Raw genomic sequence first — 57,671 nt, 5'->3', positions numbered from 1 at the left:
CAGTTATTTTATTTTTAGAATTTCTACGTATAGGGGGTATAGCTCAGATGGGAGAGCGCTTGCATGGCATGCAAGAGGTCAGCGGTTCAATCCCGCTTACCTCCACATAAAAAATAATATAAAAATATTAAATTTAGTACATTGATTCTTAGTGCTTTTAGAGCGTCTAATTTAATAAAACATCTCAATCTGGTTTCTAAATCTGTTTTTAGAAATTTCAGAAACCAGAAATTAATTCCTCTAGAAAAATATAATTTATATATCAATAATATTTATTCTCAGTAAATTTTGAATCGTTCACAAATATTTTTTCCTAAACTTTAAATATAAAAAATAAATAAAGAAATATTACTTTTATATATAACTCCTAAAATAAAAGAGGGTATTAATAATAAAATATAAAAAATATTTTATGAAATCATTATTTTTAGAATAGAATTCTAGTAATGTTAAAAGTTATATCGTATAAAAAATTCTTCTAACTTACTTAGGAGTCATGCCCTCGATTAGTATTCTTTATTTTTCTGACACTAAATATAAAGAAATATAAAAAAAGACTTCACAAACAAAGAGAAGTTATCCATAATTAATTTTTAGTGTAAAAACATTAGGTCCCCTTCGTCTAGAGGCCTAGGACATCACCCTTTCACGGTGAGTACAGGGGTTCAAATCCCCTAGGGGACGCCAGTTTTAACACTAAAATAAGCAGGCTCTTGTACATTGTAAAAATAAATTGGAGTGGTAGTTCAGTTGGTTAGAATACCGGCCTGTCACGCCGGGGGTCGCGGGTTCGAATCCCGTCCACTCCGCCAATTTATAGGCCTATACAAGCAGGCTTTTGGTTATATATTAATTACTACCTATTAGAATAAGATTTATGAGAATTAAACCAGGTCAGAAGTTTGGATGCATGGGCACATGACTTTTAATGAATTTAACAAACTAGTTTAGCTATAAACTAAAACCGTTCGCGCGACTATATTTAGAGCGCGCCAAGTAAGTATAACAAGCTGCGTGACTAACTCGCCTAGTAGCATTAATCTTGTCTAGTGAAATTGATTGTCTTTACTTATTTAACTTTAGAACATAGATAGGTCAATAAACATAGGAAGTTAGCTTTATTCTTTAGAAGCGGGCTATTCATTAGGGTATATACTATTTCTTTCTAAGCTGGCTGTTACTAAGAGAGATTTCGAGCATACGGATAGAGCACTTAGCGCCTCAGGTATTAGGTATATATCAACATATCATTCTTCTCGCCTAATGCACAACGCATATTTCTGAAGATATTGCTAATTAAACACTGGCAAGATACTCAATACGCATATAAACAGATAGTGAATATATGGCGATTTTTGAGATATTGTTAAAAACATAGCATTATTAGACATATTAACATCAGGGCTATGCTGTCGCTAGTTAGAGCGGTACTTCTAGTACTATCTTAGTTACCGTGCACTAACATACTAATATAACTCAACTTAATAATAGAAGACGCTAGTCAAATCCACGGTTTTGATTAGACTTTTTAAAAAACCTAGTCCTGTAAAGCTAAGTACAGAGAAGCGACACTTTAGTCGGTAATCCCTAAACAGCGAAGATCCCCGAAGCAGTGGGATCAAGAGTATAAAACTAGTTAGTTAGATAGCTCTATAGCAAAAACTAATACTAGCGGTAACTAGAATACAGATATCAAAATATTTATATTCGAGACACGAAGCAGTCTACCCTAGCAATGCTTATCATCATAAAGCAAGCAGCCACACTGGCTATATAAAGCAGGAGTAATTTTTGATTGTATAGAACCATCTCTTTAGATGTAACATAGCACATTCGTCAAAGTCACTATAAATCACCCGTATTACAACTCTAGCACATGCGTTAGAATATTTAGCCCATCTATTAGCTTATCTAGGACAGGCTTAGTACAAGAGTTAATAAGGGTATTATTAGGGCAAGGACTGGTCATCTATATTAAAGATTACAAATACTAATACAGTTACCAGCGATCTAGCGTGATAGATTTGCCGATTAGAGTTGGGGGTATCTAATCTCCGTAGGCACTACTTTAAACTAAAGCATATCTCTCTGCTTATGTATGAATAGAGTAACACTAACAGGCACTAAGATACGCTGTTCTATGGGTATGCTCTACTTCACGATCATTGCGGAAGCCCGGCTTCCAAACTTTTGTCGGAATTTTTCAACTCGGCCCGTCGTATCTAAAAACTTATTTTGCTCGCCTGTATAGAAGGGGTGTGATTCAGAAGATACTTCAACTTTTGCAAGAGGATAAAGTTTTCCATCAAGCTCGATCTTCTCACGTGTCTGAATCGTTGAGCCTATAATAAAAGTTTTTCCATTCGACATATCTTGGAATACGACTTCGTGGATATCAGGGTGAATATTTTTTTTCATTGTCTTTCTTAACTTTAAGAAGTACTCAATTTCTTGAGTGTAACACTGCTTTTCTAAAAAGAGAAAAAAGAATATTATTCGAGACAATTAGTTCGTTATCATTTTTTTTAGGGTCTTTATACTAGCCGAGTTTTGTATAGGTAGATCAAAATTATGAAGCCTGCCAGCTTTGTCATCAACAGTTTTATAAATCAGAAACCTGCGCAGGCAGTGACTTTATAGCCCAAGCTTTAGGTTCAAAATGGTAAGCAGACCTAAGCCTTAGTCTCCCTAGAGACTCTTCTATCAGTTACTTAAATTCGTTTATTATCATGTGGATTTTTTCATAGGTGATAAGAAAGACAAATTAGTAAGCGCGATTATGCTTGATTTCTGTTAACTAAAAGAATTAGCGCGTTAGAAATTTTGTCTTTTAAAGAGGCTTATTAATAGCAAATGTAATATAGTTAGTCAAAAGGTTTTATAGACAAGAGTCTACCTAACAACAAAAGAATATAACGGCAGCATGATTGAGTGACTATAGCTTTATAAGCAGTAAATGAAACGAAACACGATATTAAGACGTCGCTTCCATTGCTATTTATAAATTGACGTTGCTCTTTATCTCCTAGGGTATGCAGTAGTATTATATACTTGTAAGTAGTGTGATTATCTTATTATGCGCTCTAACTTATACGCTCTACCATATGTTTAAGGTCGTTTAGTATCCACTAGATTTTAATCTGTGCGGTAACCTCGTTTCTGGCGCTGACATTGCTTTTAGCTTGTTATATATTTACGTAGCACTATCTACTTCAGTCATTCAAACGTACAAATAACAAGGTGTAGTGCGATGCCTCGTATAGTTTTTAGTAGCGCTGGATTAATCATATCGTCAAGAAAATCCTTAATGAGGAAAAATATAGAGCTAAGCTAGATTAGCTTGCTTATACATAGTAGGTATCTTTCTTACTATAGCATCGTCGCGTCCTATAGTCGCGCCCCATACCCCTGGCGGGAGTTGATAATGCTCTTGGAGGGGTAGGATGTATGCCTGTTTATTTAATGTAAAGAAATTTATCGCACATAAACCTACACGCCCCTCTTTATTTATAGCGGGAGATTTATACCAATACATTTTTAAGAGCTGCGGATCAATAACACGCATCTTAGAACTACTATCCACCACGGCGCATCATATCAAAAAAATCTGAATTATTCTTAGTCTGCTTTAGCTTATCGAGAAGAAACTCCATAGCTTGGATTTCATCCATATCATGGATAAACTTACGCAGTACCCAAATCTTTTGTAGGATTTCTGGCTTAATAAGTAATTCTTCGCGACGCGTACCTGATTTATTAAGGTTTATCGACGGATAAACCCGTTTTTCTCCAAGGCGCCGCTCTAGATGCACCTCCATATTACCGGTTCCCTTAAACTCTTCATAAATTACATCATCCATTCGGCTGCCCGTTTCTATAAGTGCAGTACCAATAATTGTAAGAGAACCACCTTCTTCTACGTTCCGCGCGGCACCGAAAAAACGCTTTGGACGTTGCAGTGCGTTAGCATCCACGCCTCCAGTTAAAACTTTGCCCGAAGCCGGAACAACTGTGTTGTAGGCGCGCGCAAGGCGCGTGATAGAATCTAATAGGATTACTACGTCGTGCTTCATCTCAATGAGCCGCTTTGCTTTCTCGATTACCATTTCAGCAACCTGGACGTGACGCGCTGCCGGTTCATCAAACGTAGATGCAATTACCTCTCCCGATACCGATCGCTGCATTTCAGTAACTTCTTCTGGTCGCTCGTCGATTAGCAATACAAATAATATAACATTTGGATGGTTTGACTTAATTGCATGCGCGATATGCTGCAGCATCACGGTTTTGCCCGACTTGGGCGACGCAACTAGGAGTCCACGCTGGCCTTTTCCGATCGGCGCAATCATATCGATGATACGGCCAGTGACGTTTTCCTCGCCACGCATATCGCGCTCAAGCGACAACGGCTTATTCGGATGTAGTGGCGTGAGGTTTTCGAACATAATTTTATGTTTCGACGCCTCCGGTGGATGTCCATTAACTTTATCGACTTTGACAAGTGCGAAATATCGCTCCCCGTCTTTTGGCGTACGAACTTCTCCTTCGATCGTGTCACCAGTGTGCAAGTTGAAACGGCGGATTTGCGATGGACTGATATAAATATCATCAGTGCTTGCTAGATACGATGTCTCGGGTGAGCGTAGAAAGCCAAAACCATCTGGCAGCACTTCAAGTGTTCCATCGCCGAAAATTGTTTCGCCAGTTTTGGCTCGCTTTTTTAGAATTGCAAACATCAGCTCCTGTTTGCGCAAGCGATTCGCGTTTTCGATTTCCAGACCATTAGCCATTTCGATCAAAGCGGATACGTGTTGCGACTTGAGCTCAGACAAATACATACAGGAATCCCGCTAAGGAAAGAGAAAAATTGACCAAAGGGAGTCGTCAGGCGACGAGCCTAATTGTTATACGGTTTGAAACGTATCCGCTTTTATGATATCAGCATAGCTGCAATAAAGCGCTTGTTGCAAGAATGCAACAAGCGCTGTTACATTTCGGGCATTGCCAATAGCTCAAATATGGCTGTCTATCAGTGCTGTAATCTGCGCCTTCGACAGTGCGCCAACTTTAGTTTGGGCCACTACGCCATTCTTGAATAGAATCAATGTCGGTATTCCTCTCACGCTAAACTTAGCCGGTGTTGTTGGATTCTGATCAACATTAATCTTCCCAACCTGTAGGCGGTCACCGTATTCACATGACACTTCGTCTAGTAACGGCGCAATCATCTTGCATGGACTACACCATTCCGCCCAAAAGTCGAGTAGGACGGGCTTGTCTGCCTTTAGCACGTCCTGCTCGAAAGAAGTATCGGTGACGTGCTTGATTTGTTTACTCATTATCGCGTTACCTCTAAATCCCCCAGGGATACGGCCTTATAATGCCCGATATACCCGATCTCTAAAAACCCGCTCGGCAGCAGCATATCGTCGAGCGGCGGTCTTTGCGAAACGCAAGGGCGAGACTGCCCCCTGATCGTTCGCATATCCTGCATCTACAATTTTAACGTAATTTGTTCCTCATCGTGCGTACTGGCGTCGAGATGTAATATAGTGCTAGAATGTTTTTGACGGGCCTCCTCGCATAGCGGAAAGGTAAACCTGGTCAGGTCGGGAACGAAACAGCCATAGCCGTTTTCTTCTAGTGCCGAGGGTTAGGCTCGTCACCTTCTTCTTTGAGATGAGCTTAATCTTCAAGCTAATCCTTCTCGGCTAGCCCGGTGCCAAAAACATGCCTATGCCGTTATATGCTAATCCTCCAGCGCAATATTATTTTTCTTCACTTATACACCTGTATCTAAAACTTTGGGTAGCTAATTCGCAACTAGCGTCCCCGATTGTTGCTGATACAATCATGTAATGATCTATCAAGTTCTTGCACGAAAGTGGCGTCCAAAAGATTTTGGATCGTTAGTCGGCCAGGAGCACGTAGTGCGCGCGCTCACCCATATTCTGAAGGCACAAAGGCTGCATCACGCTTATTTATTTACTGGCACGCGTGGAGTCGGTAAGACAACGCTATCTCGGATCTTAGCAAAAGCACTCAATTGCGAAGCCGGCATTACCGATACACCGTGTGGCACATGCTCGGCGTGTCTCGAAATTGAAGGGGGTTACTTTGTCGATTATGTTGAAATAGATGCAGCAAGTAATCGAGGCGTTGACGAGATGTCAGTACTACTCGAACGTGCCGTATACGCTCCTGTTAATGCACGCTTCAAGGTTTATATGATTGATGAAGTACACATGTTAACCCAACATGCCTTCCACTCAATGCTTAAGATGCTTGAGGAACCGCCGCTACATGTAAAGTTTATTCTCGCGACGACGGACCCGAGGAAGATCCCAGTTACAGTGTTATCGCGCTGTTTACAATTTAATCTTAAACGAGTGCCAATAAGTTATATCGTATCGCATCTAGAACATATTCTAGCCCAAGAAGGCGTTGGTTTCGAGACGAAAGCGTTACGCTTGTTGTCGCGCGCCGCTGACGGTAGTATACGCGATGCGCTATCGTTAACTGATCAGGCGATTGGACATGCAGCCGGCACAGTTATTACTGAGCGGACTGTACGCAGTATGCTCGGCGCACTAGACCAAATTTACCTCGTGCAGCTATTGAATGCGATTGCTATGCACGATGGTGCTAAGGTACTCTCTCTGGCTGACGAGATAACGGCACGTAGCCTATCATTTTCGACCGCTCTACAAGATTTGTCTGGATTTCTGCATCGTATTGCCTGGGCACAGGTAGTGCCTGATTCGGTACTAGATGAATGGCCAGAGGCGGAGGATATCCGTCATTTTGCGGAGCAGTTTACACCAGAAACTGTGCAGCTATATTATCAAATCGCAACGATCGGCCGTTCTGAGCTAGGTCTAGCCCCAGATGGGTATGCTGGTTTCACGATGACGTTATTGCGCATGCTTGTGTTCGATACTGTGAATACGACATATGGGTCTGCAGAAGAAAATACACCACCTACCATTGGTATCCCAGTAGGAAGTATGCCGAGTACTAAAGACTTGACAGCTAGTAGCATCTACACCGCTGAGGCAGAGCAAACGGTGGCTGTATATTTTCCTAGAAAACCTAAAGCTATAAAGAGTGAAACTGATGTGAATAAGGTAATGCGGACGGAAAAACTCCATACGAAAGTAGTACACATGAATACGACATGCATGAGCGACAGCAGTACTAATTCGAGTAGTGTAAGAGCGTACCGATTAAAGCTAGATGAAATGAATGTAGTCAACATGAGCAATACGACATTGGATACAATTGAGGCTGATTCAAGTCAACTGGCGTCAGCAAATAATATGGCTACTTCAGCATTACCACAAATTACCTCATTATGGCCAAACTTATCGTATACTAATAGTCTAGCTAGCACCGCGCTTAGTATGTTGCAGGGTCAAGTTCTCCGTATTGCAAGTAAACGCAGTTGTGCACTAACTGTTGAGGTAAGAACACCGCAGAGCGCCCAAAGTATTTATCCTGAATCTGCGGCAGCGGTAACGGCCTGCGATAATACGCCACCTGAAAATGAGATTAATGTGCCTAATTTCGCCGCGATAGTAGATAATCTCACACTTAATTCAGATATGTCCCTTAAGTCTCTCGGGTATAACGGAGATTGGCCAACATTAGCAGCATCTCTATCGCTTCGGGGCATTGCGTACCAGCTTGCATTGAACAGTGAGTTTATAGCGTGTAATCATGATGAACTTATATTGCGCGTGTCAGTTCCGCAATATGCAGATGTAGTACATGTTAGTAAGTTGAAATCTGCGCTCGAGCTAGCTCTAGATCGCTTAGTTCACGTGACTGTATCGATCGGTTCTACATGCCAAACAGCCTCTGCAGCAGAGATTGCGTGGCAAGCACATCAACAGCAGAAAGCTGAGAAAGAAATTAACTCCGATCCGTTGATACAAACATTGATTCGAGATTTTGGAGCAACAATCATTTCAGGCTCCATTCGTCCGCTTACTACCTATTATCAAGCATAACTGTATGATCATCAGCCAATGCAACATCTCCAGCTATTTGAAGGAGTTCTATTATGATGAAAGATCAACTTGCTAGTTGGATGAAGCAAGCGCAGCAAATGCAAGAAAATATGAAAAAGATGCAGGAACAGCTAGCGCATATCGAAATAGAAGGCCAGTCTGGTGCTGGTCTAGTAAAAGTGACAATGGACTGCAAAAACGAAGTGCGGCGTGTCACAATCGATCCAAGCTTGTTATCTGATGACAAGGAAATGCTTGAAGATCTAGTTGCAGCTGCATTTAATGATGGAGTACGTAAGATGGAGGCAATAACGCAGAAAAAAATGTCTGGGATGGGCGCAGAATTTCCTCTGCCGCCAGGTTTTAAACTGCCATTTTGATTTTCGAGGGCTCTCTATGAATAAATATGTCGCGTTTCGGTTGCTAGTTTACATTGAGGCGCGACGTGTATGAACGAGAAACCGCTTTCCGCGCTAGAAACTATAATTGATGCATTGCGTACATTACCCGGTATTGGACCGAAGTCCGCGCAGCGTATTGCTTATCACTTGATGCAGAATGACCAAGAGGGAGCGCAGCGGCTCGGGCGGTCTCTGCTGCACGCGACACAGGCACTTAAACATTGCGAGCGGTGTAATACATTCACTGAGCATAACATATGTGAGCTATGCAGTAATGAGCGCCGCGATCCAACACTACTATGTGTAGTCGAGATGCCTACTGACCAGATTATGCTCGAACAAACTCTTATCTATTGTGGGCTATATTTTGTGCTTATGGGACGCTTGAGCCCGCTTAATGGTATTGGGCCATGTGAGATTCATTTCAGTCGGCTCATAAGCCGAGCTACTGACAATATAGTAAGTGAAGTTATACTAGCTACCAACTTTACAAATGAAGGCGAAGCAACTGCACATTACCTAAGCCAAATGCTTAAAGACCGCGACCTAACAGTCACACGGCTTGCCCGCGGTGTGCCTATTGGCAGTGAGCTCGAATATGTTGATGCTGGAACGATCGCTCGTGCGGTACTAGATCGGCGCTCAGTATAAGCATGTAATTAAGCCTAAATATTTAGAAACTAGCTGATGAGTTCTAGAAAGATTTTATAGCTTAAAGTACGCCTATAGTTTTCGATTGTATAGAGTAATAATTATCGCTATCCATCTATAGTAGATGGTGTGTGCATGGTTTTGATGCGCCCGCTTGTTCTGATACAGTTCCTATAAGATAGACGTTTTATGCCGGCACCTTCTTCTTGATTGCTGAGATAACTTCTTGCGCTTGCATGCTTAAGTCTGCACTTAATTGCTATCAGTTATTGAGATATACTCAGTTACAATCACCTAATGAAGATTCTGCTTAGTAACGATGATGGTTATTTGGCACCCGGGCTCACGACGCTCTACCGTGCACTTACGCCTTTAGGAAAGGTAGCGGTGGTCGCGCCGGAATACAATTGTAGTGGTGCATCAAACTCATTGACATTGTGGCGGCCTGTATCGGTTTTTACTGCCGAAAATGGTTTTCGCTATGTAAATGGAACGCCCGCTGATTGCGTACATGTGGCACTAACCCAGCTACTAGATGGTAAACCAGATCTAGTAGTGTCCGGCATGAACAATGGGCAGAATATGGGTGAGGATACGCTTTATTCCGGTACTGTTGCAGCAGCTGCTGAGGGATTTCTATTTGGTGTTCCATCAATTGCGTTTTCGCTGGTCAATAAAAATTGGGCACATCTAGATTCGGCTGTTCGAATAGCTGCTGATATTGTGCAGTATTGGTTACAGGTACCACTGTCCACCCATATGCTACTAAATGTGAATATTCCTAATAAGCTATATTCTGAAATCGGAACTTGGCGCGTCACGCGTCTTGGTAAGCGGCAGCCATCACAGCCAGTGATCTGCACGAGAAATCCACGCGGTGAGCCTATCTATTGGATCGGGGCAGCTGGAGCCGTACTTGATGCCAGCGAAGGAACAGACTTTTATGCGGTAGCGGCGGGCGACATTTCACTTACACCACTGCAATTAGATTTAACTGATATAAGATTAATTTCTTCGCTAAAAGAATGGTCGAAGGGGCGTCGATGTAATCTATAGATACACACCAACCCGCTATTGCCTCTTCACACTATGCGCCTAAGCTTAGGCTAAATAATTAATGATAATATAGAAAATATCTTTGGGAATAACGTCGATACATCCGTAAGTTCTGGCGCTGTAAGTACCCAGGTTCTGGCTACACAGGTCTATAAGAATACTAGACTACTTATTAATTGAGCGCTAGCAAACGATTTCTCCTAACGTTTGTAGTTATGTAAACATCAGTAATGCTGAGCTACCTTGTAAGCAATACATATTCGATTAAATGTATAAATATATTATATAAGCTAGTAAAACTATTATGCATCTGTTGTGTTTGTAAAGAATTCGCGTGTATTTCGATGATGGCTAGAAAGCTCTCATAGTCTTAAGGAATAAGCTTTTCGTTAGATTGTCATGAAGTACTGAACGCTATGTTTAGTAAATTTACTTTATCCTCTTCAATCGCGAGTAAATTAGTGCTCAAGAGCACATTATGGAGTAAGAGCGTGGATGAGAGTCTAGTAAAAGTTAAGAAAACAAGCTGTGTAGCTACAGCGCTAGTAATGCTAGCAGCGTGTTCGACTCGACTAGATCCTGCCCCCGTTATTAGTCATAGCGCCTCGCTACTTTCTGCTAATGGCACCATAGCATCAGCTGCGACATTAGGTCGGACACCGCTAGGATACTATCGTGTAAAGTTGGGCGACACGTTGTATCGAATCGCTCTTGAGAATGAGCAGAATTACCGCGATATCGCTGCATGGAATAACCTAAAGAACACGAGTCCAATCGAAATTAATCAATTACTACGGGTTAGTCCTCCAGGAATTAACGTCGCTGCTTCTTTGCCTAGTATAGGAAACACGACTAATTTAGCTCCATCCCATGATTCAGCATCTATAATTGCATCGATTCCAATACAGACAGATGCATCAGTTAAGAATATCAATTTTGTATGGCCTATATGCGGGCTGGTTCTTAGTCCATTTGATAAGTTAAAGAACAAAGGTCTAAATCTTATTGGTGCGTTCGGTGCAACAATAAAAGCCTCAGAGGATGGACGCATTGTTTATGCCGGAGATGGACTACACGGATATAGGAATCTTATTATTATTAAACATGATGAACAATATCTAACTGCTTATGCGCATAACGGTATTTTACTCGTTAAAGAAGGTGACTTTGTAATAAAAAATCAGGTAATCGCCGAAATGGGAGGTGTTAATTCGGACAAGGCGATATTACATTTTGAGATACGGAAACAAGGTAAGCCTATCGATCCCATGAACTATCTTCCACCCCAATAGCGGGTAGACTAAAGTGAATGTAGTGTAAATCTATCTTTCTCCTAATATTTCGAATATTGTTATAGGTTAGATATTTATCGGATACGTTTAAACGTAGATTAATAGTAAGTAAAAGATATGACCAAGTATAATCTTGGCCTAGTCACTAGAATTATATTTTTCTACTAAAATCGTGCTTATATTGCTAGCTTTTTTATAGAAAAATTTAGAATTGGGCCCAATCTACATTTTTTCTATTCGACTTCTCTAGCATACTAGATATCTTTAAGGGGATTAAATTCATTCATCATAAATGATAAGCAAACTAAGTTTTGTCTATCAAGAGATGTCTGATGTGATTTTATTGTATATGGTGATGCTATTGCGAGAATAAACATCATGATATTATGATGTTTATTGTAAGAATAATGGATGACGTCGCGTTTTTCTAAAGAAAAACTATTAAATAACACTAGGTGTATAACACCCCTGTGAATATTAAAATGTGTTTAATACGTTTATACATATAAATCCTGTGACGCTTATTTGATAGACGTCATAGAATTGGTACACTCGGTACACTTTCATGCCCTAGATACAATCTGATTTTTTAACGGCAGCTAAAAAATTTAGGGCTGTTTTGAATATACAACGATTTCTACTCAATTAGTATTTGAGGCTAACATAGCCTAACAGTCGATAGACTATATGACTATTTATTAGATGGTCTCGATACAGAAGTCGGATTTAATACAGGTTAATTAGTAGATGAATAAACGATAATCATCAAGTCGGTGTGGCTACTTTCATCAGAACGCATCGACTGTGTACTAGATTTATTTTATGGGTTAGGCAATTTTACATTGCCACTCATACGGTTCGCGAAGGAAGTAATTAATATTAAAGTTTGTTTTAATAATCTCAAAATGCATGCATCATTTTTATATTTGATTTATTCAAGGTATACGCCTTGTAACTTACACGGGCTTGTCCGGTTTAATGCGATCACTTTATTAATCTCCCGCGTGAAGAGGCACGCTAACTGTATTAAAGCGCTCAGCAGACTGAGCAGACTTGCAATAGGCATTTCGCCAGTGCGAATCGTTTGTGCACCTGCAACCTAGCTACCCAGCGCCTGATACCAGATTACTAGTATACGAAGAGCTTCTATCAGCTGGCTGGTATAGGTATCGTAGACATGTTTTCACTATCTCGCATGTCGAATCTCTTACCTGTTTTGAAGGGGTATAATTCTAATAATACTAGACTACTAGGACAGGAAGCCCCCTTATATTAGGGGTACTGTATAAAAGTAGCAATATAGAACAAGCCTAAAAGCTGATAAACTTGGCGGTGTTCTTTTTTATTTCCGGTTTAGACGGGCGCATGCGCCCGTCATCATTGATGATTTAGCTATCACGATTTTCACCAAAAATCCCGAGTAACGCTAGAAGATTTGTAAATACGTTGTATAGATCTAGATAGATCATGAGCGTCGCGCTAATATAGTTTGTCTCGCCGCCTTTAACCACGCGCTGTACGTCTAACAGTATATAAGCCGAGAAAATGATAATTGCTAAAACCGACGCTGTTAGTATTAATGCGGGAATCTGCAGAAAGATATTCGCAGCGGAAGCAAGAAGCAGCACAAGTACACCAACAAATAACCATTTTCCCAAACTAGTAAAATCATGCTTACTAACTGTAGCGATCGTTGCCATTATGGCAAAAATCAAACTGGTTCCACCAAAAGCCATCATAATTAGTGATGTGCCATTTGTAAATCCGAGAATAAAGCTTAGTAGACGCGAGAGCATCAGGCCCATGAAAAATGTGAAGCCGAGCAAGACGTACACGCCCATCGCACGATTCTTGGTCCGCTCGATTGCTAACATGAAGCTAACTGAGATTGCAAGAAAAGCTAGAAAACTTATTATCGGCGAGGTGATGGTGAATAGTGAAAAGCCGGTAGAAACTCCAATCCACGCACCAAACACGCTTGGCACCATAGATACTGCTAGTAACCAGTATGTGTTGCGCAATACTCTATATTGCGTTTGAGTAGACGCGACGGCGCTAGTATGTCCTATCTCATAGATACGAGAGTCATCCATAGTTTTTCCTTATGGTATTTAACTTGCTAACGATGCTGGCACCAGTACTAGCACCTCATCGTGATGCTTTGATCACCAAGCAATACGTTATGTCAGAATTATAGTCTGATTTATAGTCAGGCAATTCCGTAGGGTTTTCGATTAATAATACACCTGTTCATGCTAGGATGGTGTCTATGTAAGCTCCATAGTTTTCTCATTTTCTCGGAATTTTTTCATGATGAAAGAACGAACTTTGTCAATTATTAAACCCGATGCTGTCACTAAAAATGTAATCGGTCAGATATACAGTCGTTTTGAAAATGCCGGTCTAAAGATTATAGCAGCCCGTATGGTTCATCTGTCATATGCAGATGCAGAAAAGTTTTACGCAGTACATAAAAATCAGTTCTTTTTTAAGAATCTGATCAAGTTTATGATATCAGGCCCAATCATGATTCAGGTGCTTGAAGGTGAGGATGCAATCGCAAAGCATCGTAAGCTTATGGGCGAGACTGATCCTAAAAAAGCAGACAAAGGTACAATTCGTTCGGATTTCTCGGAAAGTATTGATGCTAATACAATACATGGTTCTGATGCACCGAAAACAGCGGCTATTGAGATCGCCTTCTTTTTCCCGGAAATGAATATCTATTCTCGATATTCTATTACCTCGGGCACTCCTTAAGACTCAAAGTGTAACAATGACTGAAGCGCAGAATCTTCTAGATCTTGATCCTCTTGGTTTCGTGGCGTATTGCGCAAGTTTTGGCGAGAAGCCATTTCGTGCGCGACAATTGCAGCGTTGTATCCATCTAAATGGCATTAGCGATTTTGATGCGATGACAGTGCTCTCGAAATCTCTACGCGACAAGTTAAAAACCTGTTCATCTATCCGCCATCCCCCAGTTCTGAAAGACTGCACGTCCGAAGATGGCACGCGGAAATGGCTGCTTGATATCGGTTCGGGAAATGCTATAGAAACTGTTTATATCCCGGAACAGGAACGCGGTACCCTATGCATTTCTTCGCAAGCCGGCTGTGCTGTAAACTGCTTCTTTTGTTCGACGGGAAAACAAGGTTTTTCGCGCAATCTTGTCATCGGAGAGATTATTGGCCAACTATGGATGGCAGAGTTCGCGCTGCGCGCATCACGCAGCAGAGTTCCTTCTAGTGAACGAGTAATCACAAATGTAGTAATGATGGGCATGGGTGAACCGCTACTGAATTTTGATGCAGTCGTGTCCTCCATGCGGTTAATGATTGACGACCACTCGTACGGATTATCACGTCGACGCGTAACGCTTTCTACTTCGGGACTAGTACCGATGATTGACCGGCTAGCGGATGAATTGCCTGTGGCATTAGCTGTATCGCTACATGCACCCAATGACACGTTACGCGATAAATTAGTACCGCTTAACAAAAAGTATTCTTTAAAAGAATTGATGATGGCATGTAGACGATATTTGTGTGTTGCGCCTCGCAATTTTATTACGTTTGAATATTGTATGTTAGATAGCATTAACGATAGCGACAAGTGTGCACAGCAACTTCTAGCGTTGACCCGCGATATGTCATGCAAATTTAACTTAATACCTTTTAATCCCTTCCCTGAATCTAGATTGTTATGCTCTCGCCCGGAGAGGATTAAGCGATTCGCGCAGATTCTGATAGACGGAGGTGTTGTGGTAACAGTGCGTAAAACGCGTGGCGCTGATATTGATGCAGCTTGCGGTCAATTAGCAGGTAAGGTGTATGATCGCACCCATCTATCTAAGCGTAATTTACAAAATGCCAGCGCTAGCTTCATGTAAAATCTGAGGGGCGATAATGCAGTTAGATATACTAAGAATTTTGAACTGTATAGTCAAATTCAAATCAAGATTATAATCTTAGGCTTCTTATTTGAGTAAAGTTAACAGTACAGTACCGTAAAAAAGATGAAAATCCTATAAGAAATTAGAGATGATTGATTATTAAGTATCTCTGTTAAACGTTAAAATTTCGGGCATTTCAGCTGAATCCGCTTCGGCAGGTTAGCACACAGCTTGAAAAGCTGTGAAAAGCTAAAAGATACAATAGAGAATATCTGCACGCTTAAAAGTTGCGCCGCAGAAGTTGTGTAAGTTATAACTAGACGGTTATAGTTGCATACTAGATACAATGTTTGCAATTAGTGTAGTACGCAGCTATGCAAAGATAATTTGGATTAATCCGATAGTACTAATCAATACGCTCCAAGGTGCCGCTGCGCTGATTAAACCTGTATAAATTTAGAGGTACCTTTAAACCTCAGATATAGATTTGGATTCTTATCTTATGATTATACTGGCTGAAATCAGCATAGTATGGACCCCACTAGTAAGGAGAGGCTAGATCGTTTATTAAAAGAGCAGAAATGCAAGTACAAGTAAGAAAAACATAGATGCCGCGTTAGTAGCTATGCATATACATCAGAGATGAGCACACTATCTAAATAAATTACCTCAGTGTGAGATGCTGAATAAAGCAGCCTACTATCCTAATAGCAAAGTGATGCTAATAATCAACTTCTATCAAGAGAGATTAGTGTAACTTATCGCAATATAGCGATAAGTTAGTCCCTTTTTCTGAATATGCAAGCTTGCAGAGCAACACTAACGTTTCAATCATAGCTATAAAATGTAGCTAAGCGTAGCTGGCTTGTCGTCAGTCAATTTTGACGAGGTTGCATCGGCCTCGGCATACCGACATTATAATTTAATAGGATTGGTATTTCATGCAATTGGGCAATTCAATGCCTTTCAGAATGCCGATGACGAGCTTTATCTCGGCAGGCAAACAAGTATGTAGTAGTTCTGACCCAAGGCGCCAATCGCATGCGGTTACAGTGCGTTGGCAGGAACATACGGTGACGATTGGTGGTGGTGCACCGGTTCTTGTTCAGTCGATGACAAGCACTAATACTGCCGATCCGATTAGTACCGCACTCGAGATTAAGAAGCTTGCGCAAGCAGGCTCTGAGTTGGTGCGAATTACAATTAATACATCTGAAGCCGCAGCCACAGTGCCGGAAATCCGTGAGCAACTTGACCGCATGGGCATAAAAGTGCCTCTTGTTGGCGATTTTCACTACAATGGACATTTACTGCTGCGCGACTATCCAGATTGTGCGAAGGCGCTGTCGAAATACCGAATTAATCCAGGCAATGTTGGGCAAGGCGCTAAGCGCAACACACAACTCTCACAGATGATTGAGGCTGCAATTTTCTATGATAAGCCAGTGCGCATCGGTGTAAATTGGGGAAGTCTAGACCAAGACCTGCTTGCACGAATGATGGACGAGAATTCGCAACGCGCAATGCCGTGGGACTCTAAAAGCGTGATGTACGAGGCACTAATCCAGTCCGCTATTGGCTCAGCTGAGCGTGCTGTCGAGCTTGGTTTAGGACGAGACAGAATTGTGCTTTCGTGTAAAGTTAGCGGTGTTCAGGATTTAATTGCGATCTATCAAGCGTTGGCGCTGCGTTGTAGTTTTGCCTTACACCTAGGGCTAACCGAAGCGGGAGTAGGTTCGAGAGGCATTATTGCGTCGGCTGTTTCGCTATCAGTGTTACTGCAAAGGGGAATCGGTGACACGATTCGTGTTTCGCTTACTCCGGAGCCCGGGGCTTTACGTACCGGCGAGGTTATTGTTGCTCAAGAGATTTTACAGACAATGGGGCTACGCTCTTTTATGCCGACGGTAATTGCGTGTCCTGGTTGTGGACGTACAACAAGCGCTGTATTTCAGAAGTTAGCATCGAGAATTCAGAACTATCTTCGCACTCAAATGCTAGTGTGGGGAAAGCAGTATCCAGGGGTGGAAACGATGAATGTCGCAGTAATGGGCTGTATCGTTAATGGTCCTGGCGAGTCTAAGCACGCAAATGTTGGCATTAGCTTGCCAGGAGCCGGTGAAGATCCAGTGGCGCCTGTATTCATCAACGGTATAAAAGCGACTACGCTACGTGGCGAGCGTATCGCAGAGCAATTTCAGGATATCGTTCATGACTATGTTCAGCGCACTTATAGTGCAACGATAGTGCGCTGAAGTATCTGCTATAAGCACGCTACTTAACCCGGATATTCTTAAATCGATATGACAGAAAAGAAGCGTAACCTAGAGAGGTTAACTGGAGTCAAGGGAATGAATGACATCCTGCCTCGCGACGTCAGTTTGTGGTTTTTTTTTGAAAAAACCGTCACATCGATATTACACTCCTACGGATACCAGAACATCCGAACCCCAATTCTCGAATATACGTCATTGTTTAGGCGTGGTATCGGCGAAGTGACCGATATTGTTGAAAAAGAAATGTATAGCTTTATTGATTCACTAAACGGGAAGAAATTAACAATGCGTCCCGAAAACACTGCTGCGATAGTTCGAGCGGCGATTGAACATAACCTGCTATACGATGGTCCAAAGCGTCTTTGGTATATCGGACCGATGTTTCGCCACGAACGTCCACAGCGCGGTCGCTACCGTCAATTTCATCAAGTCGGCGTTGAGGCGCTTGGGTTCAAAGGTCCGGATATCGATGCAGAAATTATCCTGATGTGCCAACGACTTTGGGGTGACTTAAACCTTACAGGTATTCGGCTTGAACTTAATTCCCTGGGGCATAAACAAGAACGCGCTGCTCACCGTGATCAATTAATCGCCTATCTGGAGAGATATATCGAGTTGCTTGATGATGATTCAAAGCATCGACTCTATACGAATCCGTTACGTGTGCTCGACACAAAAAATCCTGCATTACAGGATATTGCAGCTAATGCACCGAAACTAATTGATTTTCTCGGGAATGAATCGCTTGCTCATTTCGAGGGTATTCAATCTTTATTAAGCGAAAACAATATTACGTTTACCATTAATCCTCGTCTTGTTCGAGGGTTAGACTATTATAATATGACAGTATTTGAATGGGTAACTGACAAGCTCGGTGCACAAGGTACTGTAGGCGGGGGTGGCCGATATGATCCACTAATCAACCAACTTGGGGGCAAGCCGGCACTAGCATGCGGCTGGGCTTTGGGCGTCGAGCGTATCTTGGAACTGATACGCGAAGATCAAATAGTAGTGCCGTCTGAGGAAGGCTGCGACGTTTACATTGTGCACCAAGGTGCTGCGGCGCGTAGTTTTGCGTTTGTAGTTGCAGAACAACTGCGTGATGCGGGATTAGATGTGATCTTGCACTGCAGTTCGGATGATGTGTTGGTTAGTTTTAAGTCACAAATGAAACTTGCAGATGCGAGCGGCGCTGCATACGCAGTGATACTTGGTGATGACGAGCTTCAGCGAGATGAAGTATCAATCAAGTCGCTACGCAGCGATCGCACAAGCGGGGATAATATTCAGCAACGGGTACCGGGCAAACGTTTATCTGAATTTCTAACTAATTTGATAGTGACTCGGTCGGGAAAGTACTAATAAATGGGCAAATGAGTATCTACTAGATAAATCATCACTACGAATAAGAAACTTTAATCAACTTAAATTTTGTATTGTAGATAGAGTATCTATTACTTGCTTGTGCTTTTATTTACGCCGTTTATATAGGCGCTGCCTATATCAGTTATAACTTTGGTAGCAGTGCTAGCCTGTATAAGCAGTATTGTCTTATAACACGGCCTAAAATAACAGGCTTAGGAGAAAAGCCGCAGTTTGCGCGTATTGTGATAAATATAAAGATATGCTTTGTACTAATACTTACACTACGTAGCATGATACTAGCCGGGAAATGCTATATACAGTAGAAAATATAGTAGTTGATAAAAATACTTACAAGTAGATCTTGTCAAGCGTAGGTACGCGCCAATAAGTTTACAGCGGTCACAAGGCTATAAGCTACCCTGTTGTTGATTAACGATTAGTTAAGTTTTCCATGAATCTATCATTATTCATGAATTTTGTTATCCACTATGTTCGGTTGTTCGCGTTTTTGCTTTTATTAGCTACGCTCGCTGCATGTTCGTTTACGAAGGATATACTTTTTGCCCCGACCGCACTCACTCAGATCCAAACCATGCTAGAGGTGGATGAAGTTTGGAAGACTAGTGTAGGTAAATCTAGCAGCTGCTTGTTTGTCCTGGCCCCTATAGGTAATTATGTGTACGCAGGCAGCGTGAACGGATCTGTAATGAAGATCGATGCGACTAATGGTAAAGAAATATGGCATACGCAAGTGGGCGAAAATCTGTCCGCCGGCGTGGGTAGCGATGGTACGCTGACGGCAGTCGGCACGCTTACAGGTAATATATTTGTACTCGATGACGACGGAAAGGTCTTATGGAAAAAGAATGTCCTTAATGAAATTATTACACCGCCGGCAGTAGGTCAGGGTTTCGTACTTGTTCGTACGATTGATGGACGCATTATGGCGTTTAACTCGCAGACTGGTGAACAGAAATGGATGTATGTTAATCGTAATGTGCCCTTAAATTTACGGGCTATCTCTTGTATTACATTTGTTGGCAACAATGCACTGTTAGCAGGCTTCCCGGGTGGATCACTTGCCGCAATCAATTTGCAAAACGGTAATCCATACTGGAAAACCCCAGCTTCCTATCCACGCGGCATTACTGAGGTTGAACGTATTAACGACGTGACCGGCGCGCCAACGGTTGTAGGATCTCAAACTTGCGCGGTGACATTTCAGGGACAGATTGGTTGCTTCGATATCTTAAGTGGGCGTACGCTGTGGACACAACCGTTTTCTAGTTATAGTGGATTAGCTCAAGATGATCGTGTAGTGGCGTCGACAGATGAATGGTCTGGCGTATCTCTATACGATTCAATAACCGGAGAGTTCCTATGGCGGAATATGCAACTAAAAGAATATGCTGTTACTGCGCCAGCGATTATTAGCAGTGCAGTAGTAGTCGGAGACTGCAGAGGGTTTGTTCATTTTCTATCGCGTGATACCGGTGAATTCATCTCGCGGAAGAAAACAAGCAGCGCAATCATCGCTCAACCAGTAGTTGCTGGTAATACATTAATCGTGCAGACACGTGATGGTGACCTGTACGGTTTTCGACCAAGATAGGTTGGCACGTATGTATTTTGGAAAAGTAACATGAAGCCCGTAATTGTACTCGTTGGGCGTCCCAATGTTGGAAAATCTACACTGTTCAACCGATTAACGCGCTCACGTAATGCACTTGTCGCAGATTTACCTGGACTGACGCGAGATCGCCATTATGGCGAGGGCCGTATTGGTGAACGACCTTACCTAGTTGTCGATACAGGAGGCTTTGAACCAGCTTCTAAAGATAGCATTTTGTACGAGATAGCTCAGCAAACACGTCGAGCGGTTAAAGAGGCCAATTTAGTAGTGTTTTTAGTCGACGGCCGAAATGGGCTTACACCGCAAGATAGGACGATTATCCCTTACTTACGCAAGGCGGGTCGCCCTATTTTTCTAGTTGTTAACAAAACTGAGGGCATGAAGTATAGCGCGGTATCCGCGGATTTCTACGAACTAGGCTTAGGTAACCCGCACGCAATCTCTGCAGAACATGGTGACGGCGTCACTGAGATGATCGGGCAAGCTTTAGACGTTGCCTATGCGGATCAAGCCCCGCATGACCAAGAGCCCCGGAAGAATGGAGTAAAAATAGCTATCGTCGGCCGGCCTAATGTCGGTAAATCGACATTAGTTAATGCTCTACTTGGCGAGGAGCGCATGATAGCATATGATCTACCTGGTACTACGCGTGACTCTATCTATATCGACTTTGAGCATCAAGGTTGCCAATATACGCTGATCGATACCGCCGGTTTGCGAAAGCGCGGTAAAATGTTTGAAGCGGTTGAAAAATTTTCAGTGGTTAAAACACTGCAGTCAATTGCTGATTCTAATGTTGTAATCTTACTGCTTGATGCGCGGCAGGATATTTCAGAGCAGGATGCGCATATCGCCGGCTTTATTGTCGAGCAGGGTCGAGCACTCGTAATTGGCGTGAACAAATGGGATGGCCTCGATGAACACATACGCCGGCGTACTAAGATTAACCTAGCTCGAAAGCTTAGATTCCTAGACTTCTCAAATTCACATTACATCTCAGCATCAGAAAAGACAAAGATCGGTGCGTTGATGCGCTCTGTAGATGCCGCCTACTCAGCCGCGATAGCTAAGATGTCAACGCCTAAGCTTACGCGGGCATTGATCTCTGCCGTACGATTCCAGCAGCCGAGGCGGCGTGGCCCAATCCGCCCAAAGTTACGCTATGCCCATCAAGGGGGACAAAACCCGCCGATTATTGTGATCCATGGTAATGCATTAGATGCGGTCACTGATGCGTATAAACGCTATCTCGAAGGCTATTTTCGTAAAACTTTTTGCCTTGCTGGTACCCCATTACGTATAGAGTTTCGTTCGAGTAAAAATCCTTATGCAGGCTAAGACTAAAGCTACCATAATTATTTATCTAGTAAAGGTATTAACTTAAAGAGTTGGCTATAGTGTAGGATTGCCTGCGTTCCTTTTTTGTCTCTTATACTATTAATCTGAAAAAATAACTCGGAGTTTATTATGAGCAACAAAGGGCAACTATTACAAGACCCGTTTCTAAACGCGCTACGCAAGGAACATGTTCCGGTATCGATTTATCTTGTTAACGGTATTAAGTTGCAAGGTAATATCGAATCCTTTGATCAATATGTGGTATTACTCCGTAATACTATTACACAAATGGTATACAAGCACGCAATCTCAACTGTTGTGCCAGCACGATTAGTAAACTTTTATCCTGATTCGGAAGAATCTCATTCGATGTAAAGGTAGATAACTATGGTCAGACTCAAACTTTTTTCATACTCTAATATTCTATTGATTTGATTAATGCAGCGCTTGTTAGTATAAATTTCGGAAAGAACTCTGCTCAAGTTCAAGCTAGTCTTGAAGAGCTAAGTTTGCTTGCCATCAGTGCTGGAGCCCGCCCAGTGCTAACGCTGATAGGTCGACGTTCGAGCCCCAATGCTGCCTATTTTATCGGCAGTGGAAAGCTCGGGGAGCTTCAGCGTAGTGCCCAAAAAAATGATGTAAACATTTTTATTTTTAACCATGCATTATCGCCGGCGCAGCAGCGCAATTTAGAGTGCGCTCTAGAGCAACGTGTTGTTGATCGTACAAGCCTAATTCTTGATATCTTCGCACAACGCGCGCGTAGTTATGAAGGTAAGTTACAAGTAGAACTAGCGCAGCTACAATACTTATCCACACGCTTAGTTCGAGCATGGACACACCTGGGGCGACAGAAAGGCGGTATCGGATTGCGGGGTCCAGGTGAAACACAGTTGGAAACTGATCGGAAATTGATTGGCGCGCGCATTAAAATATTACGCAGAAAATTGTGTAAGCTAAAATGCCAACGTAGCATACAGCGTTGCCAGCGTGAACGTAACTGTAGACTGTCCGTATCTTTGGTCGGCTATACGAATTCCGGCAAGTCAACATTGTTTAATGCACTGACTAAGACAAAAACTTATGTAGCCAATCAATTATTTGCGACATTAGATACGACATCTCGCCGCTTCTACCTTCGTGAAGTAAGTAATGTCGTGATTTCTGACACGGTCGGCTTTATTCGCGACTTGCCGCACCAATTAATTTCAGCTTTTCGTGCAACTCTAGAGGAGACTTTTCATGCTGATTTGCTTCTACATATCGTTGATGTATCTAGCTCTGTATATGCAAACCAGATCGAACAGGTTAATAATGTCTTGCTTAAGATTGGCGCAGCATCAATTCCGAAACTTATTATCTTTAATAAGATTGACCAGAAACCTGAGTTAGCGAGTCGAGTCAATATAATTGAGAGAGATGAGTTCGGGAATATTGAGCACATTTTTGTGAGTGCGAGGACCGGCCAAGGACTCGATATTTTATGCGACTTGATAGCCAAAATAGCACTTGGTGAGCAGACATTGAGGTACGATCAAGATCGTATTAGCACCAACAATAATATTGCCTATCCTAACAACGATAGTTCGCATTCGGATGCAGCTAGCATAATAGCTAGTAGCGTGTCTGATAGCGAGTATATTCGCAAAATAGAGCATAGTATTGATTAATAATCGATTTGATAAATACATTTCGCAATAACCGATTATGATATGGTTAATAATAGAAACATTCAAAATACGTGGCAACGCACTCGAGCTTTTTTTTTAAAAAAAATTTTATACTGGGACAACCAAAAAATTAATAATGCATTGCTACGTTTGTGGGATCAACGCAATACTAACAAGATTAGCCGGGAAGGTCCACCTGACTTAGATGAGCTGTGGCGTAACTTTAATCGTCAGATTAATCGACTGTTCAGTCATAGAGATCCTAGCAACAAAAGTGGCAGCCCTGGCTCAAAAAACTTGAGTAATGGCCATGGCGGATATCTTGGTCTGGGGATTGCCCTTAGTATGCTAATTACTGTTTATATAGCTAGCGGCATCTATATTGTGCAGGAAGGACAAGCTGGTGTCGTGCTTCAGTTTGGTAGATACATGTATACGACTAGTTCTGGTATTCAATGGCGCTTACCGTATCCCTTTCAAAGTAATGAGATTGTTAATCTATCGCAGGTGCGTTCAGCTGAAATTGGACGAGATAATATAATCCGTTCGACAAATCTAAAAGATATGTCGATGCTAACTCAAGATGAAAATATTATTGATGTACGTTTCTCGGTTCAGTATCGCGTGAAGGACCCAGCTGCATTTCTCTTTCATAACGTCGATACGGAAGATGCAGTAATACAGGCCGCCGAAACTACGGTGCGTGAAATCGTAGGTAAAAATACGATGGACTACGTATTATATGAAGGACGCGAGCAGGTCGCACTAGAATTGTCCCAGCAAATCCAGCGAATACTAGACCAGTACAAAACAGGTATTAGTATAAGCAGCGTGACAATGCAAAACGTGCAGCCGCCTCAACAAGTTCAATCTGCATTCGATGATGCAGTGAAAGCGGGGCAGGATCGTGAGCGTTCGAAGAATGAAGCCTTAGCATATGCAAACAATGTAGTACCGCTTGCCCAGGGAACTGCCGCTCGGATAGTGGCAGATGCCAACGGCTATCTTGCGCGGGTAGTAGCTCAAGCCGAGGGCGACGCCGCCCACTTTAATCAGGTTCAAGCTGAGTATGCAAAAGCGCCAGAAGTTACTAGTAAACGAATGTATCTAGACACAATGCAGCAGGTCTATGCAAATGTCACAAAGGTGATTGTAGATAGTAGGGCGAGTAACAACCTACTATATCTACCTTTAGACAAGGTAAGACCATCTCAGCGCTCCTGTCTACAAATTAATAGAAAAGAGGCTGCTAATAATAGCCAACAGGATAGAGTATTAGAAGTCGAAGGCTCAGTCGGTGGGAAAGCAATTCAAGGACAACCAGTAGTTGGTACAAGTCATGATACGACCCGCTCCCGGGAGCTTTTCCGCAGTCGCGACGAAGGTCAATAAGAAGGGTACATTATGCATCGATTCATTGCTCTTATCGTTACTATATTTCTCATATTGTTTGTCGGCTCTTCAATGATATTTATTGTTGACCAACGCAAGTATGCGATTGTATTTTCATTCGGCGAGGTCAAGAAGATTATTTCAATGCCTGGGCTGCATTTGAAAGCACCACCGCCTTTCCAGAACGTAATATATATGGACAAGCGTATTCAGACAATCGATAATCTACAGGCGGATCGTTATATTACCTCTGAAAAAAAGAATTTATTAGTTGACTTATTTGTAAAATGGCGGATCGTTGATCCCTGTAAGTTCTACGTTAGCGTCCGTGGTGATGCCTCATTAGCACAAGACCGATTAATTCAAGTTATCTGCGCAGCGCTGAATGAAGAATTTACGAAACGAACAATCTCAGAGGTAGTGTCTAACGAACGTGAAATCGTAATGAAGGCTGTTCGTAAGAAGGTTAAACGCGACGCATCAAACTTAGGCATTGATATTGTTGATGTGCGGCTTCGTCGCGTTGATTTGCTTGAGAATATTAGCGAGTCAGTATATCAGCGGATGAAAGCAGAGCGTCAGCAAGTCGCTAATGAGCAGCGCTCGACAGGTGCTGCTGAGGCCGAGCGTATTCGTGCTAATGCAGATAAACAGCGTGAAATAGTAATTGCTGATGCATATAAAAAAGCTCAGAAAATTAAAGGAGATGGTGATGCTAAAGCTGCGGCCATTTACGCAAGCGCATTCAGCCGCGACCCAAAATTTTATGCTTTCTATCAAAGCCTAGAGGCTTATCGACGCAGTATTGGTAAGGGTGATATAGTAGTTGCCGATCTAAATAGCGAGTTTTTCCGATTTATGAAAAATTCGGCAGGCTCTATGGCTATTCCAGCTGTACAGAAGCGCAAGCACTAAGCGCACGCTTCTGTAATCGCGTACAGATTGGTGCTCTCAAAAAGAGGTACACCACGCAGAGCGTGCTGTACTCTCGCTCATAATAGCGTTTTTCTAATAAGTGGCTTATCACTGATACTGTAGCTTAACACCTTATAATGCTACGGCAACTGGTGCTAGCACAGATATAACAGCGGGCTGACTACAATCGGTTTTGGATTGTGCACCTGCTAATGTTAGAGAGCTAATCGCGCTGCACTACGTCACGCCACTGGATTTGTGCTCATGCCAACTTGGTTGTTGCCTGAAAATATTGCTGATGTGTTGCCATCGGGTGCCCGTAAACTCGAGGAGTTGCGTCGCGTTCTTCTTGATCGTTTCCGTTCATATGGCTATGAAATGGTTATGCCCCCGCTTCTTGAATACCTGAAATCACTGTTAACTGGAAGCGGCAGCGATTTAGCGTTACGCACGTTTCAGCTTGTTGATCAATTGTCTGGGCAGACGTTAGGGTTACGTGCAGATATTACGCCACAAGTCGCGCGTATCGATGCACACCTACTAAACCGACAAGGCGTCACGCGGTTATGCTATGCAGGCCATGTATTACATACACGTCCCCGTGGATTGCATGCGACGCGAGATCAGATCCAAATTGGGGCTGAAATATACGGGCATGCAGGTTTGGAAGCAGATGTAGAGATCCAGCAATTAATGCTTGATAGCTTACGCCTCGCTGAGTTAGGTCCAGTAAGATTAGACTTGTGCCATGCCGGTGTGCTAGCTGCGCTCCTAGGAGCCGATGAACGCGCCGTTGAACTAGGCCCTGCGCTATATGAAGCATTAGCTGGTAAAGATGTGCCTCGATTAGATGAGCTTACACATGACTTAGAAAAGCCAGTACGCGATGCGCTGCTCGCGCTACCTATGCTATATGGTGATGCATCAGTAATTAATGAAGCGCATTCCCGGTTGCCGGCGTGGCCAGCGCTCACATGTGCGCTAAATGAACTTGCGTTTCTTGTTGCGCAGATCGACGATACGAACGTGGCAATTGATCTAGCTGACCTGCGCGGCTATGCCTATCATAGTGGTGTTATGTTTTGTGCATATGTCGATGGCGTACCAAATGCTGTAGCCCGAGGTGGCCGCTATGATTATGTCGGTCTTGCGTATGGGAGAGCGAGACCAGCTACTGGTTTTTCTCTAGACTTACGTGAAGTAGCTAGAATTTCGCCGCGACAGGCGCGATCTAGTGCTATTCTAGCTCCATGGAATCATGATTCTGCGCTACGTGCTACTGTAGCACTCTTACGAGATAATGGTGAGACCGTGATTCAGGCGTTGCCTGGGCATGAGCATACCTTAGATGAATTCGCTTGTGATCGTGTGCTTGTACAGCATGGAAACGCGTGGACTGTTGAGCTACGTTAAAAACTAAAAATATCGTATGTGTGAATCAACAATAGTGTATATATAAATGTAGGTAGAATACGTTTTTAACTAGCTTAAGTAATATCATGTCTGCTAGCATAGCTCAATTAAATCAAGCGACAACCCAGTCCGGACGTAACGTCGTTGTAGTCGGCACCCAGTGGGGTGATGAAGGAAAGGGTAAAATTGTCGATTGGCTTACTAATCATTCTCAGGGTGTCGTACGATTTCAAGGTGGTCATAATGCTGGCCATACGTTAATTATTAGCGGCAAAAAAACTATTTTACGGTTGATCCCATCAGGCATCATGCGCGAAAAAATCGCGTGCTATATTGGCAATGGTGTTGTGGTGTGGCTACGTGCGCTGTTTAAAGAAATTACTGAGCTTGAGAGTGCTGGCGTCGATGTGCGCAATCGATTATTTATTTCCGAAGCCGCTACGCTAATCCTGCCGCAACATATCGAAATTGATCGAGCGCGTGAAGCAAGGCGAGGTATCGGTAAGATCGGAACTACCGGGCGCGGCATTGGGCCAGCATACGAAGATAAATTTGGCCGACGCGCTCTACGCGTTCAGGATCTATTCAATGCGACGATATTTGCAGAGCGACTACGCGAAAATCTAGATTTCCATAATTTTTTACTCACACAATATCTAAGTGCTCCAGCAGTTGATTTCCATCAAACACTGGAGATGATGCTTGGTTATGCAGATCGACTTGCACCGATGATCATCGATGTGTCACGACGATTATATGATGAGAATAACGCTGGAAGAAATCTGCTATTCGAAGGCGCACAAGGTACGTTGTTAGATATCGATCACGGCACATATCCATTTGTTACATCGAGCAATTGTGTCGCAGGTGCCGCGTCAGCTGGCGCTGGAATTGGTCCGCATAAACTCCACTATGTTCTCGGAATTACAAAAGCTTATTGTACTCGTGTAGGCGCCGGCCCGTTCCCCAGCGAGCTATATGATACAGATAATCCAGAATGTCAAGATCCTATTGGATTAATTCTAGCTAGTGTCGGAAAAGAATTCGGTTCGGTGACGGGCCGCCCACGTCGTACCGGCTGGCTTGATGCTGCCGCACTTAAACGTTCGATTCAGATTAATGGCGTGACAGGATTGTGTATTACAAAGCTAGATGTTCTAGATACTCTAGATGAGGTACGACTGTGTACTGGCTATAAAATTGATGGCTTGGATGTGGATATCTTACCACGCGGGGCATTGCAAGTAAGCCGGTGTGAACCCATATATGAATCATTCTCAGGCTGGAAGCAAAACACTGTTGGTGTCAGAGCCTGGGATGCGCTGCCTATTAATGCGCGCGCATATTTAGCACGTCTTGAGAAAATAGCTGGTGTGCCAATTGATATGGTGTCAACTGGTCCAGATCGAGATGCAACAATTCTGTTGCGCCATCCATTCCAAGAGACTACGTAATCTCAACCGTGCTGCAGTAGAGGAAAAATTTAGACTAGTCTAGCAATAGATACATCTATTGATTATCTAGAATTATTATTGCCGCTTGGTCGGGCGGTTTTCACTAGATTGATAATAAATCTGACTTCAACAGATAACTAGATTATATGTAATTTATAATAGATTATATATCAACAACTAGTTTTAGGGATGTATGACTTTCTTTATGTATCTCACTATAAGTACAGGACGCAGGACTTCAATTAAATATGATGCACACGCATCATCCGCTGAACTTTATTTTTATAGTGCTTACTGACGCTAGTGCTTTTCACTATATTTTGCTGTTTATTAATTTAGTGCCTCTACCGATTTCAAAGAGCAGATAATTGCGATTTACACATGATTGAAAATAGTACGACAGATTTTTTACAAAAAACTGCTCTCAGTCTACAGCATTCGTAGAATTGCTGACAATTAGTGTTGAGGTTTTATACTCTTGTGCAAAGTCTCTATGCGATTAGTGATGTATGCGCTGTCTGGAAACGTTGATTCAAGCACACGCTGGCTATCGTCAGCTAGTTTCTGCTGCTGCAGCGCACGATACGCTAATATCATTATATGTAGTGCATGCTCGGTTGCCGTTGTATTTTGGTACTTTTTTAGCACTATTTGCGCGCGGTTAATTGCAGCAATATATGCTCCGCGCTGATAATAATAGTTAGCCTTGTTCACTTCATTCAAAGCTAATATATTAACGATGCAATGCATACGTTGTACTGCATCTAGTGTGTACTTGCTGCTCGGATACTTTTCGATAAGGACACGAAACGCATTGTATGAGTCATGCAACGCCTTTGAGTCGCGTTCAACTATGTTTTGACCCATGAAATAATTCAATATATCTGGGTTACTATTAAATTCAATTAATCCTGTAAGATAGTATGCGTATGCAATATTCGGATGATCTGGATACAACTCAATAAAACGGTTTACCGCTTGCCTAGCCGCCGTTTTTTTATGGTCTCTCCATTGGCAGTACGCAATATTGATTTGTGCTTGTTGTGTGAACTCACCAAATAAATCGCGTTCCTCCAGGAATTTGAAGTGCTTTGAGCACTCACTCCAGTCACCAGCGCTTAAAGCGTTCTGAGCTTCTGCGTATAATTCCCGATCTGTCCATGTTGTCGTGTTATCCGTTAACTGAGGTAGAAGACTATTGCACCCAGAGACGACCATCATTGCAGTGGTTAGAGTAGCAATCCTCAATGCGTTCAGAACTTGCATTTCTAGTAAAATTCAGATGATACGCTTAAATAAGCGGTTTAATACCGGTGCTTGTTTATACAACACTAATTATAATCTAAGCGAAAGTGCAGAACGCCTCAATGAGCAAGTTGCACGGGTACCATTAGCGCTAGTAGGTGAGCGGCTAGATAAGGCAATGGCAAGACTATTTCCAGCCTTCTCGCGGAGTCGCCTCCAAACCTGGATCGGCGAGGGTCGCGTGACGTTGGATGGCGTACAGTGTTGGATACGTCAGCCAGTGCATCTAGGTGCAACCGTGCGGTTCGTACCCGATATGCCTCCGCAGGCATCAGCATCCGCGCCAGAACCAATGCCATTGACGATTCTCTACGAAGATAATACCCTAGCTGTAATCGATAAGCCGGCTGGGCTAGTCGTACACCCGGCTGCGGGAAATTGGAGTGGTACGCTGCTCAACGGTCTGCTGTATCGTTATCCGGACGCTGCCGGGTTACCGCGTGCAGGCATCGTGCATCGTCTAGATAAGGATACCTCAGGTCTGATGGTGGTTGCACGCACACTGGCTGCACAGGTTCATTTGGTCAGGCAGTTGCAGGCACACACAGTTAAGCGGCGCTACATTGCTCTTACCTGGGGCGTGACACCGCCGAGTGGCTGTATCAGCAAGTCTATTGGACGTGATCCGCGTAAGCGTACGAGAATGGCAGTTCTTGCAAGAGCTACTAGTAAGCCAGCACATACGCATTTTATGACCGCAGATACTGGGATATGGTCCGGACACCCAGTGTCAAAGCTGTATTGTGACTTGTATACCGGACGCACACATCAGATCCGAGTCCACCTTTCTGATGCGGGTCATCCGTTACTCGGCGACCAGCTGTACGGCTGTGGGCGCAACTCTCGGAAAAGACCTGTGCTTCCTAATAGCTTTGCGCGTCAAGCACTGCATGCATGGCAACTTACAGTTACGCACCCGGCTACTAACGCGCTAGTGTCTTGGCACTCGGAGATGCCGGAAGACCTAGCGCAATTAATCTCTATGCTTAGATTGTTAAACGTGCCCGATAGTAAAACCGAAATCATCGATTGCGTATAGCAACATATCTACACTAACAATAGTAATATTGTTACAGATGATGAGAGGGGTAATTCCTAAATGAATGTGATTGATGATATGATATTCTAGGGTTTTTCTAAATTGACACTATCTCACTGTATTATTCCAAACTGACGCGTAAGTTCTAGCATATGCACGCTGCTTACCATGCGTGATGGGGGCAGTCAGCTAGGGCCAAAATGGTTCGGTAAGGAATCGAAATGTGTTCCCGAGGGTCTGAACTTTAGGCTGTATACCGGCGATGATATAACTGCAGTGTATGAGAACCGTCGTGCGTAGTAGCTGATGGTAGGCACCGCATACATCATGGTTTAAGCAAGTGCTTGGTGCATGCGTAGTTCGCACTGATAAAATGATTAAGACTGATCCTCTAACAGCTGATGTCAACGTAACTAACCGTAGAAAAGTGATTTATACAATACTGTTAGCTGATTGTATACTGTATTAATTTGTGACGAAGATGGCTATGCTATTAGTGCTGCACACGCAGGATAGCGTGGTCTTGTTAGCGGCGTAATTAGGCTATATTACCGACTATATTACCGATTCTGTGTGTGCTTGCTGTGCTTACACAATACCCATAATGGCCGCGCGAGCAAAGCTCTGCACACGTATCTCGGCCCATTGATCGGCCCGAGTATGTTTCAAGTTAGAGAAGAGGGTGCGTAGCATATTCCTCGAAGCGCCCGGGCCGAAAGAGTTTGATTCGACCAATCCGGCATTCGTTATAATCTTTTCTGGGGTTAAAGATGCCATAGATGTCTATAATGATGGACAACGTACATACTTCGTGAATCTCGGCGCTCTAGCCTGGGTAAGGCTAGAGCGAGTTGGCCTGCATGATGTGAGTGCCCATCCGCATGCATGCTTAATACATTCCTTATGTTTCTATTTAACAGGCCGTAGCAGCATTAATATAGTTAGCTTAACCGAATGTGTGTGTATCTTGATATCGAAAAGCACTGCGTGATAAAGTTAGTCGTCGTAATTTTCTGTGTTGTGTGCGGAGCGAAAAGTCCTAAATAAAACTCTCAAAACGAACCGGTCCTATACTGCATTTTCGTGAAAAGATGCCATTCTATACTTATAGAAGTTTCTAACTTAGTCTTTATCAAATTCTTGAGATGTAAAATTAGCAAGACGCTGAAGTCTCTGGGCAATAAAATAAACCAAACCGGAAAACAATTATTAGTTGCTCAGACAAAAAGCCATAGAAGCGCTAATAGTCCATATATTTTTCGAATCTTTAGAATTACTGGCTCAGATAAGAAGCTCCCTACATGATAAATTTAAGTGCTATTTATTCGTAGGCAGAACAGTCTTAAATTTAAGGTACAGCAACTTATTTATCGCTTCTTTAAGCACCATCATCTTGATGATGGTGATGGGTCTATGACTCGTGTAGGTTGCACGGATTTTAAGAAAATATTCGTTACACACGTCTGAGAAATTTCTAATTATAGCTCTCTATGTATCTATGGTTTTAGTACACTATTGAATGGAAAAATGCTTAATATTCTGCATACAATCACAGCTAGACCGCATTGACATGAATACAGATGAACTGCTACATACACAGATCTTATATCTGTTGAGGTTTGCTTATAAAAGCAAGTGTACGATGTATGATAGCAGTAATATAAACTAAGTCAGCTCGGATACTGCACTCAGTATAACGCTGGTCATAATCCCCATGAACACCTGAATGCTGTGATTGCAATTCTTAAAAAGAATCTTATAAAGAATTGTATTTTGTAATCAATTTTTGTGACTTATTTAGATTAAGATCATTGCTTATATTTTTATATCTTGAATAACTTTTCGAACTACACCTGTATAAATATATGGTCGATATTTTTGTGCAAGCGCTGACTAAGTATTAGTCTGCTAGAAGCGATACAGCGGATCGCGCGCTGAAGAAAGCCCGCATGCGTTTCGGCCTTGGTATGTCAACTGATGATTGCCTGCTCGTACTGCGTGGGTTACCCTCAATAGAAGTTCGCTATCATTTACACGTGCGAAGCGCCTTATCAATTTCCTCTTGGCTAAGAAGCTGCCTAGCAATTTCTGCAGTTCTACATCCAGCCTTTGATAACTGTTCAGGCTATATATACTGGAAGCGAGATTTTCTAGGTGTAGGAGAATTATTCAGTGGTATTTGACTCTTGCTACTCAACCGAACAGCTGGACGCATTCGTCGAGGGGCTTGAGCTATTCTCGCTGGGTTGGAGTTGGGGTAGAGCTTATAGTATTGTGATGTCGTATGATATTACAGCGATACGTACTGTTTGTAGGTGGCCGCATCGTAGGATACTAATGCGTTTTATATTAGCGTGGAGAGTGAGGCTGATCTGCACGTTGACATTGAACAAAGTCTCACTCGGTATTTGCGATAAAGCAGCGTACTAGTAATAGTTAGCAGTACGCGAATTCTAGGTTACGCGTTGGACGATGGCGCTGTTTATGCGCGATCTCAAGCGTATTGTATATAGATAGTGCAGCTCACCTATCGTGCTTGTATCGGCGAATGTAATAAACTAGATCTAAGCATGAATACTTAAACAAGATAACTACTCCACAATAATATCTAATCTACGCCCGGGATAACTATTGCCGTTTATTATGAATAATATCAGTGATCTACTAAGATTGTGTAAGAACATATAATTTGTATTGTGCACGCTGTTTATCTATTACCTAGTGCTAAAGCCGAGCTATACGATTTTAATTATACGAAGAAGACATATTTTCTCGATTGAGACAATCTTCGATACATGACTAGCTTGGTCAAGGGCGATGGGGTGATAAAATAATTATATTTTCCGAATTCCGCTCTGAGGACGTCCCCGTGCTATCTACTTCGAACATTACGATGCAATTTGGGTCTAAGCCCTTATTCGAAAATATTTCTGTCAAGTTCGGCGAGTGCAAACGTTACGGGCTAATTGGTGCAAACGGCTGCGGAAAATCAACATTGATGAAGGTCCTAGGGGGCGATCTAGAGCCTACTGCTGGTACTGTCGTGCTTAAGTCGCATATGCGACTAGGTAAGCTACACCAGAACCAGTTCGCGTACGAGAAAATGCGGGTGCTTGACGTTGTAATGATTGGCCATGCTGAGATGTGGAAAGCAGTAAGCGAGCGTGATGCAATCTACACAAACCTAGCGTCGAGTGATGATGACTACATGCGCGCGGCAGAATTAGAAACAAAGTTTGCTGAATATGGTGGCTATACCGCCGAGGCGAGGGCGAGCGAATTATTACTCGGTATTGGTATTGCGATCGAAGACCATAATAGACTGATGAATAACATTGCGCCTGGATGGAAACTACGTGTTCTTCTAGCGCAGGCTCTATTCTCCGACCCAGACTTGCTATTATTAGATGAGCCGACAAACAATCTGGATATTAATTCAATCCGCTGGCTCGAAAATATCCTAAATGAGCGCGATTCGACCATGATTATCATTTCGCATGATCGTCACTTTCTAAACCAAGTCTGCACGCATATAGCAGATATAGATTATGGCACGCTGAAGATTTATCCAGGCAACTACGATGATTATATGCTCGCCTCAGCTCAGGCGCGTGAGCAGCAAGCTATCGCGAATGTAAAAGCCAAAGAGCGCATTGCAGATCTCCAAGACTTTGTGCGTCGATTCTCCGCGAACAAGTCTAAAGCTCGTCAAGCAACGAGCCGGCTTAAGCAGATCGATAAAATTAAGATCGAGGAATTTAAGCCGTCATCACGACAGAACCCATTCGTCCGATTTGAGTTCGATAAGAAATTACGTAATATTGCGATACTCGCAAAGCAGATTACAAAGAAATATGATCGAACAATTTTTCAGAATTTGAGCTTATCTATTCAGCCAGGTGACAAAATTGCTATTGTTGGTGAGAATGGTGCTGGGAAGACTACATTGCTACGTGCATTATGTGGGAACTTGTTATTAGATGATGGGCACGTGCATTTCGCAGAGCATGCGAATATTGGTTATATACCGCAGGACACTTCCGAAGATTTTCAAGACGATGTAACGTTAATTGATTGGATCGGGCAGTTTCGTAAAAAAGGCGACGACGAAACAATCATTCGTAGTACGCTCGGTCGCCTCCTATTTTCTGGCGACGATGCGAAAAAATCCGTCCAGGTACTTTCTGGTGGCGAGAAAGGTCGCTTGCTATGGGGCAAGCTAATGCTTGGCCGGCATAATATATTGCTGATGGACGAGCCAACGAACCATATGGATATGGAGTCGATTGAGTCACTACAGATCGCACTAGAGAAATATGATGGCACTGTGATCTTCGTATCGCACGACCGTGAATTTGTCAACGGTCTGGCGGATAGAATTATAGAAGTCCGAGCTGATGGCACAATCGTAAACTTTCAGGGCCATTATGATGAATTCCTTACCAGCCAGGGGTTTGAATGAACGTGGGTGTCTCATATAAGAGACGACCTACGGTAGCGGTTCTAGCGACTGGCGGAACTATTGCAGGAGAGGCATCTGACGCAGCTCAAACTATCGGCTATACGTCCGGAGTAGTTGGTGTGGATCGACTACTGGCCGCTGTACCTGAATTAGATGATGTTGCGGTGATTCGTGCCGAGCAAGTAGCGCGAATCGATAGCAAAGACCTTGACGATGCACTGTGGATCACTCTAGCGCGACGTGTCAATGTATTACTCGCGCAGGATGACATCGACGGGCTTGTAATTGTGCATGGCACTGATACTCTTGAGGAAACCGCGTATTGGCTGCACTTAACTGTGACGAGCGCAAAACCAGTTGTATTAACCGCCGCCATGCGGCCGTTTACTGCATTGTCTGCTGACGGTTCGCTTAATCTTCTCAATGCAGTGACGCTTGCTGCGTGTCCAGATGCGGTAGCACGTGGCGTGCTAGTCGCTTTCTCGAATCGGATCCATGGGGCACGTGATATCACGAAGGTTAGCACCTACGCAGTTGACGCATTTGCGTCTCCGGAAAGTGGTATACTAGGCTGGGTCCAAGATAAGCGAGTTGAATTTCAGAGACGCGTGACGCGTGTGCATACGATTGAATCAGTATTCAAGATTAATGCTATAGATACCCAGAATCCGCTACCTGCGGTCCAGATTGTTGTTAGTTATGCCGGTGCGATGCGTATAGTTATTGACGCTCTGGTTGACGCAGGGGTGCGTGGAATTGTTATCGCTGGAACTGGAAATGGCTCTATTCATACGACATTACAGCAGGCACTAGTTAATGCACGCATGCGTAGCATTGCAGTAGTACGCTCATCACGTGTTGGCTCTGGACATGTGATGCGCAATGGTGCCGCGCCAGATGACTTGCTAGGTCTAATTAGCGCTGGAACACTGAATCCGTATAAAGCACGTGTATTACTAATGCTTGCGCTTGCGCAAGGCTGGAGCGAACCCACGATATTACAAAGCTTGTTTGATAAATACTAATTTTATAGATTAAAGAGTCTGATCAGAGTTAGTTCATACATATATAACGCACGTTTTTCCTAGCTTAACTAGGCGGTTCGCTATATTGCGCACAACCAGATAAATCAACTTAGAAGTTGATTCTAATTCAGGTCTGATGCTACACCGCCTCGTTATTTCAAACTTGTTATTAAGTCTCTCGATTAACTACTGAAGTTTATTATTTATGAATATATCATTTTCGGGATGAATCTTCAGAAGAAACCCGCATTAAACAAGAAAGTGTTTAAATAATTATCACCTTTTAAACTTCTTCTAAAAAGAAGTTAATTAATACTAACTTTAGTAAAAATATAAAAGCTCATTGCACGTACTGAGTAGTTAAATTAGACTAGAATAGTTTGGACTCTCTTACCACATCTGCCTGACGCTTGAGTGGTTTTCTATCCATAAGGAGTATTTATGCGTCACTATGAAATTACGTTTATTGTACACCCCGATCAAAGCAAGCAGGTGCCCGCAATGATCGAGAAATATAGGTCAATGATCATTAGCAGAGGGCATCATGTTAGCCGTATTGAGGACTGGGGCCGCCGCCAGTTAGCTTACATGATCGAGAAGCTCGCGAAAGCACACTATGTTTGTATGAATATTGAATGTGACCAGGTTACTCTCACCGAGCTAGAGCACGCATTTAAGTTTAATGACGCGGTACTGCGCTACCTAATTGTTAAGATGAGAAAAGCGGAGACCAGTCCATCTCCAATGATGAAAGAAGTGCAACGCGAAGAAGCAAAAAAAGCGACTGCACAGCCACAATCTTCTGAGGAGCAGAGGTAAAATAAGGCTTAATTCAGAGAAAAGGAGAAAGCTGTTAACCTACACGTTAAACCGACTGAAGCTAGTAGCTAGCGTTCTTGATCGCGATCCAGTACGTTATACACCAGCTAGTGTGCCAATTGTTGATTGCAGGTTACAGCATAAGTCCAAAATAATTGAGGCTGGTTTTAGTCGGCATATCAAGCTGACAATTTTAGCGCTAGCTGCTGGTGATATCAGTAGCAAAGTTATAGGGTGTAAATTAGGTATTTGTGTGCATTTTGACAGTTTTCTAGCAAGAAAACACTATAACGCAGAGATCCTAGTATTCCACATTACAGCATTGTTGGATATAAAAAAGACTGATCATGGCTCGTCCTACTAGTAAAAAATTCGACAAGCGTCGCCAACAACAAAACCCGCTTTTCAAGCGTAAGAAGTTCTGTCGTTTCACTGCCGCTAGCATTGAGTATATCGATTATAAAGATATTGAGACATTAAAAGACTTTATTAGCGAAAATGGTAAAATTACGCCAGCGAGGTTGACTGGTACGAAAGCCCACTATCAACGCCAACTAAATACAGCGATTAAGCGGGCTCGTTTTCTTGCGTTAATGCCGTATACAGACCTACACAAAGCCTAACTCGGCATCAAAAAGGGTCACATGCAAGTTATTTTATTAGAAAAAATCGTTAAACTTGGTAATCTAGGTGATATCGTCAAAGTTAAGGATGGCTATGCACGTAACTTCTTAATTCCGCGACGTAAGGTTCGTCATGCGACGAAAACGGCGATTACTGAATTCGAAATGCGACGAGTAGAACTCGAGAAGATAGCAGCCGATAAGCTAGCTGCCGCTCAAGCTCAAAGTGAGAAGCTGAAAAGCTTAACTCTGCAGGTTACGCAAAAGTCAGGTGTTGATGGCCGTTTGTTTGGTTCAGTTACGAATCAAGATATTTCTACTGCACTCAAGCAACAAGGTTTCGCTATTGAGAAAGCGCAGGTGCGTCTATCGAAAGGTCCCCTAAAGACAGTTGGTGATCACGTACTACAAGTAGCATTGCATACCGATGTGATCACAGATATCACAATTTCAATATTGAGCGCACAGGAGTAAAATTGCTGCATTCTTTCAGATGATCCCATGTAAGCAGGATACGGTTAAATCCGATCCTGCTTTTTTTTGAATACCATTGCGTGAATGGTTGAATAACTGATAATCGGTTTCCATGAACGCTTTAAATAACGATCCACAAATTGAATCACTGAAAATTCCACCCCATTCGATCGAGGCCGAACAATCAGTACTTGGTGGTTTGCTGCTTGACAACGCCGCATGGGATCGAATTGCGGACTTTTTAAATTACCGGGATTTTTATCGCTTTGATCACCGGCTTGTTTATGAGCATATTGGCAAGCTAATTATTATGTCTCGGCCAGCTGATGTAATTACAGTATTCGAGTCACTCTCTTCTGTAGGAAAGGCGGATTGCATTGGAGGCCTTGTCTATTTGAATGCACTTGCGCAAAATACGCCCAGTGCAGCGAATATCCGGCGGTATGCCGAGATTGTAAGAAACCGAGCAGTATTGCGTAAATTAGTAACTGCAGCTGACGAAATTTCTAGTGATGCATTTAATCCACAAGGTAAAGAAGTTCGGCAGCTTCTTGACCAAGCCGAAGCAAAGATCTTCTCTATCGCGGAAGAAGGTCAGCGCGGCATACAAGGCTTTCTCGAGATTGGGCCGTTACTAACACAAGTAGTCGAGCGGATTGATGCACTATACCACACAGAAAATCCAAGCGATGTCACAGGTACACCAACCGGTTTTATTGACTTAGACCGAATGACTTCGGGAATGCATGGTGGCGAATTGATTATTGTTGCGGGGCGGCCATCAATGGGAAAAACCGCCTTCTCGATGAATATCGGTGAATATGTTGCGGTAGAGTATGGTTTACCAGTTGCCGTATTCTCGATGGAAATGCCTGGTACACAACTTGTAATGCGAATGCTTGGTTCGATTGGTCGGCTCGATCAACACCGAATACGTACTGGACGGTTGACTGATGAGGATTGGCCTAAGCTTACGCATGCAGTACGTAAAATGAGTGAAGCGCAGATTTTTATAGACGAGACTGGCGGGCTTAATCCAATAGAATTGCGCTCTCGGGCACGAAGACTAGCACGCCAGTGTGGCAAGCTAGGATTGATTGTTGTTGATTATCTTCAGCTAATGACCAGTTCATCATCGGGCGAAAACCGTGCGACAGAGATCTCTGAAATCTCACGCTCTCTAAAAAGCTTAGCTAAAGAGCTTGATGTGCCGATTATCGCACTCTCCCAGCTAAATAGAGGTCTAGAGCAGCGACCGAATAAGCGGCCAGTTATGTCTGATTTGCGTGAGTCTGGTGCAATTGAACAGGATGCGGATATAATCTTGTTTATTTATCGAGACGAGGTTTATAACCCAGACAGTCTTGATAAGGGAGTAGCTGAGATTATTATAGGCAAACAGCGGAATGGCCCGATTGGGTTTGTTCGTCTGACATTCTTAGGACCGCATACGAAATTTGATAATTTCGCTAGCGCAGCGTCGTTTTTAGACAGAAAATAACTCAGGTTTTTAGTTTAAGTATTAGTATGTCTGTAAATTACATGCGCTATTTATATATTAAAACGTGCAGCGAATAGCATGTATATCTTACTCATACAATCTAATTACGTTTAGATGTAAAAGTATACTGTTGTATATAGGTTACCTATTACTTCCGAGGGGTTCATGTTCGGACGATTTATGCCTACTGAAGGCAAGTTCTTCGAAATATTTAATGCTCATGCGAAATGCATGGTCGATGCTAGTCTCGAACTCGAGCGGTTAATTAAAGACCTGCCTAACGCTGAGTTTCATAAAAAAAACGTGCAGGAGAATGAGAAACGCGCAGATAAGCTAACACATGAATGTATTGATTTGCTACACAAAACCTTTATTACCCCGCTAGATCGAGATGAGGTTCATAAGCTGATCACGACAATGGATGACATCCTGGACTTGATGGAGGATGTTGCGACTTCGGTGTCATTATATGATGTACAGGCAGTAACCCCTGAAGCAAACGAACTTGCGCATGTCTGCCGGCTTACTTGCGAACGTGTCCAAACAGCAGTGGCTTTGTTACAAGATATGAAACGCGCCACTATGATCTTAAAAGCTTGCGAAGATATCGATCGTTGTGAATCTGATGCAGATCGACTACTAAGATCAGCAATATCTAAGTTATTTCGTGAAGAGGATAACGTCAAAACACTTATTAAGCTAAAGGCAATCTTTGAATTGCTTGAAGCTGTAACAGATAAGTGCGAAGATGTCGCGAACATCATTGAAGGTATTGTGCTTGAGAACGCATAGACGGGGCGGCTAATGCATTCGATTCAACTTTCTGTATGGGTGGTTACGCTACTAGTTGCTGTCGCATTGATATTCGATTTTATGAATGGATTTCATGACGCAGCAAACTCAATCGCGACCGTCGTATCGACAGGTGTGCTGAAGCCGTATCAGGCTGTGGCGTTCGCCTCCATCTTTAATGTCATTGCATACTTTGTATTTCATCTGAAAGTAGCGACCGCTGTTGGCAAGGGCACAATTGACCCGGGTATTATTGATCACTACATAGTATTCGGAGCGTTAGTTGGAGCGATTGGCTGGAACATTGTAACTTGGTACTACGGAATCCCATCAAGCTCATCACATGCCCTGATTGGCGGCTTGGTTGGCTCAGCAATTGCTAAATCGGGGTGGCATTCTTTGAATGTAAATGGTCTAATAAAGACAATCGCCTTCATTTTTTTATCACCTTTTCTCGGCTTTGTATTTGGGTCGCTGTTTATGCTGGTCGTCTCGTGGATTTTTTTCAGGATGCGACCAAGCCGTGTTGATCGGTATTTTCGGCGGTTCCAACTTGTGTCTGCATCACTATATAGCCTGGGGCACGGGGGTAACGATGCACAGAAAACGATTGGTATTATTTGGATGCTGCTAATAGCGACAGGAGCATCAACAATTACCGATTCCGCTCCGCCAACATGGGTAATTGCTGGTTGCTACATGTCAATGGGATTAGGAACATTATTTGGGGGCTGGAGGATTGTACGCACGATGGGGCAGCGTATTACGCGGCTTAAGCCGGTTGGTGGATTTTGCGCAGAGACTGGTGGCGCAGTTATATTATTTATAGCATCATGGCTAGGTATTCCAGTCTCAACGACTCATACGATCACTGGAGCGATTGTTGGTGTTGGGGCAACGCAGAAATTTTCCGCCGTACGGTGGGGTATCGCTAGCAATATTATATGGGCCTGGATTTTTACGATTCCGGCGTCAGCCATGTTCTCTGCTGGTAGCTGGTGGCTTGGTCGGAAGTTTCTATGATAGAAATTTAAATAGAAAAGGCGAGTATTTAGTAGTATTTAGAGAATACTCATTTTTTAGAAAAATGCCCCCTTATAAAGTATAAGGAGAAAGTATTATTAGTTAATAGCAGCCATAAAGCTAGATTTTATATTTATATATAATCGGTAGCTCGACCTATTTTTTAGCCAGGCTGAATAATTAACTCGCCGGCGCGGCCTGGTACCTTGCCCCATGCGATGGGATGCCATGGTAGAGATTCTAAGTTTAGAGTCGCGTAATAATCAGCCATCGATACTAATGTATACCCTTGCGAACGCCAGCCCGCTAGCAAACGTTCAAATATAGGGGCGAGCTTTTGTCCTTCTAATTCCGCGTGCAGCGTAAAGACATGGTCAGCTTCATTATCCCGTGTCAGCGATAATAGATAATTAGCAACGTTATTCACATTCCTTCTATGAAGAACTTCATCTAATGTCGGTAGCGTTGTTGGAAGCTGCACATGACTCAGAGGCAAGCCCTCTAGCATAAGCCGGTATGGGCTATAGCCTCGGCCATCAGATGCATATAAGATGTTCCATGCATCGAGCTGATCAAATGCATGCTCATTCATTTGCCAGCCTGCTGCCCCATGAGTCCAAGGCTCCTCGCCAAATATTTCAAAGAAACGCGCATAGCTTTTTTTCATTTGAGCAATCGTCCATCCACGCTCACGGATACGCGCATTATCTTGCCAGTATACATGGTCCCATGTATGAATGCCCACCTCAAAGCCAGAAGCACGAGTAGCGCGCATCTGCGATGTCGCATGCGTGCCAATATCTGGTCCAGGAAGTAATATTCCGTAAGAAAGAGTTTTAATGCCGTAGTGTTTAAAAACTGATGTACGTGATACTTTTCTCAGGAATCCACGCTGGAATACTCGTCGAAATGCCCAGCCAGTATGATCGGGTCCTAGGCTAAATAAGAAAGTCGCGCCAGCGCTAGCTTTACGAAGTATCTGTATAAGGTTTGGAACACCCTCACAAGTACCGCGTAGCGTATCGACGTCGATCTTAAGTACGAGAAAAGCCAATTTTACTTACTCCTATGCCTTAGTTAATTAGCGCACGAACTTTAGGGATTTGTAAGCGGTATGCATCAAAAATTTTACGCAGAGATTCATCTATTGAGAACATTGGGGACCAAGCTAAGCTTTGCTTTGTATTATCGATTTTGGGTATGCGATTCTGAATATCTTGGTAACCAATGCCGTAATAAGCACTAGACGTAGTTTCTACTAGTTTTACTTTTTTTGCAGTATGCGCATACTCAGGATACTCTGCCGCTAATGCAAGCATCTTGTTAGCTAGATCACGTACCGAGAGATTATTATCTGGATTCCCTATATTAAAGATTTTTCCGCTTGCTATACCAACCGGATTCTCAATAATCCGCATTAGAGCTGCAATACCGTCATCAATATCGGTGAATGTTCGTTTTTGCGCGCCGCCATCGACTAGATTAATATTTTTGCCTCGTACAATATGGTCAAGGAACTGTGTGACCACGCGCGATGTCCCTTCCCTTGAGGAGTAAATCGTATCCAGTCCCGGGCCGATCCAGTTAAAAGGACGGAAAAGTGTGAAATTCAGACCCTCCATCCCGTAGCCCCAAATAACACGATCGATTAACTGTTTTGAGCATGCATAAATCCAGCGTGGCTTATTAATTGGGCCATAAATTAATGGTGAGGCTTCTGAATCGCACTCGTTATCAGTACACATGCCATACACTTCGGAAGTGGATGGAAAAACTAAGTGTTTACAATGTTTGACTGCTGAGCGAACAATCGGCATGTTTGCCTCGAAATCAAGTTCGAAAACGCGCAGTGGATATTTTACATATGTAGCTGGCCTTGCGATCGCGACTAATGGCAAGATTACCTCACACTTTCGAATGTGATGTTCAACCCACTCTTTATTGATTGTAATGTCACCTTGGAAGAAGTGCATTCGTGGATGCCGCGTTAGTTCACTTAAGCGATCTATTTGTATATCTATCCCGTAGACTTCCCAATTAGTAGTTTCAAGAATATGCTTAGATAGATGATGACCGATGAAGCCGTTGATACCTAAGATCAAGACTTTTTTCATGAACGCGATAAGGATTGAGTGAGGCTCAGGAACGTTGACATATCGATTACACGATCGATGGACGTAGAATTTGGGGCACTTTGATTAAGATGACGGAGTTCACGGATTACGATAGCTCGGCCGTCGCCACATACGCCTAGTATCGAATAGTTAAAAACCTGTAAACCTAGCGGTAATTTTATAGTGTTATTTTGGCCCTGTTTCATAAGTCGGGCAGACGCAATAATAAAGCGTTCACCTTGGACGTCAGTAAATGCACCAGGATACGGCGGTGCCGCCGAGCGCACTAGATTGTAGACCTGTTGTGCAGGTAAGCTCCAATCTATTCGACCATCCTCAGGTCTACGCCCTGAAAAATAGCTGCCCGCGGATAAATCATTCGGCATCCTCGGGGCGTTATCAGCCAACAGAGCTGGAAACGCTTGCCACAAAGTCTGTTCAGCCGATACAGTTACTTTATTAAACACTTGACATGCGGTATCATCTGGCAGGATTGGAACTAACGTCTTCGCAACGATTGCACCTGCATCCGGCTTAGAAGTCATCTCGTGCAACGTGGAGCCAGTCTCGGTTTCGCCATTAAGAACAGCCCAGTTTATCGGCGCTCGACCACGATACTTTGGCAAAAGCGAGCCGTGTAGGTTAAATGCACCCTGAGGCGCCAGAACGAGCAACTCGGGCGGTAGCATATGTCTATAGTAAAACGAAAATATGAAATCGGGTTGTATCGCCCGTATAATCTCGATCAGTTCACGCTCAGGTGGACGGGAAAGCGTGATTACTGGTAATCCATAATCTGCCGCAACAGCCGACACACTTTCGAACCAGATGCACTCTTCTGGATTGTCTTGGTGAGTGATGACAAGCGCAATATCGGCGTCATATGCGAGCAAGACGCGTAGACAGCGCACGCCAATATTATGATATGCAAAAACGACAACGCGAGCGTTCATCGAATATACCTCCATGGACTGTTCGCCTGCTGGCTATGCACAATGTACCGGCCTAGGCGTGGTGCTGTATAGTCAGTTTTAACCGCATGCATCGATATGTTGCTATCATGTTTCTGAAGCACTGCCCGCACCAAATAGTGCGGGCGAGCACGTACTTGCTGATAGATCCGTCCAATATATTCACCAAGCAGACCTAGTGAAAAAATAATTACGCCGAGTAAGAAGAATGTAATCGCGAAAAGCGTGAACACACCATGGACTTCTGCGCCAATGACGAAGCGGCGAATCAGCAACAGTATAAATAGCACTGCAGATCCGCTTGATAGAATTATGCCGACGAAAGATAGCCATTGTAGTGGCACTAACGAAAAGCCAGTGATTAAGTCAAAATTTAACCGGATCAGGCTATACAGTGAGTACTTTGATTCCCCAGCGAAACGTTCTTCGTGCAATACCTCAATTTCGATCGGATTTTGCGCAAAAGTATAGGCGAGGGCGGGAATGAATGTATCAACCTCACCGCATAGGTTAATCGTGTCAATTATGCGGCGACTATATGCTCGCAGCATACAGCCTTGATCGGCCATCTGGATACGCGTAATACGTTCGCGCATCCGGTTCATCACGGCGGATGCCTTACGTCTGAATAGACTATCACGCCGATGTAGACGAATTGTCCCAACGTAGTCGTAGCTCTCTCGCATCTTTGCCACTAGTTTACCAATTTCCTCTGGTGGATTTTGTAAGTCAGCGTCGAGTGTGATCACAATATCGCCACGCGTCTGCTCAAAGCCGGCTAGAATAGCCATGTGTTGCCCATAATTACCGTTGAGTAAAACGATGCGAGTAGTGTCTGGGCGTATGTAGTACTGGTCGGTAAGCATCGCAGCCGAACGATCATGACTGCCGTCATTGATAAAAATGACTTCATAGGTTAATTTTAGCGCATCAAGCGCTGGGTAGAGTCGCGCAAACAGTTCTTCTAGAACTGCCTCCTCATTGTAGACGGGGATCGTAACAGAGAGTTCAGGCTTATTCATTGTTGATAATGGTTAATAATCTCATTAACAGCTTGAACGACGCGTGATACATCATCTATTGTCATTTGAGGAAACAACGGAAGTGTAACTATTGACCGCCCAATACGCTCCGAATGGGGGAACATACCTGGACCAAATCCACGCTCCCGGTATAGTTTAAACAGATGAATTGGCGGATAATGCACGCCGGTACCAATGCCACGTGCTTTCATTTGCGCCATGAAATTAGCACGCTCTATCCTCAGCCGATCCAATGGCAGTACGATCTGAAACATATGCCAGTTCGAGTTTGTAAAGTCTGCGGGTGGCAACTCAATACCAGCTGCTATAGCCGCGCTTCCCCTGAAATGTCTAAAATAGGCACGTGCCAGCGTGCGCCGCTGTGCGGTAATTTCATCTAGACGAGCCAGCGAGCCCAACCCGACACGTGCAGCGACATCAGTTAAATTATACTTACCTCCAAGCAGGTCACATTCCATTCCATCAAAACCGGTTCGTGTTATACCCTGCAGTCGGTACTTTTGGGCAAGCTGTGCTTCATTATCGTCGTTCACTACTAGTGCACCACCTTCGATCGATGTAATGTTCTTATTCGCATGAAAGCTGAATGACACAAAGTCGCCACGTGTACCAACACGCTGGCCATTCCAGCTTGAGCCAAGTGCCTGAGCAGCATCCTCGACCACGCGCAATCGGTGTATGTGCGCGATAGTATAAAGTCGATCCAAGTCCATCGGAATCCCGGCTAAATACACCGGTATAATAGCGCGAGATTGAGGCGTGATAGCAGCCTCAAGTTTATCTAGGTCTAGATTTCTGGTGACCGGGTTAATATCAGCGAATACGGGGGTTGCGCCAACTTCGCAGATCATATTACTAGTAGACACCCATGATAACGGTGTAGTTATAACCTCATCACCAGGTCCGATACCAGCTATGCGCAGTGCGATTCCTATTGTGCAGGTTCCTGAATTAAAGGTTCGCACTGGCCGACCACAGTATTTAGTCAGCTCTGCTTCGAAACGAGCATTTTGAGGACCGGTAGTAATCCAGCCACTGCGAAGCACATTAATGACGCCTGTAATCGTTTCCTCATCGACGTAAGGCCGAACGAACGGTAAAAAAGGCAAAGAAGTCTTGCTCATGGATTGTCTAATCTAGCTCTCTCAAAAGACTGGATAAGCTTAACTACACACCAGAATAACCACGCCGAGCAGAATATTGATAATGTCAACGGAATGGCCCTCTAAGCTAAGATAAATTCGGCGAACAAATATAATGTCTCCAAACTGCTACCGTATTGACTTTATAGCTAAGTAATAACATTAGACAGGTAATTATATTCACGCGTGAAAGTGCAGGGATCTAAGGTATGTCATTAATGACACAGCATGAAAAGTAGTTAATCATTGTCCGCTAGCTCTGCTAACTACACGCTAATAGTAATAATGTTCACCACCGGGAATTTAAAAAATAAACCGCGTTAACGCTAGACGCAAGCATCAACGGTGCTTCCGTGTTAAAGATCAGCCCATAAAAATGCGTGTAGTGTTAATTAGATACATAATTAGAAGCCCCTTTACAGTTAAAGTTTAGTGATAATAACGCGCCGCGCATCACGTGCAATCACCTTCATAGGTATGCCACTAGTTGCTATCTGTCTGTACAGCGCCGGTGGTAATAACGCTAGTGCCGCTCCAGGCTTACGCCACTGGGCACACCATTGATCAATTGTCGGAATCCACTTAGTCTGCTCAAGCATTGCGCCGAACCATAGCTCATCAGTATGATGGACCATGATAGTCATATGACGAACATAGAAAGGCAGCGTGTGGTCGAGCATATCCACCGAGTAGAATGGCGTGTCAAGTGGAAGCTTTGCTAGCTCCATCTGGATTGCTGGAGCAAGCAGGGCACCGCTGCTTTGTCGCCCGAACACCTCGTGGCCATTACCACCAATAGTACAAAAAAGAAACCAGCCGATACTAAATACAATAATACTTGCGCTTGTCGTCGCACGTTTCCTTAAGAGCCAGAAAGCAAATAGCGTTAGTGCAAAGCTAGCGCTGATAGCAAGCTCGACCCAGACAATAAATTCTCGATACAGCGCATTCGGGGTTTTAACATCGCCACGGTTAATTAGTACTAAGTAAGTTATCACAGACGCTATCGCTAGAAATACCATGTATCCAAGTAGATGTCGCTTCCATTGCTCACAGGTGACTTTCGGTAAATATAGGCCTATTACTAAAGCTAGCGCAGGCGCCACGGGCAGCGTATAAGAAGCCAGTTTTGAATGCGATGCGCTGAAAAACAGAAAGATAACTGCAGACCACACTAGAAGTAGTGTAACTGGCGCGAAACCATTCTTCTGAGGCAGAATTCGCCATCCCTGGCATATACTCTGTGCTGTAATTGATACCCAAGGTAAAAAACCAATTAGCAGCACGCCCGCAAAATAGTAAAATGCCCCGGGCCGGTTTTGTGCCGGCGTCAAATAGCGCTCGTATTGCTGGACAATAAAAAAATAATGAAAAAACTCTGGATTATTAAGTTGAACTAGTATGAACCATGGCAACACAATTCCTGAAAATATCAGGGTACCGCTAAACAGGTGTAGTCGCCTCCACACCGCCCAATCACAAGCCACTATACTGTAGATCACTAGTGATATACTGGGTAGGATCAATCCAACCAAGCCTTTAGACAGGACCGCTAGAGCCATCGATGCCCAGCATAGCCACATCCAGCTACGCCGCGTACAGTTCGGTACGTATACGCGTTGTGCTAGAAGTAGTGAGCATAGCGCTAATTCCATCCAAAACGCCAGGCCTGTGTCGAGCACATTCAGGTGGCCTATTAAATTCCAATATGGCGATGAGGCTAGAACCAATGTTGCCATTAGACCGGCAGAAGGATTGAGCACGCGTAAGCCGGTGTAACCTACTAATAGGATACCAGAAAAACCGCACAGCGCCGTGTAGAGGCGCGCCTGCCAATCGCCTACTCCGAAAAAAGAAAACGTCAGGGCATTAAACCAGATTTGTAATGGCGGTTTTTCGAAATACTTATAGCCGTTGTAGCGCGGCGTGATCCAGTCGCCGGTAACAAGCATCTCGCGCGCTATTTCTGCATACCGCCCCTCGTCACTTGGAATTAGGTGACGATAGTTTAATTGAAGGAACCATATAAGGGCGAATATCAGCATAAGCTGTATAAATGATTTTTGTGAGGGTGTGAATAAGCATGCTGGCATGTTACTAACAGTTTTAATTTGAACGACTATTGACAGCCTCATCGCTTGTATCAGGGCAAGTAAGCCTTGCATGAGTTATCTAGGGTGTATTATGCAATAGAGAGGCGCACCCAGATGTAGTCTTACCCCATAGTGACGTAGCTAAAAGCTGCTATATGGCAGCGTGCCTACGGTTTTTCAATTAGCAGCGCAAGCATAACCTTGCGCTCTTCCATCATAAGAATATTGTAAGTACGGCACGCAGCCTGAAAACTCATCGCCTCAATACCAATGCGCTGTCGCAACAGCGCATTAATCATTTGTGGGTGAACAAATCGCAACCGACTGCCAGTTCCAAAAATTATAACTTCAATTCTAAATTCGCTAGAGAACGTAACCAGTATGTCAAAATTCTCTGGAATAAGCGCATCGAACGAAGATACTGGCCACAACACAACCGGCGCTTGAGGGAAAATTAAAATACTGTGTTCGTAGCGTTGTCGATTAACACTAACATAGTTAGTACCATAACCAGTCACAGTATTCATATTACCAGCGGAATCTAAGTGTAATTTCAATGTAATATTTATATGCGCATAATGTTTATAGAGTATTTGCTATATCTAGCAAACGAGACGATTAGCATGAGTTATGAGATAATGGAGGCGGCCTGCGCGAACACAGCAAGTCTCACTGTGCACTATGCGGACTACAAAATAGCTGATGCATTGCATGATTACGCTCGAATCCGCATAAATTAAGATCTATGCTTGCCCGGCAAGCCAGCTAGATCATGCACGGCTCTATATTATCGACCGCTATCTAGCGATAGTCGTGTTTTGGCATAAGCACGATTTTTTATCGAGGCGTTTCTGTGAAGCCCATCCCAAAATAAAATAAGCTGTCAAACGTCTATTCCAATATACGCAGGTCCCTCTTCAACAGGATTAAGAACCTTGCAGAAGAGAAACATCGTATCATTAGGATAAACATCGATACGAGATTATCGCTGACATGATTAGAAACTTACTGAGGTTGTCGTCTGATTATCCAAATTCGAAAGGGTGTGTTTACAGCACGTAATCTATCATGCGCTACAAGCGGCACAAAAGCATTTCTAGTGTCAAGCTCGATGATATTTTTTTAATGCATCCCGATTTAATCGTAATGAATACAAAGTCTCTCTAAATGAGAGCGATAAATTGCTGTTGCTAGCGCTCCTCTACCCATTGTAGACTACGCTGGTTAGTCTCACCTAAGGAAAGCGTTACTAGTGCCATAATACGACAGCTAGTCGACTAGATCTAGTCAATATATGGTTAAAGATCTGGATGAGTACCTGTGTCCTCATAATTACCAGCCTTAGTCTCCGACTAGTTTACTGCGCCCGGATGACCTCCTAATAATGATTTTCTACCGGTACCAGTTAGTCATATTTTGCGATGAGGTCTACGACAGGATTATTTATGATAGAAGCTTTCTGATGTCTGTCAGTCTGTTGTTGTAAGACGTACTTATCCTTATCTTCAATAGCTTGTTCGAAGTCATTGATTTTATAGCTACCAAGCTTATTTAGCACTAAAGTCTAGTAATAGAAGACATGTGACTATCATATACCGAAGGGACCGGCATCCTCGCATGGATGCGTCTATGTGCGATTATGCCGGGATAATATACAATTTAGACTGCTTAGAGCAGCTACCAGAGTATTAATAATTTGATCTAAATGAGTGAGTGCCTGTACAACTAGAGCAAGCTTACTTGCGCTATGCTTAACACAATTCCAGGTGTGTCTCTAGTCAGTCCGCAAGCGGCTTTTTACATGTTTAAAAGACTAGATCTGGCTACCTATGTAGCATGCGATGATTAGGAACCTATTCTAGAACTGTTACAGTAAAGGTAAGTTTTTAAAACACTTGATCTCACTGGCCGGATGCCGACCCCCCCCCTTTCGGCCCGAATTTTTATCTAACGTCTATGACCTGAGCGATTCTCTAAGCTATAGTACAAGTTTTTGGACGGCTACTGCAAGCGTGCGAGCGCGTGAAGTGCGTCAAGCGCATTGCCCCTTTTATGATATACACACGCGGGATGATGGAACCGATCAAAGTAGGATTGTTGGGCTTTGGCACGGTCGGCAGTGGAACGTTTAACGTGCTGCGCCGAAACCAGGAGGAAATCGGCCGGCGAGCTGGCCGTGGAATCGAAATCACACGAATCGCAGTACGTAATCCGGATAAGGTGCAGCAGGTATTAGTCGATCCGCTCAGTACGGTAGCGCTAACATCGGATTTTACCGCGGTAGTTGATGATCCTTCGCTAGATATTATTGCAGAAATGATTGGTGGTACTAATATTGCCCGGGAACTGGTGTTGCGTGCGATTTATAACGGTAAACATATCGTGACGGCTAACAAAGCATTACTTGCAGTGCATGGAACTGAAATATTCGAAGCAGCACGCGCTAGAGGCGTAATAGTCGCCTTCGAAGCTGCGGTGGCCGGCGGAATTCCGATCATTAAGGCGTTGCGTGAGGGCTTAACAGCGAACCGCATACAGTATATCGCTGGTATTATCAACGGTACCACAAACTTCATCCTATCCGAGATGTGCGAGCGTGGCCTAGATTTTGCAACTGCGTTAGCTGATGCGCAACGACTTGGATATGCGGAAGCGGATCCAGCATTCGATATAGAGGGGATTGACGCTGCACACAAGGCTACGATCATGGCGGCGATTGCATTTGGAGTGCCGGTGCAGTTTGAACGCGCCTATATCGAAGGAATCACCCAACTGCATGCACTGGATATTCGTTATGCAGAGGAACTTGGTTATCGGATTAAGCTACTTGGCATTGTGAGGCGTACCACACAAGGAATTGAGTTGCGAGTTCATCCAACGTTAATTCCAGCCCAGCGTCTAATTGCGAATGTACAAGGTGCAATGAACGCGGTTCTTGTCTATGGTGATGCGGTAGGAGCAACACTATACTGTGGCACAGGAGCGGGTGCAGAGCCAACAGCGTCAGCTGTGATTGCGGATTTAATTGATATTACTCGACTACACACGGTAGACCCTAACAATCGAGTGCCGCACTTAGCATTCCAACCAGATCGCTTGGAAAGTACGCCAATTCTTCCAATCGATGAAGTTACTAGCAGCTACTACTTGCGACTGCGTGTTGTAGACCAAATAGGTGTGCTTGCCGATATTACGCGCATTCTTTCTGCTTTAGATGTCTCAATTGATGCCTTGCTACAGAAAGAGTCAGAGTTCTTCGACGCTAGCCAGATAAATGAGGCTAATATTATTCTAATCACGCACGAGACGCTGGAAAAGAATATTAATGCGGTGATTTCTCGCATTGAAGCATTACCGACAGTGCGTTCGAGTGTGACCCGACTACGTATGGAAGCATTAAACTAAGGCTAATGCCCTATTGCTTTAATTAATAGGCGAAGCACTAGAGGAGATTCTAGGATGAACTACATTTCTACACGCAGTACCGGCCTCAGCAAGTGTTGCTCATTTCTTGATGTTTTACTTGGCGGTCTTGCAAAGGACGGCGGCCTATATATGCCAGCACAGTATCCGCGTGTATCTGATACAGAGTTGTCTCACTGGCGTACGCTTTCGTATGCGGATTTGGCGTTCGAAGTTATCAGGAAATTCTGTGATGATATACCGACTAACGATTTGCTAGAATTGACACGTCGCACCTATCGTGCCGATGTTTACTCAAATATACGCGATGCCAGTAGGGCGCAGCACATCACACCCTTTAAGACACTAGGCATAGAAGGTGGTGCACCTCTATCTCTGCTAGAGCTATCCAACGGGCCAACGCTTGCGTTCAAGGACATAGCCATGCAGTTACTCGGCAACCTATTCGAGTACGCGTTAGCAGCATGCCATCACCAGCAATTAAATATTCTTGGCGCAACATCTGGAGATACTGGTAGCGCCGCTGAATACGCGATGCGTGGCAAGCGGGGCATACGTGTATTTATGCTTTCACCTTATCGTAAGATGAGTGCATTCCAGACTGCGCAAATGTTCTGCCTACAAGATCCGAACATATTTAATATTGCAGTCGAAGGAGTATTCGATGATTGCCAAGATATTATTAAGGCAGTTTCAAACGACCATGAGTTCAGAGAGCAATATAAAATTGGCACCGTTAACTCGATAAACTGGGCTCGGATCAATGCACAGGTTGTCTACTATTTTCGAGGCTATTTTGATGCAACGTGCCGTAACGACCAGCGCGTATCGTTTACCGTTCCATCTGGAAATTTCGGCAATGTATGCGCCGGTCATATTGCGCGGATGATGGGATTGCCAATTGAAAAATTAGTGGTTGCCACTAATGAAAATAATGTGCTTGACGAATTTTTCCGAACTGGTAGATATCGCGCAAGATCAGCTACGGAGATCTACCATACAAGCAGTCCTAGTATGGACATCTCAAAAGCATCAAACTTTGAGCGATTTATCTTTGACCTAATAGGCCGTGATCCGATACGTATATCACAGTTGTTTTGTGACGTTGAAACTAATGGTGGATTCGATTTAGCTATGTCAGGAGATTTTACCCGAGTACGAGAGTTTGGTTTTGTATCTAGTCACAGCACACACGCGGATCGAATAGAAACGATTCGGGATATCCACCGTCGTTATAAAATAATAATCGACACACATACAGCAGATGGAGTGAAGGCGGCGCGTGAATATTTAGAGCCTGGGGTGCCGATGATTGTACTCGAGACCGCACAAGCAATAAAATTTAGTGATGCGATTCGAGAAGCGCTGGATCTAGATCCTCTATACTCCAAAGATTTTGGTAAGCTGGAAGCGCTTCCTCAGCGTTTTACGCTGTTACCAGCTGATGCTAAGCATATCAAAAACTTTATTCGTATGCAGATTGAAAGATAGTGTATATACATAGCGTAAAACCCCCTTATGCTAACATAGGGCTATATAGTGCAGTATACTTAGCTAAGCTTGGAATATATATTTTAGGGGTTAATATAATAAGTGATTTAAGGGAGTGCTAAGGCGACATTATATATGACTTTTATCTCAGAAGATTTATCTGCTAGTAGTGCACACAAAGTATAAATAAAAATATAACATAACGAGAGAACCATTCTAAGCTAATAATGCCTGCACACGGCGGGTTGTATTGCATTGTTGAAACAATACTGAGATAAATACTGTGTGGCAATATTTAGCAAATCTTGGTTACTCAAACTTCAGTTGAGCCGATTATTACGATTCAGAGAGATTTCAAAAATATAAACCGAGTTTCGATATTAAGATTATATTATGTTAAGTAATCGCCTTGACTGTTGTTGTAGGAGTAGTAATATCAATTACATTCTTTCTACTAGAGAAAGAATGTAATTGATAACGTTACTATACTCTATAACATAGAGTATAGGTATATTACGGTCTAGCCTATAAGTATGTCTATGGTATTAGAGGGTTGAGATCCGCTCAATCATATAAGCACCTGCGGCCATTACTAAAGTACTTAAAAGTCTGAAGTATTGCGACCCAGCCTGCGCCATTTTTCCTCTTTGAGGAAAGAGGCCAATATACCTGCATCAGGCAATAATCTAGGTAAATTTGGGGAGAATTTATGAAACTTATTCAAAATACTCTCATTGCATACTTTATTTCTGCTATTGTCATTTGCAGCAACCAGTTTTCTTGTAATTTACTTAATGCACAAGAAATTAACTGCAATATTATGCTAAATAAAGAATCGCCCCTAAGTATGCCCCCAGATATGGTACATAAAATTACTAACCATCGTTTACTGCTACATAAAGACGGCTCAGTATCGCTATCTGAATTACAGAAAATACAGAAATTTAAACCTAGATTAGTCGATGGGGAGGTTCTTCCGCCAATACGGGGGATGTACATCGAGCGCGAAGGCGGGCAGCGTTGGCTAGTAATCGATAAACAAACACCTTCACAAGTATGGCCTCAGGTACAGAATTTTTGGCGTGATCAAGGATTTTTTTTAGTGCTAGACGCGTGCGCTCGGGGTATTATGGAGACAGATTGGTACGAAACTTACCCGAAAATACCAGATAAACCAGTCTATAATAGCCTATCTAAGGCTCCTATTACCACCTATACAACTAGTTTGCGCGACAAATATCGCACGCGCCTCGAGAATACACCGGATGGCGGGACATATGTATTTATCAGTCAGTATGGGTTATATGAGCAGTTGTTTGGTATAAAAAACGAACAAAGTCAGTGGGAAATTCGGGAGAACGATCCGTTTTTAGAAGCTAAGTATCTCCAGCGACTGATGCAAGTGTTAGCTCGCAATTAGCATAGCTAGTGTGTCTTATCTTCAAAAATTTTAGCATATATTCATGCTATAAACAGATAGCCTATGAAGATATATACTTTACAAGTCAAGAGCACGTGAGCTTAAAACAATTGTACAGTTGATAATTTAACCGTATGTGTAGTCCATGTTTTAGACGTTATAACAAGCTTTCACGATTTAAGTTCGGTTAAATAGAGCTTTTAGGGATTAATCATCCCTATGCCTAAAAAGGCTAAAAAAGAAATAAAGAGGTTAATGATATAAATAGATATGATAAGTTCACTAAAACACAGGTAAAAGTTATAGTGCTGCTATTTTACTATCGGCAACATGTACCATTCTTAGTGTTTATGTCTTTATTTAAGATACTCTTCCATCAGATTTTCACTTATTTTTATCTAAAAAATTGTTTTTATTGGGTAAGCGTAGATCTAATATCGCTCAGATATAGTGATATATCTGCGAGGCATGCCGACCGAGAGAATTCGTATCGCCATATAAACCAATGAGGTTAATGTTCTAGCTATGCCTATTACTAGCATTAACAACTTCTTCTTTGCTTATTTTTAAGGGCAATATTTGATCTTTACTTGATATTTTAAGATAGAAAAATTCCTATGTTGACTAAGGCAATATATGCATTAGTGGGTGTTAATAACATCTAAAATCAAGATGATTGTCCAGTTCGCTTTGCCTTCATGGTGATACTGTCGCTCTACGACAATAAAAGGATATTGTTTTCCTCGTGGTCCTAGAAACAATATATCATTCTCGAGAGGCAAGCATTCTATTGGTGGTAGCGCGATATATAACTCCTCGCCGAGCAGGGTGCTTTGCATTAGCTCCTCGAGCTTTTTCGAAGCGGCTTCAGTCCATTCTATTTCGAATTCGATATTTTTCACATAACCCTTTCGTTGCATATTAAGTTTGCAACTGTAACACGGAGACTAATTGCATAATAAATCCGCATCCACTAAAGCTCTTACTGACTTGCTTGTACGTGATCTACGAAAGAATTCTACTTGTAGTTTCTTCTATTATTAGCGTTAGATAAAGCATACGTTCCGACCAGACATAGTTTTACTAAAAAGAGATTTTCTCTATATAATCACTTACTGTTGCTATACGCAGTTATTTTTACGTGGTCACTATCTAGACAAGAACAAAGTATAGCAACCATACTATCTGGATAGAAGTAGAAATTTTACAAGATTAATTATTCATTCTACCCGATTAAGTGTTGGTTAATATTCTAGAGCAATAGTGCTATCTATGAATTCTGACTTCTAAATAGTGAGAGTCAAATAACGCGCTTAGTGGCCTATGTACTAACATAGTTAGTATGACCCATATTAATCTAATACGATATTGTGCGAGTTTGCATATGCCCTTATCTATCGGGTGCAGACATAATACTGATTATGCCCGCTGCCCTATACAAGATGCGAGCTAGCATAGTTCACTGCCTTTGTTTTATTTTGGTGAGCACTACTAAGCACTAGCAACTTAGATCTAGCTTATCGCTTGATAGCATGTAAGTCATTGGGGGTGAGCACAGCGGCCAGTCAAAGACTGCTGCCTCTATACTATAAATAGTACCATATTAATAGAGTACTTTAATAAAAGTAAAATCTAATAAGCCAAGGTATTATTTAGGTTTAAGCTGATTTTTTCTCACTACTCACCGCGAGTACTTGAATTCTGTGCAAGCAAAGTTAGTAGGGGCCACCTGGCAACCTTCGCTATCCTTTCCAGGTAACTGTTTACCTGGAAATATATTACGATGTTTAACCTCTATAGCTAAACGAAATTGGATCAACTATATCAACTTCCTCAATAGCCTCTCAAGTATAAGTTTCATTATGCATATAATATATGCACGGCACTCCCGGTGTGCGCTGAACAGAATTTAGTTATATGAACTCGCCTAACTCACCCTGACAGCAAAATCTACGCTTCATCTATATACACATCTTGAATTTCTAAAGTAAAAGTTTACAAACAAAGTTTCGTTAATATCTCGTTAATAAACAGCGGTGCTACACTCAATAAATCTAGGCTTAATGCTCCATAGAGCTCTGGGGGAATATAAAGCAGATTTTGTATTAGGTCTTGGTTCCATAATATTCTCTGAATAAAGACCGCCAAAGT

Annotated in this window: 46 protein-coding genes, 3 tRNA genes and 1 other RNA gene; 36 read left to right on the top strand and 14 right to left on the bottom strand. The window is 43.0% G+C overall.

Going from position 1 to position 57,671, the window contains the following annotated elements; translation table 11 throughout:
• Positions 1–32: 32 nt before the first annotated feature.
• The 3 genes from K0T93_RS02365 (at position 33) to K0T93_RS02355 (ending at position 812) form a co-directional block, all read left to right on the top strand.
• Positions 33–105: transfer RNA gene (locus K0T93_RS02365), tRNA-Ala, on the top strand.
• Positions 106–611: 506 nt separating this feature from the next.
• Positions 612–687 (top strand) — tRNA-Glu (locus K0T93_RS02360).
• Positions 688–735: 48 nt separating this feature from the next.
• Positions 736–812, top strand: a tRNA-Asp gene (locus tag K0T93_RS02355).
• Between the two features lie 1,339 nt (positions 813–2,151).
• Here the strand turns inward: K0T93_RS02355 and K0T93_RS02350 are convergent.
• From K0T93_RS02350 to trxA, 3 genes are all read right to left on the bottom strand, one after another.
• The gene (locus tag K0T93_RS02350) at positions 2,152–2,418 is read right to left on the bottom strand and encodes a type B 50S ribosomal protein L31 (RefSeq protein ID WP_225721131.1); all 267 of its coding nucleotides are present in this window, start codon (positions 2,416–2,418) and stop codon (positions 2,152–2,154) included.
• Positions 2,419–3,575: 1,157 nt separating this feature from the next.
• On the bottom strand, positions 3,576–4,838 hold the full coding sequence (gene rho / locus K0T93_RS02345; RefSeq protein ID WP_225721130.1) for a transcription termination factor Rho: 1,263 nt from the start codon (positions 4,836–4,838) through the stop codon (positions 3,576–3,578).
• Between the two features lie 174 nt (positions 4,839–5,012).
• Positions 5,013–5,339 (bottom strand): thioredoxin TrxA, encoded by a 327-nt coding sequence (gene trxA, locus K0T93_RS02340; RefSeq protein WP_225721129.1) that lies wholly within the window; start codon positions 5,337–5,339, stop codon positions 5,013–5,015.
• A gap of 229 nt (positions 5,340–5,568) precedes the next feature.
• Between trxA and ffs the strand changes: the two genes are divergently transcribed.
• The 6 genes from ffs (at position 5,569) to K0T93_RS02310 (ending at position 11,412) form a co-directional block, all read left to right on the top strand.
• An RNA gene (gene ffs / locus K0T93_RS02335) (signal recognition particle sRNA small type) lies at positions 5,569–5,667 on the top strand.
• A gap of 191 nt (positions 5,668–5,858) precedes the next feature.
• The gene (gene dnaX, locus K0T93_RS02330) at positions 5,859–8,012 is read left to right on the top strand and encodes a DNA polymerase III subunit gamma/tau (RefSeq protein ID WP_225721128.1); all 2,154 of its coding nucleotides are present in this window, start codon (positions 5,859–5,861) and stop codon (positions 8,010–8,012) included.
• Positions 8,013–8,065: 53 nt separating this feature from the next.
• Positions 8,066–8,392, top strand: coding sequence for a YbaB/EbfC family nucleoid-associated protein (locus K0T93_RS02325; protein ID WP_225721127.1), 327 nt, complete (start codon positions 8,066–8,068; stop codon positions 8,390–8,392).
• Positions 8,393–8,461: 69 nt separating this feature from the next.
• The gene (recR, locus tag K0T93_RS02320) at positions 8,462–9,064 is read left to right on the top strand and encodes a recombination mediator RecR (protein WP_225721126.1); all 603 of its coding nucleotides are present in this window, start codon (positions 8,462–8,464) and stop codon (positions 9,062–9,064) included.
• Positions 9,065–9,361: 297 nt separating this feature from the next.
• Positions 9,362–10,120, top strand: a complete 759-nt coding sequence (gene surE / locus K0T93_RS02315) for a 5'/3'-nucleotidase SurE (protein WP_225721125.1) — start codon at positions 9,362–9,364, stop codon at positions 10,118–10,120.
• Between the two features lie 548 nt (positions 10,121–10,668).
• Positions 10,669–11,412, top strand: coding sequence for a peptidoglycan DD-metalloendopeptidase family protein (locus tag K0T93_RS02310; RefSeq protein WP_225721774.1), 744 nt, complete (start codon positions 10,669–10,671; stop codon positions 11,410–11,412).
• Positions 11,413–12,800: 1,388 nt separating this feature from the next.
• On the opposite strand, the gene K0T93_RS02305 is transcribed toward K0T93_RS02310, so the two are convergent.
• On the bottom strand, positions 12,801–13,505 hold the full coding sequence (locus tag K0T93_RS02305; protein ID WP_225721124.1) for a Bax inhibitor-1 family protein: 705 nt from the start codon (positions 13,503–13,505) through the stop codon (positions 12,801–12,803).
• Positions 13,506–13,722: 217 nt separating this feature from the next.
• Between K0T93_RS02305 and ndk the strand changes: the two genes are divergently transcribed.
• From ndk to K0T93_RS02245, 12 genes are all read left to right on the top strand, one after another.
• Positions 13,723–14,172 (top strand): nucleoside-diphosphate kinase, encoded by a 450-nt coding sequence (gene ndk / locus K0T93_RS02300; RefSeq protein WP_225721123.1) that lies wholly within the window; start codon positions 13,723–13,725, stop codon positions 14,170–14,172.
• 16 nt (positions 14,173–14,188) lie between these two features.
• On the top strand, positions 14,189–15,301 hold the full coding sequence (rlmN, locus tag K0T93_RS02295; protein ID WP_225721122.1) for a 23S rRNA (adenine(2503)-C(2))-methyltransferase RlmN: 1,113 nt from the start codon (positions 14,189–14,191) through the stop codon (positions 15,299–15,301).
• Between the two features lie 974 nt (positions 15,302–16,275).
• Complete coding sequence (ispG, locus tag K0T93_RS02290) at positions 16,276–17,559, top strand: flavodoxin-dependent (E)-4-hydroxy-3-methylbut-2-enyl-diphosphate synthase (RefSeq protein ID WP_225721773.1); 1,284 nt, start codon at positions 16,276–16,278, stop codon at positions 17,557–17,559.
• Between the two features lie 48 nt (positions 17,560–17,607).
• Positions 17,608–18,942, top strand: coding sequence for a histidine--tRNA ligase (gene hisS, locus K0T93_RS02285; RefSeq protein WP_225721121.1), 1,335 nt, complete (start codon positions 17,608–17,610; stop codon positions 18,940–18,942).
• A gap of 472 nt (positions 18,943–19,414) precedes the next feature.
• A complete protein-coding gene (bamB, locus tag K0T93_RS02280; RefSeq protein ID WP_225721772.1) occupies positions 19,415–20,557 on the top strand; it encodes an outer membrane protein assembly factor BamB in 1,143 nt (380 codons plus the stop codon).
• Positions 20,558–20,587: 30 nt separating this feature from the next.
• Positions 20,588–21,916 (top strand): ribosome biogenesis GTPase Der, encoded by a 1,329-nt coding sequence (der, locus tag K0T93_RS02275; RefSeq protein WP_225721120.1) that lies wholly within the window; start codon positions 20,588–20,590, stop codon positions 21,914–21,916.
• A gap of 129 nt (positions 21,917–22,045) precedes the next feature.
• Positions 22,046–22,291: an RNA chaperone Hfq gene (gene hfq, locus K0T93_RS02270; protein WP_225721119.1), complete on the top strand. Its 246-nt coding sequence runs from the start codon at positions 22,046–22,048 to the stop codon at positions 22,289–22,291.
• A 56-nt stretch (positions 22,292–22,347) separates the two neighbouring features.
• Entirely contained in the window at positions 22,348–23,586 is a 1,239-nt protein-coding gene (hflX, locus tag K0T93_RS02265) for a GTPase HflX (RefSeq protein WP_225721118.1), read from the top strand.
• A 42-nt stretch (positions 23,587–23,628) separates the two neighbouring features.
• The gene (gene hflK, locus K0T93_RS02260) at positions 23,629–24,978 is read left to right on the top strand and encodes an FtsH protease activity modulator HflK (RefSeq protein ID WP_225721117.1); all 1,350 of its coding nucleotides are present in this window, start codon (positions 23,629–23,631) and stop codon (positions 24,976–24,978) included.
• A gap of 12 nt (positions 24,979–24,990) precedes the next feature.
• Positions 24,991–25,893: a protease modulator HflC gene (gene hflC, locus K0T93_RS02255; RefSeq protein ID WP_225721116.1), complete on the top strand. Its 903-nt coding sequence runs from the start codon at positions 24,991–24,993 to the stop codon at positions 25,891–25,893.
• Between the two features lie 264 nt (positions 25,894–26,157).
• Entirely contained in the window at positions 26,158–27,306 is a 1,149-nt protein-coding gene (locus K0T93_RS02250) for an ATP phosphoribosyltransferase regulatory subunit (protein ID WP_225721115.1), read from the top strand.
• 86 nt (positions 27,307–27,392) lie between these two features.
• Positions 27,393–28,760: an adenylosuccinate synthase gene (locus tag K0T93_RS02245; protein ID WP_225721114.1), complete on the top strand. Its 1,368-nt coding sequence runs from the start codon at positions 27,393–27,395 to the stop codon at positions 28,758–28,760.
• Between the two features lie 456 nt (positions 28,761–29,216).
• Here the strand turns inward: K0T93_RS02245 and K0T93_RS02240 are convergent, their stop codons facing one another.
• Entirely contained in the window at positions 29,217–30,026 is an 810-nt protein-coding gene (locus K0T93_RS02240; protein ID WP_225721113.1) for an outer membrane protein assembly factor BamD, read from the bottom strand.
• 16 nt (positions 30,027–30,042) lie between these two features.
• Between K0T93_RS02240 and K0T93_RS02235 the strand changes: the two genes are divergently transcribed.
• On the top strand, positions 30,043–31,104 hold the full coding sequence (locus K0T93_RS02235) for an RluA family pseudouridine synthase (RefSeq protein WP_225721112.1): 1,062 nt from the start codon (positions 30,043–30,045) through the stop codon (positions 31,102–31,104).
• Positions 31,105–31,692: 588 nt separating this feature from the next.
• Here the strand turns inward: K0T93_RS02235 and K0T93_RS02230 are convergent.
• Positions 31,693–31,881, bottom strand: a complete 189-nt coding sequence (locus K0T93_RS02230; protein WP_225721111.1) for a hypothetical protein — start codon at positions 31,879–31,881, stop codon at positions 31,693–31,695.
• 1,172 nt (positions 31,882–33,053) lie between these two features.
• Between K0T93_RS02230 and K0T93_RS02225 the strand changes: the two genes are divergently transcribed.
• The 11 genes from K0T93_RS02225 to K0T93_RS02175 all read left to right on the top strand — a co-directional run bounded on the left by K0T93_RS02225 (position 33,054) and on the right by K0T93_RS02175 (position 41,823).
• Entirely contained in the window at positions 33,054–33,287 is a 234-nt protein-coding gene (locus K0T93_RS02225; protein ID WP_239025387.1) for a PLP-dependent transferase, read from the top strand.
• Positions 33,277–33,534: a hypothetical protein gene (locus K0T93_RS02220; protein WP_225721110.1), complete on the top strand. Its 258-nt coding sequence runs from the start codon at positions 33,277–33,279 to the stop codon at positions 33,532–33,534. Before K0T93_RS02225 ends, K0T93_RS02220 begins: the two co-directional genes overlap by 11 nt.
• A 439-nt stretch (positions 33,535–33,973) precedes the next feature.
• Complete coding sequence (locus K0T93_RS02215) at positions 33,974–35,566, top strand: ABC-F family ATPase (protein WP_225721109.1); 1,593 nt, start codon at positions 33,974–33,976, stop codon at positions 35,564–35,566.
• Positions 35,563–36,591, top strand: a complete 1,029-nt coding sequence (locus K0T93_RS02210) for an asparaginase (RefSeq protein ID WP_225721108.1) — start codon at positions 35,563–35,565, stop codon at positions 36,589–36,591. Before K0T93_RS02215 ends, K0T93_RS02210 begins: the two co-directional genes overlap by 4 nt.
• 441 nt (positions 36,592–37,032) lie before the next feature.
• Positions 37,033–37,410: a 30S ribosomal protein S6 gene (gene rpsF / locus K0T93_RS02205; protein WP_225721107.1), complete on the top strand. Its 378-nt coding sequence runs from the start codon at positions 37,033–37,035 to the stop codon at positions 37,408–37,410.
• Complete coding sequence (priB, locus tag K0T93_RS02200) at positions 37,376–37,774, top strand: primosomal replication protein N (RefSeq protein WP_445082803.1); 399 nt, start codon at positions 37,376–37,378, stop codon at positions 37,772–37,774. The genes rpsF and priB overlap by 35 nt, the downstream gene beginning before the upstream one ends.
• Complete coding sequence (rpsR, locus tag K0T93_RS02195; RefSeq protein ID WP_225721106.1) at positions 37,758–38,033, top strand: 30S ribosomal protein S18; 276 nt, start codon at positions 37,758–37,760, stop codon at positions 38,031–38,033. Before priB ends, rpsR begins: the two co-directional genes overlap by 17 nt.
• A gap of 21 nt (positions 38,034–38,054) precedes the next feature.
• On the top strand, positions 38,055–38,507 hold the full coding sequence (gene rplI, locus K0T93_RS02190) for a 50S ribosomal protein L9 (protein WP_225721105.1): 453 nt from the start codon (positions 38,055–38,057) through the stop codon (positions 38,505–38,507).
• A gap of 112 nt (positions 38,508–38,619) precedes the next feature.
• Positions 38,620–40,008, top strand: coding sequence for a replicative DNA helicase (locus K0T93_RS02185; protein WP_225721104.1), 1,389 nt, complete (start codon positions 38,620–38,622; stop codon positions 40,006–40,008).
• 165 nt (positions 40,009–40,173) lie between these two features.
• On the top strand, positions 40,174–40,800 hold the full coding sequence (locus tag K0T93_RS02180; RefSeq protein WP_225721103.1) for a DUF47 domain-containing protein: 627 nt from the start codon (positions 40,174–40,176) through the stop codon (positions 40,798–40,800).
• Between the two features lie 12 nt (positions 40,801–40,812).
• Positions 40,813–41,823: an inorganic phosphate transporter gene (locus K0T93_RS02175; RefSeq protein ID WP_225721102.1), complete on the top strand. Its 1,011-nt coding sequence runs from the start codon at positions 40,813–40,815 to the stop codon at positions 41,821–41,823.
• Positions 41,824–41,986: 163 nt separating this feature from the next.
• Here the strand turns inward: K0T93_RS02175 and K0T93_RS02170 are convergent, their stop codons facing one another.
• The 7 genes from K0T93_RS02170 to K0T93_RS02140 form a co-directional block, all read right to left on the bottom strand.
• Positions 41,987–42,877, bottom strand: coding sequence for a polysaccharide deacetylase family protein (locus K0T93_RS02170; RefSeq protein ID WP_225721101.1), 891 nt, complete (start codon positions 42,875–42,877; stop codon positions 41,987–41,989).
• Positions 42,878–42,896: 19 nt separating this feature from the next.
• Positions 42,897–43,937 carry a bifunctional UDP-4-keto-pentose/UDP-xylose synthase gene (locus K0T93_RS02165; RefSeq protein WP_225721100.1) on the bottom strand — a complete coding sequence of 347 codons (1,041 nt, stop codon included), beginning with the start codon at positions 43,935–43,937 and terminating at the stop codon, positions 42,897–42,899.
• On the bottom strand, positions 43,934–44,890 hold the full coding sequence (locus K0T93_RS02160; protein WP_225721769.1) for a formyltransferase: 957 nt from the start codon (positions 44,888–44,890) through the stop codon (positions 43,934–43,936). The genes K0T93_RS02165 and K0T93_RS02160 overlap by 4 nt, the downstream gene beginning before the upstream one ends.
• On the bottom strand, positions 44,887–45,930 hold the full coding sequence (locus tag K0T93_RS02155) for a glycosyltransferase (RefSeq protein WP_225721099.1): 1,044 nt from the start codon (positions 45,928–45,930) through the stop codon (positions 44,887–44,889). Before K0T93_RS02155 ends, K0T93_RS02160 begins: the two co-directional genes overlap by 4 nt.
• Positions 45,927–47,075, bottom strand: a complete 1,149-nt coding sequence (locus K0T93_RS02150; protein WP_225721098.1) for a DegT/DnrJ/EryC1/StrS family aminotransferase — start codon at positions 47,073–47,075, stop codon at positions 45,927–45,929. Before K0T93_RS02150 ends, K0T93_RS02155 begins: the two co-directional genes overlap by 4 nt.
• A gap of 440 nt (positions 47,076–47,515) precedes the next feature.
• On the bottom strand, positions 47,516–49,186 hold the full coding sequence (locus K0T93_RS02145) for a glycosyltransferase family 39 protein (RefSeq protein ID WP_225721768.1): 1,671 nt from the start codon (positions 49,184–49,186) through the stop codon (positions 47,516–47,518).
• Between the two features lie 167 nt (positions 49,187–49,353).
• On the bottom strand, positions 49,354–49,743 hold the full coding sequence (locus K0T93_RS02140) for an Mth938-like domain-containing protein (RefSeq protein ID WP_225721097.1): 390 nt from the start codon (positions 49,741–49,743) through the stop codon (positions 49,354–49,356).
• Positions 49,744–51,259: 1,516 nt separating this feature from the next.
• Here K0T93_RS02140 and K0T93_RS02135 point away from each other — a divergent pair.
• The 3 genes from K0T93_RS02135 to bamC all read left to right on the top strand — a co-directional run bounded on the left by K0T93_RS02135 (position 51,260) and on the right by bamC (position 55,520).
• Complete coding sequence (locus K0T93_RS02135) at positions 51,260–52,591, top strand: homoserine dehydrogenase (protein ID WP_225721767.1); 1,332 nt, start codon at positions 51,260–51,262, stop codon at positions 52,589–52,591.
• Between the two features lie 54 nt (positions 52,592–52,645).
• Positions 52,646–54,100 (top strand): threonine synthase, encoded by a 1,455-nt coding sequence (thrC, locus tag K0T93_RS02130; protein ID WP_225721096.1) that lies wholly within the window; start codon positions 52,646–52,648, stop codon positions 54,098–54,100.
• A 709-nt stretch (positions 54,101–54,809) separates the two neighbouring features.
• A complete protein-coding gene (gene bamC / locus K0T93_RS02125; RefSeq protein WP_225721738.1) occupies positions 54,810–55,520 on the top strand; it encodes an outer membrane protein assembly factor BamC in 711 nt (236 codons plus the stop codon).
• A 641-nt stretch (positions 55,521–56,161) separates the two neighbouring features.
• On the opposite strand, the gene K0T93_RS02120 is transcribed toward bamC, so the two are convergent.
• On the bottom strand, positions 56,162–56,422 hold the full coding sequence (locus tag K0T93_RS02120; protein WP_225721766.1) for a DNA-binding protein: 261 nt from the start codon (positions 56,420–56,422) through the stop codon (positions 56,162–56,164).
• Between the last annotated feature and the right edge of the window lie 1,249 nt (positions 56,423–57,671).

Origin of the sequence: Candidatus Vallotiella sp. (ex Adelges kitamiensis), assembly GCF_020342435.1 — a bacterium.
GTDB lineage: Bacteria > Pseudomonadota > Gammaproteobacteria > Burkholderiales > Burkholderiaceae > Mycetohabitans.
This window is presented reverse-complemented; position numbering and strand designations above follow the sequence as displayed.

What these genes read in the sequence shown, in the direction of transcription:
- rpsF (WP_225721107.1), top strand. Translation starts at nt 37,033, where the DNA reads ATGCGTCACTATGAAATTACGTTTATTGTACACCCCGATCAAAGCAAG.
- thrC (WP_225721096.1), top strand. Translation starts at nt 52,646, where the DNA reads ATGAACTACATTTCTACACGCAGTACCGGCCTCAGCAAGTGTTGCTCA.
- hisS (WP_225721121.1), top strand. Translation starts at nt 17,608, where the DNA reads ATGACAGAAAAGAAGCGTAACCTAGAGAGGTTAACTGGAGTCAAGGGA.
- dnaX (WP_225721128.1), top strand. Translation starts at nt 5,859, where the DNA reads ATGATCTATCAAGTTCTTGCACGAAAGTGGCGTCCAAAAGATTTTGGA.
- K0T93_RS02135 (WP_225721767.1), top strand. Translation starts at nt 51,260, where the DNA reads ATGGAACCGATCAAAGTAGGATTGTTGGGCTTTGGCACGGTCGGCAGT.
- bamC (WP_225721738.1), top strand. Translation starts at nt 54,810, where the DNA reads ATGAAACTTATTCAAAATACTCTCATTGCATACTTTATTTCTGCTATT.
- K0T93_RS02225 (WP_239025387.1), top strand. Translation starts at nt 33,054, where the DNA reads ATGCGTTTCGGCCTTGGTATGTCAACTGATGATTGCCTGCTCGTACTG.
- trxA (WP_225721129.1), bottom strand. Translation starts at nt 5,339, where the DNA reads ATGAGTAAACAAATCAAGCACGTCACCGATACTTCTTTCGAGCAGGAC.
- hfq (WP_225721119.1), top strand. Translation starts at nt 22,046, where the DNA reads ATGAGCAACAAAGGGCAACTATTACAAGACCCGTTTCTAAACGCGCTA.
- rplI (WP_225721105.1), top strand. Translation starts at nt 38,055, where the DNA reads ATGCAAGTTATTTTATTAGAAAAAATCGTTAAACTTGGTAATCTAGGT.
- K0T93_RS02165 (WP_225721100.1), bottom strand. Translation starts at nt 43,937, where the DNA reads ATGAAAAAAGTCTTGATCTTAGGTATCAACGGCTTCATCGGTCATCAT.
- K0T93_RS02350 (WP_225721131.1), bottom strand. Translation starts at nt 2,418, where the DNA reads ATGAAAAAAAATATTCACCCTGATATCCACGAAGTCGTATTCCAAGAT.
- surE (WP_225721125.1), top strand. Translation starts at nt 9,362, where the DNA reads ATGAAGATTCTGCTTAGTAACGATGATGGTTATTTGGCACCCGGGCTC.
- recR (WP_225721126.1), top strand. Translation starts at nt 8,462, where the DNA reads ATGAACGAGAAACCGCTTTCCGCGCTAGAAACTATAATTGATGCATTG.
- K0T93_RS02235 (WP_225721112.1), top strand. Translation starts at nt 30,043, where the DNA reads ATGATACGCTTAAATAAGCGGTTTAATACCGGTGCTTGTTTATACAAC.
- K0T93_RS02250 (WP_225721115.1), top strand. Translation starts at nt 26,158, where the DNA reads ATGCCAACTTGGTTGTTGCCTGAAAATATTGCTGATGTGTTGCCATCG.
- ispG (WP_225721773.1), top strand. Translation starts at nt 16,276, where the DNA reads ATGCCGATGACGAGCTTTATCTCGGCAGGCAAACAAGTATGTAGTAGT.
- K0T93_RS02305 (WP_225721124.1), bottom strand. Translation starts at nt 13,505, where the DNA reads ATGGATGACTCTCGTATCTATGAGATAGGACATACTAGCGCCGTCGCG.
- K0T93_RS02325 (WP_225721127.1), top strand. Translation starts at nt 8,066, where the DNA reads ATGATGAAAGATCAACTTGCTAGTTGGATGAAGCAAGCGCAGCAAATG.
- K0T93_RS02150 (WP_225721098.1), bottom strand. Translation starts at nt 47,075, where the DNA reads ATGAGCAAGACTTCTTTGCCTTTTTTACCGTTCGTTCGGCCTTACGTC.
- K0T93_RS02210 (WP_225721108.1), top strand. Translation starts at nt 35,563, where the DNA reads ATGAACGTGGGTGTCTCATATAAGAGACGACCTACGGTAGCGGTTCTA.
- hflC (WP_225721116.1), top strand. Translation starts at nt 24,991, where the DNA reads ATGCATCGATTCATTGCTCTTATCGTTACTATATTTCTCATATTGTTT.
- K0T93_RS02185 (WP_225721104.1), top strand. Translation starts at nt 38,620, where the DNA reads ATGAACGCTTTAAATAACGATCCACAAATTGAATCACTGAAAATTCCA.
- bamB (WP_225721772.1), top strand. Translation starts at nt 19,415, where the DNA reads ATGAATTTTGTTATCCACTATGTTCGGTTGTTCGCGTTTTTGCTTTTA.
- hflK (WP_225721117.1), top strand. Translation starts at nt 23,629, where the DNA reads ATGGTTAATAATAGAAACATTCAAAATACGTGGCAACGCACTCGAGCT.
- K0T93_RS02160 (WP_225721769.1), bottom strand. Translation starts at nt 44,890, where the DNA reads ATGAACGCTCGCGTTGTCGTTTTTGCATATCATAATATTGGCGTGCGC.
- der (WP_225721120.1), top strand. Translation starts at nt 20,588, where the DNA reads ATGAAGCCCGTAATTGTACTCGTTGGGCGTCCCAATGTTGGAAAATCT.
- K0T93_RS02145 (WP_225721768.1), bottom strand. Translation starts at nt 49,186, where the DNA reads ATGCCAGCATGCTTATTCACACCCTCACAAAAATCATTTATACAGCTT.
- ndk (WP_225721123.1), top strand. Translation starts at nt 13,723, where the DNA reads ATGATGAAAGAACGAACTTTGTCAATTATTAAACCCGATGCTGTCACT.
- K0T93_RS02230 (WP_225721111.1), bottom strand. Translation starts at nt 31,881, where the DNA reads ATGGCATCTTTAACCCCAGAAAAGATTATAACGAATGCCGGATTGGTC.
- K0T93_RS02310 (WP_225721774.1), top strand. Translation starts at nt 10,669, where the DNA reads ATGCTAGCAGCGTGTTCGACTCGACTAGATCCTGCCCCCGTTATTAGT.
- K0T93_RS02245 (WP_225721114.1), top strand. Translation starts at nt 27,393, where the DNA reads ATGTCTGCTAGCATAGCTCAATTAAATCAAGCGACAACCCAGTCCGGA.
- rlmN (WP_225721122.1), top strand. Translation starts at nt 14,189, where the DNA reads ATGACTGAAGCGCAGAATCTTCTAGATCTTGATCCTCTTGGTTTCGTG.
- K0T93_RS02155 (WP_225721099.1), bottom strand. Translation starts at nt 45,930, where the DNA reads ATGAATAAGCCTGAACTCTCTGTTACGATCCCCGTCTACAATGAGGAG.
- rho (WP_225721130.1), bottom strand. Translation starts at nt 4,838, where the DNA reads ATGTATTTGTCTGAGCTCAAGTCGCAACACGTATCCGCTTTGATCGAA.
- K0T93_RS02175 (WP_225721102.1), top strand. Translation starts at nt 40,813, where the DNA reads ATGCATTCGATTCAACTTTCTGTATGGGTGGTTACGCTACTAGTTGCT.
- rpsR (WP_225721106.1), top strand. Translation starts at nt 37,758, where the DNA reads ATGGCTCGTCCTACTAGTAAAAAATTCGACAAGCGTCGCCAACAACAA.
- K0T93_RS02240 (WP_225721113.1), bottom strand. Translation starts at nt 30,026, where the DNA reads ATGCAAGTTCTGAACGCATTGAGGATTGCTACTCTAACCACTGCAATG.
- K0T93_RS02180 (WP_225721103.1), top strand. Translation starts at nt 40,174, where the DNA reads ATGTTCGGACGATTTATGCCTACTGAAGGCAAGTTCTTCGAAATATTT.